This is a genomic window from Paenibacillus sp. H1-7, assembly GCF_022354825.1.
Classification (GTDB): domain Bacteria; phylum Bacillota; class Bacilli; order Paenibacillales; family NBRC-103111; genus Paenibacillus_S.
In genome coordinates, this window is record NZ_CP031168.1 from 7,088,946 (window position 1) to 7,145,641 (window position 56,696).

Here is a 56,696-nt window from a genome sequence, read left to right on the forward strand (position 1 = left end):
TCGATGTCCCTAAATACGTTACTTAAAGGTCACATTTTGGAGAAAAAAAATAGTACTACGCATTCCGTCCATATGCTGCCGCCGCTGCTCCGGCTGTAAGCAATCGGGTTAGCTCCACAAATGCACCGACCGCTTGTTCAACCCTCTCCCTCACCCCACCGTCGGTTGGTTGACCATTGGAGTCAAAGCTATGCGATCCGTATCCGATGGATATCCATTCCGGACAATTCACACCGTGCAAATTGCGTACAATCGTTTGCAGATTCAATAGCGAGCTTACCCCTACCGGACCGCCTGCAGAGCTGACGGATAGCACCGGCTTGCCGGATACGTGGCTTCCATTCATGTAGTCCAAAGCGTTTTTCAACATTCCTGATACGGAGCCATGGTATTCCGGACTAGCCAGAATCAAGCCGTCGGCTTCTGCAACCTGCTGCACTAAGTATCGGGCATTAGCATCAGACTCATAGGCATTCGGAGAAAAAAACGGCAGCGGCAGCTCCCGCAGCTGAATCAATGTAACGGAGCATTGGTGGCGGGCTTCCAACTGACGTCCAATGTATTGCAAGAGATAAGTACTTGTAGCTTCTTCGCGGTTACTTCCCGCTATCATCGTGATTTTCATAGTAAATCCTCACCCTTCATTATGGATTAACGGGTCTGCGTGCCGCCGGCTGACAAACAAACCTGTTTGTGATAATATGTGACTATATCGTCACACTTATAATATGTTACCATTAAGTAACATGTCAAGCGCCAGCAAAATATTTTGTGACAAGGAGGTGTTCAAGTGGAAAATGAAATATTTAAAGCTCTCGCCGATCCGAGCCGCCGCACCTTGCTTGATTTGCTACACGCATCGGATGGACGAACGCTGAACGAGCTGTGCGCCCCTTTGGAGATGTCAAGATTCGGCGTTATGAAGCATCTCAACCAGCTAGAGGAAGCCGGACTTATAACGACCCGAAAGGTCGGCCGGGAAAAGCTGCATTATCTGAATGCCGTGCCCATTCGCCAAATCTATGACCGGTGGGTAAGCAAGTACGCCGAACCGTGGGCTATCGGATTAACCTCACTCAAAAACGAATTGGAGCGTGAAACGCATATGGAAATAAAACCGCGTCATGTCAACCGTATCGCCATTAAAGCGACACCCGAGCAAGTGTGGCAAGCCTTAACCGATCCGGCCAAAACCTCCAAGTTTTGGTTCAACTGCTCGATCCGCTCGACTTGGGAAATCGGCTCTCCTTTTGAGCTGTGGGACAATGAAGGTGTGAAAAAAGCGGAAGGCATCCTCCTCGAGCTCGATTCGCCTCGGAAGCTGGCCATGAGCTGGAGGTTCGTCTCCTTTCCCAACACGGAGAGCGATTCTCCGTCCCGTCTAACGTGGGAGATTGAGCCGCATGCCGAGTTCCCGAGCGTCTCTCTGGTTACCGTCGTGCATGACGAAATCGAACAGGCGGAACAAACCGCCAAAATTCTCGAAAACGGAGTGCCGATCGTCCTCTCCGGCATGAAGACCTTCCTGGAGACGGGCTCGACGCTCGTCGGCGGGTAAGGGAAAAAGAGCAGTTGCCGCAGAGAATCTGCGGTGGCTGCTCTTTTGGTATCACGTAAATGCTAAGTTTCAAGCTCTTTAAAAACTACCTCGTACTTCATTTTTTCCCGAAGACCTTCTATTAATCTCAGGTTATCATAAAAGAATTTAACAGGAGGTTGTATTGTAAAAACATCCTTTCTTTCGAATCACGAAGCATTGTATTCTAATTTTTCTCTAAAATAACAAGTGAAAATACGGTCGGAGTTGCCCCATCGCCTGACATAGCACTCTGAGATACAACCTTCCATCCCTCTTGCAAAAGTTGATTTAAATCACTTAAGTTATTATTCTGACAGGATCAGCCATTCTATCCATGCCTTGTACGAAAAGAGTCTAAGATTCCAACTCATATAATACTCCTTTCAATATGCTTAGAGGTATAGACCTCTTGTTCATTATATTAACCGACGATTATTAGAGGATCATCAAATAGAGTTAAAGTTATTGTAAATGGAACAACCCCGATCTGCTCGGCAGACCGGGGTTGTCAGGAACGGTACTATAGGATGATATAAGGCTACATACTGCGCCGTATGCGGAAGGTGAACACATCGTTGCGCAAATAATCAAGCGAATACAGCACGGGTTTGTTGGCATTATCATAATGCGTCTGCTTCAGCAGCAGCACCGTGGTTTGAGGGTGAAGCAGCAGGCGCTGGCAGTTCCGATCGATATGCAGCGGCACGCAAATTTCCGAATCCGCCGTGACGATTTTGCGGTCCAGGCGCCTCTCGAAAAAGTCGAGCAGCGAGCCGTGAAACTCGCCCTTATCAAACGCATCTCCCGCTATGCTGCACGGAATCACATTGATCGAGAAGGCCACCGGCTCGCCGGACGCCGTGCGCACGCGCTCCAATATAACAACCGGCTCGCCCGGCCGGATGCCCAGTGCCTGGGCGGCTTCCGGAGAGCAGCCCTCCGTCTTGAGCGATACGCGGCTCTCTCCCTCGTCCAATTGGGCCGTTCGGATGATGGTGCCAATACTCGCCAGCTTCTCAAGCGAGCTTGGAATTTGCGGAAGCGGCTGAATGACGAAGGTCCCTACTCCGTGCTTGACCAGCAATTTCCCCTCTTTCTCCAGCATGCGGACGGCCGAACGAAACGTTTCGCGGCTAACGCCGAACTCCTTCGCCATCTGCAATTCTGACGGCAATCGCTCGCCTATTCGCAGCTGTCCGTTCTCCATCATGGACTCTAATGTCTGCTTGATCATTTGCTGCTTAGCTAACATCGGAACATCTACTCCTCTAGACATCATCACTTTCTTCCATTGTGACTTACAGGTTGAATTTTTGTCAAGACGTTCTGATGTAGCATCTTGAGTTGAAATATCAAGAGGAGTCATCAAAAAAAACCACTCTACGTCGGTCCTTCACCGTACTTGCTCAACTAACTGGCAGGATTACATAATGTAATGATAGAAAGACTAAGCTATCGAGGATGCGATTGAAAATACGATTAATGGCAGGAGAAGTTACAGGTGGGGGTTCAGGAGTTGGTGGTTCCAACATAGACATTGAGATTTATGATGACAATAATAAAGAAGTCATTCAAACTATCAGAGAAGTAATAGGTACATTCTACTTATACAATAACATTAACATTGTTGTGAGTGAAATTGGCAAGTGAGCACCATGTCGTAAATGTCGGTGTACTTTGCAGGCATTTTGGTCTAATTTCTCCTCTTTCTCACACCCATCTGAGCAATTAATATGCTTACAAACACAAATAACCCTCTGCACTATAATGCAGAGGGTTATAAAACGTCGCCCTAAAGAGCCGCAGCTGCCTGGCTTACCAAAGAAGACAATAAACCCGCATCGACCGCCTGCCCTTGGCGCAGCTTGATGGTCTTTCGTTCCGGGGGACCGTCGAACATCCCTTCCGGAAGCTGAAGCTCGGTGGCATTAAATATTGTAAAGCTGACGGCATCCTTGGACGTTGAAATGACGGCGGCGTATTTGCCGTTTCTCAAAAAGTGCGGCTTCTTGTACTGAAGGCGCTCCTGTACTTCCGGTATCGACTGATGTACGATTTCGCGAAGCTGAACGCACTGCTCCGCCTGCCAAGGCTCTTTTACCGCTGCTATAAAATCCATAACATCCTGATTCTGATTCATCTTTCATGCTCCTCTTCGTTTTTTAGTTGAATAGTATCGGACGAATATCGTTTCTGTTGCTAGACTCTTGTAACGACTTGCCAAGTAATGCCGAACCGGTCTACGACTTCGCCGTAATAAGCTCCCCATGGCTGGAGATCGAACGGGTACTTGAAGGCTCCGCCCTCTCCGAGATTCATGTAGGCTGTCCTTGCTTCCGACTCGTTATCGTAAGTAAGTGCAAGCGCAATGCTTCTGCTGCCGGATACCGGCTCGGAAGAATCGCTCAGAAACAGGGTGTTTGCACCGGCTACAACCAGCATCATGTGCATCACTTTATCTTTGATCGCCTCAGGCGTGCCAGGCAGTTGACCGAATGTCATCACAGAGACGACTTCTCCTCCCAGTGCCTTTATGTAAAAATCCGCCTGCGTTCTTGAATCCTCCGACATTAGATAAGGGTTCAGCTGTGCTCCCATGTTCAACATCCTCTCAAAATTTGTTTTTGCCTGGAACATTGAGCGGTTACTTGATTCGTAATACCCTCTCATTCCGGCCTCTTATTAACACAACGAATGGGCTATGACAAAATCGACAAGTCTCCAAAAATATTTTTAAAATTATTTAGCCTCGCGGTCTGATCTTGGTTTTCGGTTTCCATCAAACGTGTAATCGGTTCGGCTGCAACCTCTCCATCCCTAGCTCAACAAGCGGGCGAAGCTCAATTTCGCCTTCCCCGTAGCCGTGCGGATCCGGCATCCGCATCGCCCACTCCATCGCTTCCTCCATCGTCTTCACTTCTATCAAAGTGAAGGCTGTCACAAGTCCTTGCTCCACCTCAAAAGGTCCGATCGTCACCTTCGGCTTGCCTCCGCCGCCAGGCTTCGGATACGAAATTCGTACCCCGCTTGAGCTCGGCAGCAGCGTGTCGGCGGCAAGCAGCACCCCGGCTCGCGACATCGACTCTAGGTAAACCTCCATCGCATCGATCAGCTCCCGTCCGGGCTTCACTCCCGCTTCGGAGTGCTTGCTGGCTTTCACAAGCAGCATAAAACGCATCGTTGCTCCCTCCCTTGTTTTTTTATAAGAGCAGGCACGCGCTCCACTGCCTCTCTCTACTTAAACGACGAATGGGATGCGGAACAATCGACAGGCCGATCATCTAAAAACAAAAAAACGCCAACGAACCGAAGTTCATTGACGTTTTCAATCTATTCCCTTAGCCTGCATTCCTCAGCGCGCTTCAGCAAAAGCTCCCTTTCCCGCTCGTTTCGCGTCAGAGACGCTGCGCGTTCAAACTCCTCGCGAGCTTCGTCGAGTCGATTCAATTTGAGCAGCAGATCGCCGCGCACACTTGGCAACAGGTGGTAATCCTTAAGCGTTGGCTCGGCTGTCAGCTGGTCTACGAGCTGAAGTCCGAACGCAGGGCCGAAGGCCATCGAGATGGCCACTGCCCGATTTAACTCGACGACGGGCGACGGCATTACACGCGACAAAGCTTCATATAAAGCGGCGATGCGCGCCCAATCCGTCTCCGAAGCGCTGCGGGCTTGAGCATGGCAGGCGGTAATTGCCGCCTGAAGAGCATAGGGGCCGAGCGGACGGCCAAGACTCTTCGCACGCTCCAGTGCAGCCAGTCCCCGGCGTATCAGGAGCTGATCCCATAGCGCGCGATTTTGATCCATCAAAAGAATCGGTTCGCCTGTAGCGTTAACCCTTGTCCTGAAACGTGACGATTGAATCTCCATCAGTGCAACCAAGCCGTGAATTTCCGGCTCGTCTGGCGCTATTTCCGCCAGGATGCGTCCAAGCCGGAGCGCTTCCTGGCATAGCAAAGGTCGTATCCAGTTAGCGCCGGAAGTCGCCGCATATCCCTCATTGAACATAAGATAAATGACCTCGAGCACTTCTGACAGCCGCTCCCTGAACTGTTCGCCTTCCGGAGCCTCAAAAGCAATCTGCGCTGAGCTAAGCGTCCGCTTCGCCCGAACGATCCGCTGGGCGACGGTTGCTTCAGATACCAGAAAAGCATGCGCGATTTCATCGGTCGTAAGCCCTCCGAGCAGACGCAATGTCAGCGCCACACGCGCATCCCGGGAAAGAATGGGATGGCAGGTCGTGAAGATGAGCCGAAGCAGATCGTCTTGAATCGCTCCGTCCATCGCCGATTCCAGATCATCCTCGGTGTACAGTGCGCTGCCGCGGCCAAACTCCTCATACTTCTTGTCGCGCAGCTTGTTCCTGCGAAGCAGATCGATGGCGCGGCGTTTCGCCGTCGTCATCAGCCACGCTCCGGGATTGTCCGGGATGCCCGATTCCGGCCACTTCTCCAATGCGATAACGAGCGCATCCTGGGCCAGGTCCTCCGCCAGACCGACGTCACGGACCATCCGCGCCAGACCGGCGATCAGCTTGGCCGATTCGATACGCCAGATGGCATCGATACGCTGGGCTACGGAAGGGATCACGACTGTTTAAGCCTCTCCTGCTGATTCAGAAGAACGGTCAATGTCTCCGGATTTTGGGTTAACTCATGGGCGTCGATCACTTGCCGAAGCTCGATTTGTCCCTGACCGTTGCCGTGAGGATCCGGCATCCGCATCGCCCATTCGATCGCTTCTTCACGGGATTTGACCTCGATGAGCGTATACCCTGCAATAATCTCTTTCGCCTCTGTGAATGGGCCGTCGGTAATTTTCGGTTTGCCGCCAGGCTCCGGATACGATATCCGAATGGCGTTCGAGCTTGCATGCAGCCCGTCGGCAGCGAGCAGAACGCCTGCTTTTGCCAGCTCCTCGTTATATCGCATCATTGCTTCTAGCAGCTCTTGGCTAGGCATAACGCCCGCCTCGGAATCTGTCGTAGCTTTGACTATCATCATGAATCGCATCATGATCCCTCCTGAAAATGGATTGTGAGACTCGTTCGTCTGATTGGGCCTCTGTATAGACAACGAACAGCTATTGATGAAATCGACATGATCTAAAATAAAAAACGTTAATTTCCCCCGATCATAATGATCGGCAGGATCCTATTTATTTTTTCGTCAACATGCAGCAAAATCCCTTTATTCCAAATGCTATGGGATGCTATGCGAGTACGAGAGGTGCTGCAGCAGCTCCGATACGTTCTTGTACTACAAGCCGATATTTCGCTTATGCCCCATGTAGCTCCCCACTCCCGGAAACCCGCTCTCGATTCGGACATTCGCAAATTTCATAATAATGGAAATGGAAGCTTGCCAATACAAAACAAAGCCGCCGATCCTCAATCGACAGCCTCGTTTTGATTCTATATGTTCAGCTTAAACCCAGTTTCATTAACATCATTATTTCTTTTTAGCTTCTTCGAACTTTTGATTGATTTTTTCTTCGGCCGTGCGCAGCGCGGTATTCACGTCCACATTATTAAGCAGCATGTCCGTGAAGCTCTCGTTCACAAGGTTAAGAGCATCTTGACGAAGACCGCTGTTTAATCCCGGTGCTCTCATAGGCTCCATCGGCGCAACGTTGTTGACGAACAAAGCCTGCAGGTTTTTCCCTTTCAAGGCCGGAGCATCGGTACCGAAAGCTTTTTTTATCTCAGGCTTGTTGACCGGAACCTCTTCTCCCCGTTTCGACGCTTCCATCATTCTTTCATCGCTCATTAGGTACATGATAACCTCGAAGGCCTGATCCTTATATTTGCTGTTGGAGGTGACGCTCCAATAAATTGGAAAAGCTTGTACGCCCGTTTTCGGTTTTTCTTTAAAGGTAGGCAGACTGACGATATCCCAATTCAAATCCGGCGGAAAATTGATTTGGCGTCCCCAGCCGAGTGTAGTCATAGCGACATTTTTCTGTTTCTCGAACTGTTCAATCTCCGGCGTAGCGGATCTCGTATTCGTCGGTCTGTTATTTCCGGGAATTTTATAGATTCTCTCCATCGTGGACATGATCGTTTTCCAGCCGTCGGTATTGACGTTAGCCTTGTCTTGTTTGGGATCAAACGGCGAAAGGGACATCTGATTCAAACCGATCATGGTATGCGCGGAGCTAAGCCCCCGATAAACGACGCCGTCCATAGACCGCGTCATGAGCTTGGCCAGATCGTAGGCGTCGTCCCAGGTCATGCCGTCCTTCGGATACGGAACGCCGAATTTATCGAATATATCTTTGTTATAATACATGACGGACTGGCTCATTTCCTTCGGTATGCCGTAGATGCCCTTCCCGTCGGTGAAGTATTTGAGCGTATCCAATAGCTGCGGATAAAACCGGTTCATATCGTAGTTATACTTTTTGGCCAGCTCGGTCATATCGTAGTCGAGGCCAAGAGCTTGGATGGTATTGGAAAAAGAGGTCGTGGAATACCACGTAATGTCCACGACGGTTCCCGCTGCGACCAGATCGGGCAAGTTCGTTCCTTGCCCTCTTTCAATATATTTCGGGGTAATATGAGGAAATTTCTCACGAATCGGATTGCCGATTTCCTTGTCGAACCGTTCCTGGCCTAATCCGATATGTGAAGCGAATACAAGCTCAATGGGCTCTTTCTTTTCAGCTTCTTTGTTTGCCGTCCCCTCCTGAGGTGGCGTTCCTCCTCCTCCTCCTCCTGAGCAGGCCGCCAGTAAAGTGACGGACAAGCAGAATGGAACGATCGCGATCTTTTTTCTTAACCATGTTTTCATTGAATATGCCCCCTTAATATAAGGTAAGGCCGATCGCATGCGCTAGCACAGAGGCAAGCTGAGCAATCGGCCATGAGATACATCAAAGATTACCGAATATTTATGCTGCCCTTGAAGTCTGCCGAATAGATCTCGGCAGCGGGCGTTCCTGCTGCTGAGTTCCCTCTCCAGATAACGATGGTGATATCGGAGGAGTGACCTCGTTTCACACGGGAAGTTTCCAGCATCAGACGTACGGTGTACGCTGCCCCCTTGTCATCCACTGCCTTGCCTTGAACATAGCCGCCGGATGCCGTTGTGGCCAGCCAATCCGCACCGTTCATCGTCAGGCGCAGCCCCTGCGGCTCGGCATGAATCCGCAAGGTCCCGCTTACATTGTCTCCTCTGCGTTCCCAGCTGCCTTCCATATGGATTTTCTTCGCTCTGTCTCCGAAAATACCCGATGGATCGGGAACATCCGTATGACCATTTACTTGAAGCGAACCGTAAGTCGCCGCATTCACTGTCATTATCGCCGTTGCCGCTCCCGCAATATCCTTATAGTACGGGTTGGACCCCAGCGATGCTTTCACTTCGTACAAACCGGCTGGCAATGCGGCCGGAAGATCTGCTTGACCGTATACGCTTGTCGAAACCGTCGCAGATCGTACAGGCTCATAGGTTCCGTCCGCCAAAATTCGTTTCAGATCAAAGGTTACCGGCAGATCATTCAGCGCCCCGGGTTCCCCGTCATCCTGCTGTTTAACAAGCGCAGAAATCGTGACATTCGATCGATCCGAATTCAGGGAGCCGACAAATACGAGACTCGCCTCCTCCTTCTGAACGGTCAGCTTGCTTTGGGCTGCGCTCGGCTGCCATATTTGGTCGGAGGATCCTGCATATTCCGCCTTCAAGCCATATTCCGCCGAATTCCCGGATGGTACGCCTGCGTTCACACGATAATTCAGTACCGCTTCTCCTGAAGGACCCGTTACGGCTTCGCCGATGCTGGTATCGTTCAAGGAGAATTGGATCGTCTGCCCCGGCAGCGGAAGGCCATACACACTCGTCAGGACCGTCCGCAGCTGAACAGAATCGCTATAGCTGTAGACTGCATTCGAAACCGAGAGGTCCAGCTTCGTGGCAGCAGCGTAGCCGCCAATATACACTTCATTTATGTTGTTCCACGTATCCGCTGTATTGCCATGCCCGTTGAATTTAACGTAACGCGCTTTCGTCTTTTCGAATGAGAACAGCTCCAGACCGGCGGTTTTGCCGTTGCTGCTTCCGGCATATACCTTCTTCCAGTCGGTACCGTTCTCGGACAGCTCCAGATCAAAGAAATACTTGTTTTTGTCCCCGTTCAAGAAAGCGCCAATGAAGCTGTCGACCCATTTGCTTTCTCCAAGATCGAATTGGATCCAATGCTCTCCTTTGGCGGCGTAGCGAGTAGCCAGATTGCCATCAATCGCGTTCGGCGGCGGAAAGCCGGAATTGTAGCCCGGGCTTGCCGTAACACCCGTGATCTGGAATGGAACCAATCCATTCGGAATGTCGCCATAGACAGGTATCGGGGTGAACCGAACGCTGTACCGGTTCTCCAGTGACGGATCCTGAGGATCCTTCACGGTAATGTACGCTGTACCGAAAGGCTCCTGTGCTTGGGTAACCTCAATCAAGTTCGAGCCGGTGGCAGTGACGACAGGAATGGTTGCCGTCCCTTCCGGCAGGGAGGCTTTATAGCTGTATACCGCAGGATCAAATCCCGAAACCGCTTTGCCGTCTACTTGAATCCCTTCCAGCTTGGGAGATACGAAGACAGGCGGCACTGCACTTGTAGTCGCGCTGAAATCGATCCGCATGGCCGGCTTTCCTTCAAAGGTGCGCTGCGGCCGCAATGCCTCCGATGTGTTATCGCCGATGGAGAGGGTATGGTCCTCCGAAGTAATGATGTAGGTGAGTCCATTGCGCTTCTCGACACGTTCGATTTGGAACATTTCGCGGAAGCCGTTCTGTTCGCTGACCCCGTTCGGATACGCGCCGTTGCTGTCGGGGATTACTTTATAGGCGCCGAATTGCAGCGACATCCACTTTCCTTTCAACGCGCTGCCTTCCGGCAAGTTCGCGTCGGTAATGAGCGCGTCCACATCCGATCCATCGGCGCGACGAACCGCCCCCGTAATCGTTCCGGTATAGGAAGATGTGCCGATGGTCAGCGATTCGCCGCCGGATTGGAAGCCGCTTCCGTTAATCAAATAAGGCTTCGTGAAGCCGTGACGATCATAATGAACGCCGATTCTTCCGTTCAGCGAGTATTTCCCGTCAGCGGTAGCAAAAGGCTGATCCGCCGCCGTACTTCCGGTAATCGCCTCGTTGTTCATATTCACCAGCACGACATCTTCCCGGCCGTTCTTGAACTTGACGGAAAGCGCCACATGCTCCGGATTTGCCTGCTGCAGAGGAACTCTGCTGACGCTGGCAATCGCCGAATCACCGTTCAACGGCTCCATGACACTGATAAACAAGCTGTCCAGGTTACTTTCACCGGGAGCCTCTCGCTTCACAATCAGCGACGGACGCCAAAATTCATAAATGTTGTCATATACTTTGTCGCGGAACGAATGCGGGCTTTTGCCCAAATACACTTGGTTGCTTCCGTCGTCTACCATGAAGATACGCGTTCCAAGTCCGCCATCCTCCGCGTCACGGAAAGTCACATCCCAATTGCCCGGAGACTGTCCCGTGCTCATATCTCTGAACATGCCGTACCAATTCCGGGAATCCCCTTCTTTGACCGGGTCCGTCCATGTTACGTTATCCGGCAGCAGCGGATACGGCTTATCGATTTTTTGCAGCGGGAAGCTCGCTTCGGCCGTTTCGTCGAACTGGGTCGAGCCGTGCAGGAAATATTCATGAGTGCTGCCGCCGGTTACTTTGAACAAGTCGATCACGTATGGATGCTCGGCGTCAATGGTGTTCATGACGTTCAAACGCTGGTATCTTTGTGTGGTGCCCGGGTATGCCCAATTGCTGTATACTTCCGATGCTGCAATGCCGTCTATCCCTGGCTCGTAAAGAGAAAGGTTGCCGTTCGTAAACAGGTGGCCCGGGTTTCCGGCGCCTTGCTTGGTGCTGCGGAATTGATTTTTCTTATTCACCACCACGTTGTTGGTCGCAAGCGTTTCACTTGTGAAATCGCGCGCCGCATTCCGGGAATAGCGGATGCCTCCGAGCAGCTCCTTCCCGAAGCCGAATAACGTGGAGGAGAGCACATTCGGATGAACATGGTTCGCATAATCGTTGAAATGGAGATTGTACTGCGTCTGCAGACGACCGTCACCATCCCCTAGCATCAAATGGCCGTAAGCCGGCAGCAGCTGGGACGTTGTACTGTTACGTTTCGAAGCCCCGCCCTTGGTCGTATCGTCGAACGGAGGCAGATCACCGTCAGGGAACGCTACCTTCTTCTGCGCTTCCTTGGCATTGGCGAGGAAAGCCGACTGCCTGTCGATCTTCTCCTTCAGCTTCTGCTCTGCTTCCGTTTCCGGCGAATGAATTTGGAAATACGTTTTGATCAGCTGGGAAATCGTATAGTTGGAATTGGCATAGCCCGCATGATAAGAGAACGATTCAGGAAACATACCGTCCCGCTTGAAGTTGTCTCCTACCGTAATATCCATATATTTGCCCAGCCACTCGAGCAGCTCCGGACGGTGAAGCACCGTGGCTACTCTGGAGATTGCTTCAACAGCGCCCGACAGATTGGTGGAAGTATGAACTTTCATAGACTGATAAGTCGTCAGCCAATTGACTACATTGAGGAAGAAGTCGTTCGTAATATGCTCCCGGACATCGTAGCCTTTGCTCTGAGACAGCTCTTGCAATGCAGCGCTATTAAATATTCGGTCAAAGGCGTAGATTTCCCCGGTATGCATTTCGTGAGCAATACCGTTATGGTCGCTGACCCTTTGAATATCCGTATTGTAATAGTCGTCTACATCGTCCGCGCTGATGAACGAAGCCCCATTCTTTTTGGTCATGTAAAAATCCGGAACGGCGGTCGCCCACGCATCCAATGCTATCGCCGCTCTCCGGGCATATTTCTCGTCCCCGGTTGCCAAGTAAGCGTTTGCCAACACCGGTAAATTGTCGGACATGAATTGGGTTTTCTCATAGTCGATGCGCGCCTGAATCAGATACTTTTTGCCGTTGTACAACACATAAGGAACGCTGACGGTTTTCCCGCTCATTACCTTCACGGATTCATACTGATAGGGGTATTGGCTGTTGTTCGGAAAGACCAGCCCTTTCTTCGTCTGGATCTGGTCCGGATTCGCCGGGCTCCATACCCATCCGTCGCTGCCGTCGAAGGGATCGTTCAAGACGGTGCGCGGGGATTGCTGCGGCACCAGCCTGAGCCACTGCTCGTCCGTATACTGGGCAAGCAGCTTATCGGCGTTGGCTATAGCCGTTTGCAGCTCGGTCGCGCTTGGCGGGAAATACGGGTGCTGGACAGCAGCAGCTGCGGCAATGTTCTGAGATCCGATAGTTGCAGAGGATGCTGCGCCACCCGAGTCGGTTACTGCTCCCATCTCAGCCAAAGCATAGGAGCTAAGTCCGTTTAATTGCGAGAATTGAAAGGCCACAATCATCGCTGCCACCACCGTTCGATGCTTTTTTAACACTAATACCATCTCTCTTTCGTAATAGATTTATGAAAAAGCCGAGGGAACAAAATGTATGAATCTGTCCTTAGCCCCGGCTTTATCGCCGTTTTTCATTTCGCTGTGAAGAGCCTCCTCCCGAATCAGGTCCGGATATCGCAGCTAATCGGATGCTATAAGGGCAACAGCTTTTAATTAGAGCGCTTTCATAAAATAGCTGCATTAATGGGCCGATAGTATGCCGTCGCGATTTTTTTCTCATTTTTGCCTCTAAGCTCCCGTTCCGACTTCATTATATTGGTAAACATTAGGAATTAGCTATGAAAAATGTTTACTTCTTATGTGTCTAATATTCACTTTTACTGGAAATCGAATGGGGTACAACAGGTGCATAGTACAAGAAAAGACGCCCCCTGCTGGAGTGCGCCCCGTTTTTGCTCGAATCGTAATTAGTCCTTGTATATCCAGTACATTGGCACATCAGCTGCCTTGTTTGTTTGTGAACGGAGAATAGTAGGGATAATGCATCGCTTCTTGAACTTGACGAACTACATTCTCATTGGTAAGCGATTCTACGAAATAGAGACCGAGATCGATGGAAGCCGATACGCCTCCGCCTGTAAACACATTGCCATCCCGTACGAAGCGCTCCTGAACCACTTCAGAGCAATAAGGCTCCAGCAGGTCGTATGCGGATGGATTCGTTGTCGCTCGTTTCCCGGTCAAAAAGCCTGCCGCCCCCAAAATTAAAGCTCCCGTGCATACAGACACTTTGTATTCCGCATCTCGTGCCGTCTGAATCCATGAAATGAATTCGGTATCGAATCTGAGCTGCCTTGTGGACATGCCCCCAGGGATAAAGATCAGATCATAGGCGGATAAATCCGGGCACACATGCTTGATTTGTATCGTCAACCCGCGATCATCCGTGATTTGCTCTTTGTTGGAACAGAAATGCCAGGACACATTTTCTTGTGCCTTTAAAATGCCGAGCCAAGTTACCGCTTCATAAAAACCGACCAAATCGAGCGCCGTCATCTTGTCGAACAAAATGTAAGCCATCTTCATTTCAATATCACCTGTCCCTTCATGAATGGAAAATAAAAAAGCATTTGATTACGATCATGAGATCGCAAACCAAATACTTTGCCCAGGCGTACGGCGGTATGAACATGTGCTCCCTCGTGGTGATCCACGTTTACGCCAGTCGCACATACCAAATATTGACTTTATTGTATGTCAAACCAGCTGAGCTTTCAATAGTCCTTATTGCATTCCTGGCATTTCCCCTTCTCTTCCCGACTATTCCTGACGAAAATTCACGGAAAAGAAGGAGCGCCCTCCTCTACAACATAGGATAACCGGATTGGTAAGATATGGAGGTAACAAAGGAATACATTTTCTAAGAAAAGGTGGAGAACACAATGAAAAAATTTCGTTTTGCAGCGATGGCATTGGCAGTAACAGCAGTAGTGGCACTAGGAGTCTCTGGACTCGGAACCTCCGGCGAGGCGGACGCTATGTATTACGGGTATGTGCCAAGCGGGATGGGAGAAACTTTGGAAATGGCTTACTGGTGGTATTTCCTGAGATAAGAGTGAGCTTGTGCCTTCTAATAGGCAGCACTTAGGGGCTGCAGCAAAAAAAAATCGTCTTTTGCCTTGCGGCAGAAGACGATTTTTTGTCAGATGGTGCCTGCAGGCAGACGTTATCCTTCTACTATATCGGCGACCAGAGCGCTCGCGACCTCTACCATCTTGGGGATTACGGCTTCATTGCTGCCGGATACGTATAGGTCTCCCTCATAATGACGGAATGGAATCTTCGCATCGCCATAGCTCCACATGAAGAAATCTCCCTCAATCGACATGGTGGTGGAGCCCGTCACCGTAAATACGGATGCGTAGGTAAATTCCGGTTCGGACGCGAAATACTGTTTGCATTCTTCCAAAGATATATGTTTTGCGGAATCTTCAATTTGTTGAAATTCTCTTGTAATCCGATAGCGTTTGCTCACTTAAGTGACCTCCGTTAGTGTATGGAATTCGTTCGCCTAAAGCTCTGGTGAGACGGTGTACGTATCTCCGACGAACAAGCAGTCTCGTATCTATCATAGCCGAAACGGGGCGTGAACTCCACTTAAGCGGCCGGGTTTATATCAGGCTGCCTATAGACTTGGTAACGCATATCAGTCTATCGGACAGAGAATCCGCTATTCCCTACAATACAACCGCGCCATCAGGCAGCCTTTTACTCAGATCTATATCATCCTCGAAGGCAAAGGAACCATCGTTCGCCGGCGCCTCCGGAACGCAGCAAGCTCCCTTACCCCGAGCTCGCGCAAAGCCGTAACTACATGCTCCCAGTCGTACGCCAGCTGCTCCGGATCATGAGCGTCCGAGCCGAACGTAAGAGGCACGTTCCGCCATATAAGCAGCTCGATCAGCTTCAAGGACGGAAACCAGGCTTGGCAAGGCTTGCGCAGCCCTGATGTATTGATCTCGACGGCTGCATCCGACTCTGCAATGATGCCGACAGTCTCCTCCCACAGGACACGTACCGGGTGAGGGCACACTCCTTTGACAGCGTCGATATGACCCATAATATCGTATTGCCTGCTGCGGACCGCCTCGTGCAGGAGACGAAGGTAGCCCGCATACGTCTCCTCCGGATCGGTATTCCCCTGCTGCCACCTTCTGCGGCTGAACACATGGATTCCGTCTACATAATGGACGGAGCCGATGATATAATCGAGCGGATAATCCGCGTAGATCCGCCCGTAAGCCTCCGCCCAGCCCGGAATATAATCGGACTCCACCCCGAGACGGACGTCGATGCGTCCCTTATATTCCTCGCGAAGCCGGGCCATCTCCGCAACATAGCGCGGAAATTCGGACTTCGCCATCGTCATATCCGGTACGGGCCGGTCCTCTTCCCGGTGGAAGAACGGACTGTGGTCCGCCAGTCCGATCTGATCCAGACCGAGAGCGACGGCAGCCTCGATCATATCTCTTAGAGAGCCTTTTGCGTGTCCGCAGCGCTCGTGATGCGTATGATAGTCTATTTTCATAGCATGAGCCCGCCTTAGTAAATCAAGGCTTCTCCGACTTGATGTATTGCGTTATCGCCTCTTCCGCTTCGCGCAAGGCGGTGTTCACGTCTTTCTTGCCCTCGACGTATTCTTTGAACTTGTCTACGACAATGCCTCTCGATTTCGTATAAAAATTGGAATATGGCGGCGAGGCGGGAGCCGGTTTGCTTTTGAAAATACTCTGGATCTTCTTGTCCTTGAAAGCCTCGTTTCCTTTCAGAAATTCTGCGTTGAACTTAGGGTCCTTCATCAGAGGCAGCTTGCCGGCCCTCGAGCTCATTAGCTGTACTTCGTCGGAGAAAATAACCTCCATCGCGCGCATGGCGTCATCCTTGTGCTTGCTCGATTTGCTGATGGCCGTCACGTTAATATCGTAGGCTCCATACAGATTCGGCCGGCTCGAGTAGCTCGGATACTGGGCGACATCCCAATTGAGCGACGGATCCGCCGTCAATTTATCGAACAAGTTAATTGTCGTCAACATCGCGACGTTTTTGTCTTTCGCAAACCGGTCCGTGACGCTCCCTTTCATAATGCCTTCCTTCGGCGTATTGCCCCGGATATCGTAAATTTTCTTGCCGGTTTCGTACACGAGCTTATACGGCTCGCTATTCACATCGGTCGTATCGGTCCGGCCGTCTACGATACCCAAGGATAGAGGTGTCAGCATGCGGGTCAAATAATCCGGATCGAGCCCAAGGTACTGGGTTCCTCCGTCTTCTCGCGTCACCTTTTTCGCCAGCTCAATGATTTCGTCCCATGTCATTCCGTCCTTCGGATAAGGAACGCCGAACCGGTCAAAGATGTCCTTGTTATAGTAGGTGACGTAAATTTGCACCCAGTTGGGGAGCCCGTACAGAAGCCCGCTCTTGGTAGCCGCCTTGACACTGTCGAGCGCACCTTGATCGAATCGTCCCAAATCCATATTCATTTTCTTGGCCAGAGGGGTAATGTCCTCGAACAAGCCCATATCGTCATACTGAGGCATAAGCCCGTTCCATACGGAAATGAGATCAATATCTTCCCCGGCGGCGAGCGCCTTTTCAATAGATGTATTCGGCACAAACTCCAAAGTAATATGAGGGTATTTCTTCTGTACCGGCTCCTGGAACAGCTTCTTGAAATCGGCTTCCGTCCAGTATGCTTGCGCCTGGTACATTTTCAGCGTGACGGGCTCGAACTTTTCCTGCTGCTGCGGCGGCTTGGTCTCTGCAGTCGGTTCTGTCCCTGTGCTTTGGCTTGATGAACATCCTGCTGCAAGGGCTGCGGTCAATAAGATCGAGAGACTTACGGTCATTCCTTTTCGAATAGGATACATGATATGAACTCCTCGCTCAAAAAATGGGGTAAGGCATGCTAACGTGATCATTTCTTGGAATCCGGGTAGTCCTTTTCGGTAAAGACATTCAGCTTCTTTCCGTCGGATGTGAGCAGCACTTGACCATGAAAGCCCGTTACATACGTTTGGATGTTGTTTTTTTGGTAATTCAGCAGCTGTTTGAAGTTGTTGAAGTGGTCGTAGCTGATGACGGCTATACGGGGCGACACCGCGCTCAGCCAGGACTGCGACGAGGAAGTGGAAATGCCGTGGTGCGGGGCATCCATGAAATCCGCCTTCAGCTTATCGCCGTACCGTTCGATCAGCTCCATCTCCCGCTCCCTGTGGATGTCTCCGGTGAACAGAAAGCTCGTGTCCTTGTAAGTCAGCTTGAGCACTATGGATGCGTTGTTCACTTCGTCCAGCTCAAAGGTCTTGATCGCTCCCGGCAGCTCGCCCTTACGCGGATTCAATATTTGAACATGCACCTGCGGACCAAGCACAAAGGTATCACCCTCTTGCAAAAATTCCGTTTTGATGTTCTTGAGCTGCACTTGCGACATTGCATTCCGATAGGAAGCCCATATCGACGCCTTCGCGTCAACCATGTAGAACCGATCGACGGGAATCTTTTTGAAAACGCTATCAAATCCTCCGATGTGATCGGTGTGAGGATGGGTATTGACTGCAATGTCAATCTTCTGAATCCCCAGCTTCGTTAATGCGTCTATAACCTGCGGGCCGACCTCCGGGATGCCGGCGTCGATAATCATTGTTTTGCCGTCCGGCGACTGGATGACGATACAATCTCCTTCAGGCTTCTCATGCTTAAGGTTCAAATACCTCACGGTAAGCAGCCCTTCATACCGTTTCGGCGTCATCATCCGTTCCAGCCGGCCGGAAGCATCCTGCCCCTCCGCCTGATCAGAAGGTGTTGATGCTGTACCGCCGCGTGTAGTAGTCGGAACGCTGCCGCAGCCCGATGTCAGCCAGACGGTAAGCAGAAGCGCTGCGGATGCGGTTGCCAGCAGCTTGGCTATTCGCAACCCTTATCCTCTCCCTTCTTATTTTGCTGTGGATGACAATCCGTCCTCTACAGCTCCAGGCTCAAGCCGTCGTAAGCACAGACGACCCCGGTGCCCTGGAAATAAGCCTCGATTTCCTCATGCGGATCAACGCACTGATGAGAAAAGTGAGTGGCAATGACCTTCGTCTCTTCCGTAATGATATCCAGCTCCCGCATCCGTTCTAGCATCAAGCCAAAGTCCCTGAAGCTCAAATGCGTCTTGGCCTGCTGGCGAGTCCCGAGCGTCGCCTCCATCACCACTGCATCCAGCTTCACCCCGGCCAGCTGCCGCCAAGCCTGCTCACCGTACATGCCGGTATCGGAGGCATAAAGCAGCTTGACCTTGCCGTCATCAATGATGTAATTCATCGCGTCTCCTATCGAGGGAATGTGGGAAGCCTCAATCGAACGGACATGGTATGGGGCAAGCTCCAGCTGCCGTCCTGCCGCAAAGGGAATCCGATTGAGCTCGGCGGCCTGGTCTTTGCCGCCGGTCAGATCCCACTTGCTGAGCACCGATGCGCCCGCCACCACCGTCAACGGCGGCAAATCGGTCGACAATCGGAACATCCTGTGGCGCAGCTGCAGGTTCAGCTCGTAAAAATGGTCCTTGTGGCTGTGCGTAACAAGCAAATGCTGCAGCCCTGTCAACGAAATACCTAGGTCCGCACAAGCGGCGTACAAATCCGGACCGATATCGATCAGCAAATCGTCGTTGATCAGCAGCGATTGCCTTCTCCGGATGTTCCGTCCCTTCTCTCTTCTTGCCTGCTGACAGGTGGCGCAATCGCAGAACGGAAACGGAATGCCCTCCGCTGCGGCGGTTCCCAAAAACGTGATTTTCATCGGAATCTCCTTGATTTCCGGGCGGTCACCCTGTAATCTGAAATTGGAATATTATACTATATGAATATTATAGGCGAGCATTTTAAAGGCCATCAATAGAATGATTTTCAATTTATATAACTATATTCAAATTATTAACGGAAAAGGAGAAAACTTAACATGATTCGACACGGCAACATCTACATGACGATTACCGACTTCGAGCAGAAGCTTCCGGTCTATCTGGATTGTATCGGCAAATGGCGAAATCAGTACCCCATCGAACGGCCCGAGGGGTACCCTAACTACCAGTGGATCCAATGTACACGGGGCCAAGGGGTGCTCGAATTGAACGGAACGAAGCAATATATCGGACAAGGGCAAGGGATGCTGCTATTTCCCGATGAGCCTCATGCCTACTGTGCAACCATGGAGCCGTGGGAGGTAAATTGGCTTTCCTTTAACGGGAGCTATGCGGGGGAGATGCTGCGCTCTCTCGGCTTTATCGGCAGCCGCATCTTGACGTTCGCCAATCCGGACCCGATCCTGCAGCACATCTATCGTCTCATGTCCGTCGCCGAAGCAACCGATCCGATGAAGAGCCTGGAATGCTCGTCGTTGACTTACCAGCTTATCCTCGACCTGTACCGCTATGGCGCTCAGATTGACATCCGCTCCCGGCAGCAATTTTTCGAGCAGCTGGCTCCTGCCCTCCGGTATATCGAGGACCGCTACCATAGCCCAATTACCTTGGAGGACTTGGCCTCCCGGCTTTCCGTCACACCGCAGCATACATGCACGTTGTTTCAGCTGACGCTGGGAACGCGCCCTTTCGAATACGTCACCAAAATTCGGCTGCGCAAAGCCAAAGAGCTCCTGATGCGTCATCAGGAGCTGGATATCGGCGAAGTCGCCCGCAAGGTCGGGTACGAGCATACGAGCTATTTTATTAAAGTGTTCAAACGTGAAGAAGGAATGACGCCCGGCGCGTTCCGCAAGAAATCGTAACCTCCTGCAGACCGCTGCCTAAGCATCCGTCAACGTGCCGCCACAAGCCGAAGCAGCACATCTACCCCGGGCATCCTGTAGCCAACATCTGCCTGAGTAGTTAGAACCACCATCAGTCCGGATACAACCGATAAATAAGTGCTGATGAGCTCCTCGGGATCTCCTGCGGCAATTTCTCCCGCCTGCTGCCCTTCCACGAATACCGGGAGCAAAGCTTCAACCGACCTGCTCATCGAAAATTGCTCTATAAGCACCTTGGCTTCGTCAGGTACGCCGTCCGACGTCCGCGCCTGATGCATCAGCATGAAGTAAGGCTGGCCTTCTTCATTCAGCATCGCTTCGGTTAACGCCCTTATTTTCTGAATAGGCGATCCCGGCAATTGGGCCAAACCGTTCATTTCCGTGAACGCTTCGGTTACGGCGTACCGAACGAGGGTGGTGAACAGTTCGTCTTTCGATTGAAAATAATGGTACAGCAAGCCGTGGCTGATACCCGCTTCCGCGGCGATCATGCTCATCTTTGTTCCTATAATTCCCCGCCTTGCGAAAACCTTGAGCGCCGCGGCCATAATCTGCTCCTTGCGCTCGTCGCGGATTTGATGCAGTTGTTGTTCGTTTAAAGGCGCCAATGGTCTTCATTCCCCCGCTATAGCATAGTCTAGCTTCCACATTTCTTGATATCACAATACATGAATTTGTCGGATCCATCAATGAAACGAGAAACTTTCCCGGCAAGAGCAGCTGTCCCGATCACATCGCAAGCAGCGGTATCAATCGCTCTAGCTCCTTCTCCATCGCCTTCCCTTCTTCACCGAAAAACTCTGCGGAGAGCCGCTGTGCCTCGCCCGTTTCATCAAGGGCAAGCACCTGGACGATCGTCTCGGGATTCATAATCTCCCGCAGCGATATCATCATCCCCGTTACATCGTAATATTTCTCCAGCAGCTGCCCGTTGCCCGATCCGACCGCATTGCCCAAATACAGATCAAAATATTGCTGCGCAAAAGCAATCCCTTTCTTCGATGCAGGACCGCTGTACTCTACGCCGGACCAGCGCAAATCCGCAACGAGACTCATCCACCATGCGGGTTCTATCGCTTTTTGTATTTGCGCAAATACGTCCAGCTCAAAGTTCCGCTTCGGCTTACGGCGCTGCTCCTGCAAGCACTTGCCCAGCAGCTGCGCTTCCATAGCGGCGATCGTCATTCCCTGTCCGTAGATCGGATCGAAGTTGCAAAACGCGTCCCCGAGCACGAACAAACCGGACGGCCAGCTGCTCATCTGCTCGAAATGCTGACGGAAGCATTCCGGTACGCGATATCCTCTCGGATTGCCGACAGGCTCGAGCTCCTTCAGCACATCGGCAAGCACCGGACTTAACAGCCGGGCGGCCTCCTCCTCGTACCGGTCAGCATCCGTAGTCGGGTAAGCTTCACCGCCGGCGCAATAGAGCGATACTTCCGCGATCTGGTTCTCGATAGTCCCGAGCGCTCCTGTTCCGATCTTCTTCGCAGGGACAGCGTCTACGAGAATGACACTCCAGCGGTCCGCATGTTGAGCAGAAAGCTTGTAGTGACGGGTACTGTAGCCGAGAGATACCTTCAGCCGCTCCGCCTCCGGCACCTCGTAGCCTAATGATTGAAGCCAAGGCACGACTTTGGAGGAACGCCCGCTCGCATCGACGACCAAATCTGAAGTCAGCGCTTCCGCCTCCCCTGTCTTTCCGCGCTCCCGTACATAAACGCCGGTAACGGACGTACCGTCCGCAGAGGATTGCAGCCCCGTCACTTCGTGCCGCGGAAGGAATCTTACGTTAGCAAGCGCCGAGATACGCTGCCTGATGACCCACTCGAATAAGGCACGGCTGAAGCCCATATCTTTCTCCGTTTCGGGCATTTCGAGAGTGCCGTATTGGTTCGTGAAGTGCACCGTTTTGCCTTCACGTGCAAAAGCCCCGTTGTTGTGCAAATCATCGGTATAGCCGGGAAACAGCTCCTCGAATATGACCTTTCCGCGCTGCAGCAGCCGGTGCGGATGATTCGCGTGAGGCGTACCCGCCCGGTTCACCGGCTCATCGGGAAATTCGTCCCTGTCCACGATCACAACGTCTTCAAACAGGTCCGACAGCACCCGGGCCGTCAGCAAGCCCGCCATACTGCCTCCCATAATAATGGCCTTTCCCTCTTTGCGCACGTTTCTTTCTTCTTTGGATATTACCATGATCCATCGCCTCCATTTTTTGATTGACTTAATCAGTCAATATTAAAGTAAAAAAATATAGTCATTCATTGTATAAAGCTTGTGCTAGATTTCTTAGTTGAAGGAAATCATGTCATTTGCCAAGATTGGTTACCGTTGTTCATTGACTAACTGAGTCAATCAAAGAATATTCCATTTTGCAGCTTCTGTCAATATGATTTTTCAAAAAAAAGCTGACGCCGGATCAACTGTATCCGACGTCAGCCTGTATTAATCCGGCCGAGCCATAGCGAATATATCGCCAAGCCGTGAATAATTGCTTCCGGCGAGCCGGCTGACCGGCTGAAGCGCCTGCGGGTCGATATGTCCGCCGTCATACACCGACTCGTCGAAATGGAAGCGGACCACCCGCCCGATCAGCAGGTCGGCTGCCGGGGAGCCTTCCGCTCCGCCGATCGGCAGGGCGTGCTCCAGCACGCATTCCATCCGGATTCGGGCTTCAGCGAGCCCCGGTACACTCACTTGCTCGCTCGGCACCGCAGTAAGCCCGGCAAACTCGACCTCGCTCACATCGGGCGCCAAGCCGGCTGCAGTTTGATTGAGCTTTTCAATATACGATTCGTCGGCGATGTGGACGACGAAGCTTCCCGTTGCTGCTGCATTCCTGGCGGTATCCTTCGGCACGCCTTGCTTCCTCTGCACCGAAATGGACACCATGGGAGGATTGGCGGCTACGATGTTAAAATAGCTGAAAGGCGCCGCATTCAATACTCCGCTTGCCGACAAGGTTGTTACCAGTGCGATAGGTCTAGGGATAATGCTCCCTATCAGCAGCTTGTAATTATCCCTCTCGCTGTTTACAGCCGGATCGATCGATATCACCGGTCCGCCTCCTTTCCGCCCGCTTCGGGGGTTATTATTGGAACGTGTCGCGGAACCAATCGGCCGCCGCTTCGACTTCGCTTCGGGTTAATTGATGGCCGAACCGCTCCCAGTGCACGGTCACGTCGGCTCCGGCGCCGGCCAGCAGCGCCTTCAGCTCTTCGGTCTCCTCCGGCGAGCAGATCGGATCGTTCATCCCTGCGCCGATGAAGCACGGGACGCCGGTCAAATCCGGCAGCCCGATCCCGCGCCGCGGCACCATCGGATGATGGAGAATCGCACCTTTCAGCGAATCCTTGTAATGGAACAACAGACTGCCGGCGATATTGGCGCCGTTGGAATAGCCGACGGCGACCAGATTGCCGCGGTCGAAGCCATACTCTACCGCCGCCTGATCAAGGAAGTCGCTCAGCTCCTTCGTGCGGAAGATCAAGTCCTCCTCGTCGAACACCCCTTCTGCCAAGCGGCGGAAAAACCGCGGCATCCCGTTTTCCAGTACATTGCCCCTTACGCTTAGCAGCGACGATGAGGGCGATATTTGCCTTGCCAGAGGCAGGAGATCGCGCTCCGTGCCTCCGGTTCCGTGAAAGAGCACCAATACCGGCGCATTCACATCCGTACCTTGCTGGAATATATGTTTCATGCTTGGTCCCCCTCCAACACTCTGACTTCAATCGGCTCCAGGTTGCGCTCGATGGCCGGACGGTTCTCTTCGTACCAAGCCGGAAGCATCAATTTCTCTCCCAAATGCTCCGCTTCTTCGTCACGCGCAAATCCTGGAGGATCCGTTGCGATCTCGAACAGTATGCCGCCTTCCTCGCGGAAGTAGATGGCGTTGAAATATTGACGGTCGACGATCGGCGTCGGATGCAAGCCGTTTTGCTCCACATGGCGTCTCCATTCCGCGTGATCCGCATCGTCTTTGGCGCGCCATGCGATATGGTGCACCGTACCCGCTCCGCCTGCACCGTAAGGCATCGGATCAACCCGGACGTCGATCAGGTTGCCGAGATCGCCCGTTGCTCTGAAGCGCGCGTACGCGCCTTCTTGACCTACTTTTTGCAGCCCCATGACCTGCACCAGCAATTTCATCGTGCTTTCCGGCGCCGTGCTGTAGAGAACCGCGCCGCCGAAGCCTTTGATCGCTTTGTCAGCAGGAACGCCGCCGAACGTCCATTGGCTTTGCGGACCTTCCTCACGCTCGACAATTTCCAGACGCAAGCCGTCTTTATCGGCAAATTGCAGATACTCTTCCCCGAAACGGGATGCTTTCATGACCGAAACGCCGAATTGGGTCAACCGCGCTTCCCAGAAATCCAGTGTGCCTACAGGTACGACGTAAGTGGTAATGCCGACCTGGCCGCCGCCAATGCGGCCTTTGCGCGAGCCTGCGAACGGGAAGAACGTAATAATTGTTCCCGGGCCGCCGATCTCGTTACCGAAATACAGATGGTACACTTCCGGAGCGTCGAAGTTGATCGTTTTTTTCACTAACCGGAGTCCAAGGATGCCGCTGTAGAAATCAACGGTTTCCTGCGCGTTTCTTACAAAAGCTGTAATATGGTGAATGCCTGCTGTTTGTTGTAACATGTTAATCCATCTCCCTTATTTTTAATTGGTTTTATGGTAAAAGGTTATTATCAAAACGAATTGTAGCTTACAAACTCGCCGGTCGGCTTGCGATAGCCGCGCGGCCGTTGACTGCCGGTATCTTCTTTGCCTATGGCAATCATCATTGCGGGAACGTAACGGTCCGGCACATGGAGCGCCGAGCGAACAGCGTCGGGATCGAATCCGATCATCGGGCATGTATCCCAGCCCTTCTCCTTCGCAATCAGCATGAACAGCATCGCCGACAAGCTGGCGTTTCTTATCGCTTCGTCCTGCATGAACGCTTCGCCGCGTCCTTCATAGAAGCCAAGCACCGAATCGACGGTCGCATCGAATTCTTGCTTGCTGATAACGCCCAGATTCATCAGTCCTTCGTTTATTTTGCCCACATCCTTGTAGGCATCCTTATGGCCCAGGACGATGATGACGGCGGAAGCGCTCTGTACCTTGTACTGCTTGCCCGAAGCCTCATACATCGCTTGCTTAACGGCCGGATCCTTGACGACTACATAGTGCGTATGCTGCAGGTTGAAGGCGGAAGGAGCGAATTTGACGAGCTGGAACATTTCCTCCAATTCCTTATCCAGTATCTCCACCCCGGGAATAAATTTATTAGCGGAGCGGCGTGCTTTGACAAGCGTCGACAGATCGTTCATACGAATACCCCTTTGCAATATAATCGAAATTTGAGAATCTTAAATTTAAGATATTGGATAAAAGGAGACCTCCTCACACCAGTGCTACTTGAAGGTTTCCTGTGCGAATTTGCCCAGCTTCTTGAGCAGGTCACTCGCCGCTTTCTTCTCCTCGGGAGTAAGACCGCCGACGGCTTGCTCAATCACCTCAGCGTGCTTCGGAAATACGTCCTCGATAAATTTCTTGCCATGATCCGTAATCTCCGCAAAAACGAGCCTTCTATCCTCCGTCGATGCTTTACGGCAAACCAGCTGCTTCTGCTCTAGCTTATCGACCACGTAAGTGATGTTGCCGCTGCTCATGAGCACTTTGCCGCCGATTTGTTGAATAGGCTGCGAACCTTTGTGGTATAACAGCTCTAGGACGCCGAATTCGGTCCGGTTCAAGCCGTGTCTTCGAATGTCTCTATCGGCATGCGCATTCACCCATTGGCTCGCTCTGGAAAGGGCGATATACAAATTCAACGACTCTTCCTTGGAGCTTCCCATTTCGTTCACATCCTTTTTTTATGCTTGCTCATTTCTTAATATTAAATATCTTAAATTTAAGATAATACATTTGCAGAGAATTGTCAAGCGGTCTTTTTTATTTTCCTTAAAAAGCGCTGCCGAATACATACTATTTCCGGAATGGAAAATAATATGAATTAACTTTTCGATGGAGAGGAGGTGGCGACTATGGCTTTCAACGGCACTGGCATACCTGTCATTGATGAAATCGGGGAACGGCTCGGACTATCGCCGGACTTTGTGTGCCGGGAATTCCCGCTGAATCCGGCCCGGAGTGTATACTGCATTTATCTGGCCTCTGTCGTGTCAGCGGAGCAAATCAATGAGTTCATCATCACGCCGATTGTACAGCTAAGCCAGTATAAGGAATCACCCGAAGACCCTATGAGCTTGCTTAAGACCATGATCCCTCATGCTCCGTTAAGCGAGCTCGATGATGCTTCAGACGGCGTTCGCCTTCTACTTGAAGGGCATTGCCTGCTCCTTTCTTCGTTTGATACGCCGATTCTCAGCTATGAGTTGACCAACGGGGAGCATCGCAGCGTGTCCGAGCCAACGACAGAAGCTTCCATCCGCGGTCCGCGGGAAGGCTTTGTCGAGGACGTTTCGCGAAATGTCGCTCTTATCCGCAAAAGATTAAAGAGCGAGCGTTTGATATTTGAGGAGCTGATTATCGGAACGGAGACCAAAACGAAGGTGTATCTGACCTATGTCGCTAACATAGCTCCGCCTCAAGTAGTGGATGAGTTCCGGAAGCGTCTTAATGCCATCCATGCGGACAGCATTCTGGAGAGCTCTTATATTGAAGAATGGATTCAGGATACTGCGGTTTCGCCATTTCCCCAGCTGATTGCAACCGAGCGGCCGGATTCCGTTGTAGCCCAGCTTTTAGAGGGTCAGGTTGTCGTTTTGACGGACGGCACCCCGATTGCATTGCTCGGGCCCGTTACTTTTTTTCAATTTTTCAATTCACCGGAGGATTATTACCAGCGGGCGGATATCGCCACCTTGTCGCGATGGCTGCGTCTCTTAGCCTTTATCTTATCCATCTTTGTCCCGTCGCTGTATATTTCCGTTGTAAGCTACCATCCGGAGCTGCTCCCTAATTCACTGTTGATCAGCTTGGCTGCCCAGCGCGAGGAGGTGCCTTTTCCCGCTTTCATTGAAGCCGGCATTATGATCGTTACCTTCGAGATATTGCGGGAGGCGGGACTTCGTATGCCGCGTATTGCAGGGCAGTCCATCTCGATCGTAGGAGCGCTTGTATTGGGCGAGGCAGCCGTTGAAGCGGGTCTCGTATCCGCCGCTATGGTTATTGTCGTTTCCCTTACGGCCATTTCCAACTTTGTCTCCCCCATTTACGGCTTCGGCATAGCCCAGAGAATTGTCCAGTATGGTTTTATGATTTTATCCGGATTAATGGGATTGTTCGGTTTAATGTGCGGCGTGTTTCTTGTCTTGGTTCATCTTGCTTCCCTTCGTTCGTTCGGGGTGAAATATCTTACTCCAGTCGCTCCGTTGAATCTTAGCCGATGGCAGGATACTTTGGTTCGGGTACCTCGTTATATGATGAAACGATATTCGAACAGGCGACTTCATAACAAATAAGAAGGTGCAACAACATGAAAGCTGTACTCCTTAGTCTAATGCTGCTGGTCTTATGTACCGGCTGCTGGGATATGAAAGACATCAACTCCCTTGCGATCGTAAGCTTGGCCGGAGTCGACAAAGATCCGAAAACAGGCGAACTCTTGGCGTATTACCAGGTCATGAACCCGACGGGCCTGTCCACCCGGACAGGCTCTTCGGCGAAAGCCGCCGTATACACCTATAACTTCAAAGATTTTAGCCATGGGAGGTTCACCGTGAAAACAGGCATGTCTATGCCTCGTATATTTTTTACAGCCCATTTGCAAAGCTACATCATTTCCGAGCGTTACGCACGGCAAGGGATAATGGACCTCCTCAACTATATCGAGCTCAATCCCGAACGCCGGGCGAATATCACGGTATACGTATCGGACAGCCCGCTGAACATCATAATGAACAGCTTCACCACTTTGGATAGAGTTCCGGGACGGTTTATCCGTTCGTTAACGAATCATTATGAGCGCAATTTTAAAAATAGTGTCTATCCCATCCGGTTTAAGGACCTGGACAAGGAAATGAATCATCATACGCCGACCATCATCCCCATTATTCATTACAACGGAACGAAACCGTCCTCGACCTCCAATGAAGTGGAAAAAATCAATGCAACCCAAGGCGGAATGAGCTTCCATGAAGGAGCCGTGTTTATTCATTCCCGTATGGTTGGTCGGATCGACGAGAAATCAAAAGTTTTATTTTATATCTTGAATAAAAATTACCACCGGCTTACGGATACGATCACCGTCAACGGAAGCTTTGTCGATGTCGAAGCGCAGCGCATCGATGTAAAGCGCACCTGGAACGCGGACAAATCCCAACTCACCATAAACATCCGTGCCGACTTGCGGATTATAAACAATCAGCAGCAAAGCAAGCTGACTCTGCATAATTCCCATGAAATGGAAGAAGCGTTTAACCGTTTCTTGGAAGGCAGGGCCAAACAACTGGAACAGCTCGGTAAAGATAAAGGCTGGGACCTGCTTGGCATCCAGGATAACGGGGGAAGAGAATCAAATTGGCGCCAAACCGAAGTCACCTTTCATGTCCACTCTACAATGAAAACGACCGGTAACATGAGCACACCATATCTTCTGGAATAGAGGAGTCTGTCCGATGGAACACGCTAAATTGAGCGCTTGGCAACTATTTAATCTCTCCATGATATTTGTGATTGGAACTTCGTATATCTTATTGCCCGGGGGACTCATAGCGGATGCCAAGCAATACGGATGGCTTGTATTCGTATGGGCTACTCTGTACGGTGTAGTATTGGCTGGATTCTGGCTCTACTTGTCGAGCAAATTTCCCGGATTAAGCATTGTCCAAATAGCCGTTCAAGTATTGGGGAAATGGGCCGGCGGCCTGGTATCCTTGCTGTACATTCTGTTATTTATCCAGATTGCATCCTGGGTTACCCGCAACATGAGCGATTTCATGCATATTAATCTGATGCCGCGGACGCCTGTCCCGGTGTTTCATATCATGATCCTGTGCGTTTGCGCCTATGCTGTGGTGAAAGGAATCGAATCGATCGCTATGACATGCGAGCTTTTGAGTGTTTTGTTATTTTTGCTTTTCTGGATCCCTATGGCGGTAATGCTAAAAGAGTGGGATTGGGGGAATTTTATGGTTCCCGGTGTTTTTCACCCTTTGGAGACCTTCCTGAATACCCGGTATGTGCTCGCTTTCCCTTTTATGGAGGTTGTATGCTTCATGATGATATTCCCCTTTGCCGAGAGACGGTTAAAATTTTCATTTCTGTCAGGGATTGCATTTGGAGGTATGAACCTGACTTTAGGCATCTATTTTACGATCGGCATATTAGGCGTAGATCGCGCTTCTCATCTCGTCTATCCGGTATTCATCATTTTCCGGGAAATGGAGTTTACGAACTTTATCGAGCATTTGGAATCGCTTCTTTCTATCAACATCCTTCTTATCGTATGCATGAAATTAAGCTTGCTGTTCTATTGCGCGGTATTGGCTATATGTCAGCTATTCGAAATTAAACAGCGCGCTTTCGTCGCTTATCCGCTGATTTGGATTATCTCTGCCTACGCTTTGCTTTTCACCAACATTATCGAAAATGTCGAATGGACGAAAAAGTATTTGTTCGAATACTATACCCTTTACGCTATCCTGATCCCGGCAATACTCATCGTGTTTGCTCGGATGAGGAAAAAAGGTCAATTTCAAGGAAAGGAGACGATGACATGACGCTTTTAGTGCTTTTCTTCATTCTGTCGTGCATAGTCGGAGGCATCAGGCTGCGGGCTTGCAAGTCCAATAAGAACGCAGCCGTTGCTTATTTCAGCATTACCACATTGGGAGCGGTACTTTGGGGGAGCATACTCCTCCATCACCCGTTTGACCTCAATGAAGCTATCGGCCGGATGTTATCCCAATTGTACGAGGTGTTCTCCTGATCTTGCTTGAAAAAAAGGAGCCGCTGCCGGCATCATGCCGAAGCGCTCCATCTTGCGTTTATTTCTCTATAAATTCGAACAAAAATGACTGGCCGTTCCGGTAAAATCGCGGATCATACAGCCCAAGCCGCTTCTCGTCGTTAACGACCACGACAAACGGCGACCATTCCTTCAGCGTCCGGGCTTTCGGATTGTCCGCGAACAGCTGATCAAGATTCGCGCTCTCTGCCGATTGCAGCTGTGTCTGGAGCGTGACGCCGCTCCACATCGTGCCTTTTTTCAGATCGACGGTGTCGCCCTTCTTCCCTACGACCGTGAACATGCCTGGGACGAAATCGGCGGACAAAGCTACCTGCTCATATTCCGCGGCCGCCTGCTTATAGAGACTGTGGCCTTGGGCGGACTGCAGGCCTACATGCAGCGCCATCAGCAGCCAAACGACCCGGTATATGCGGTGGGAAGGAACCTGGATCCGGTCCTTGCCGAATCGGACGATAAGCCATCCGATCAGCATGATCGCCCAAAACACCAGATCCACGATAGGAACCGTTCCGAAGGTAATCCGCATAGGCGAGAACGGCTCGAAATAGCCCGTGCCCCATGCATTGAATAAATCGCTTGTATCGTGAATAAACACGGCTATGCATGCGATAAGAAACAATCGCCAGAAGCGGATTCGCCCGATGAATCGGCTCAGTCCGGCTATAATCGCCGCCCAGACGGGAACAAGAAACACGGAATGCGTAAGCCCCCGGTGCCACATCTGATAACGTCCGGCCGTATCCCACCAGGAGGAGATGACGTCGATATCCGGTATTTGCGATCCGGCGACGGTGGTGAACAGCAGCGCTTGCTTTTCACGGCGCGTCATCTTCGTCTTGTCGACGGCTCCATACAGCGTGAGGCCGAACAAGGTATGTGTAATCGTATCCACTTAAAGAAGTCACCCCATCTGTCTATATGCATCAAGTATAGCCTACACCGGCTGCTGCGGGAAAGCTATCCCGTTTGCCGGCTATGGCAGCTCTGCGGCCGCCAGCACGAAGGCTGCGGCAAGCAGCAAGCCTAAACCTCGAACCCAATTAGCCAATGCAGCCGTCTTAATTGTACGTCCGCGGGAAGCGTGCGCAGCATCCCGTTACGCATGGCGATCAGCAGCGGGTTCTCAAGCTGGACCATTCGCCCCATCTGCCGCGACTGCCTGATGACTCTCGTCGTACGCGGAATCCGCAGCCGCTCGTAGGCAAGCAGTCCGTCGGAGACATCACCGTCACCGGCTTGCACCAAGCACTGCGCCAGCGTCCACGCATCCTCCATCGCCTGAGCGCCGCCTTGGCCGAGATTCGGCAGCATCGGGTGCGCCGCGTCCCCGAGCAGCGCAGCGAGGCCTTGATGCCAAGTCGTGAGCGGCTTCCGGTCATAGATGTCGTGAGCCAGGATAACGTCTTCCTTCGTCGCGGCGATGACGTCCCCGATCGGCTCATACCATCCGCGAAACGCATCCAGCGCTTGGCGCTTGCGCTCTCCCGGAGGAACCGCTATGCCTGCAGGAGCGTTCACAGCGGCAAACCAAAATACGCGTCCTTGCCCCAGGTGGGAAAACCCGAATCGTTTTCCCGGTCCCCAAGCCTCGAAGCCGCCCCCGTCCACCATCGGGTACCGCTCGTCCCTGTAGTCCGCTATGCCTCTTAGAGCTGTGAAGCCGGAATAACGAAGCGGTTCGGTACCGAAGAGCCGTTCTCTCACCGTGGAACGGAGCCCGTCCGCACCGATCAGCACCTTCCCGGAATGGCTAGATCCATCGGCGAAAGCAGCCGTCACCTTGTCACCGTGCTGCTCCCACCGTTCCAGCTTCCTGTCGAACTGCAAGTCTGCACCGCGGGACTTCACCAGCTCATATAGCAGCTCTTGGAGAAGCGCACGGTGAATCAAGTAGCTCGGCGTCCCGTACCGCTCGGCCTGCTCCCGCACCGGCAGCTCCGTGAGCATCGCACCGTCCCATCTGCGGATCTCGGCTTTGCCTACAGCCTTTCCACTCTCCCGGACTTTATCTGCCGCCCCCAGCTTCTCAAGCACCTTCATCGCATTCGCCGCCAGCACGATTCCGGCCCCGCTTTCGGCGAGACCGGGCTCCTTTTCGAAGATGGTGACGTGCCACCCTATGTTTTGCAGCGCCAACCCTGCACATAAGCCTCCGATTCCGGCTCCAATAATCAGCGCCTTTTTACCTGCCGCTTCTCGTATGTTCATTGGACGATTCTCCTTCCGATGGTTGAAGATAGGCTGTTAGCGGGATGCCAAGAAACCATGGGCATGAAGGTAATCTTTTAACAGATGGAATGCGCTGTGCCTGCTCCAAAACGGAACTTCATCCGTTTTGCATAGATCGGCCAGAACGGTGCTGTAATGCTCCGGTTTAAATAACCGATCCATGACGGAGCCGCCGTCGAGGCTTTCAGCGAGCTCATGGACTATGACACCCTTGATTTCCTTATGGAATACCAACGGGGGATGGTTAGGCTGGCACAGCGCAAGACATTCTTTTACGTAAGCGTTTCGGTTTTCTGTAGCCCCCATCAGCTTTACAATGTCCTTAGCTGCAAACCAGTGGTTAGTATATTTCACGAAAGGACCGGGGAAGCCTCTCAGTCCCTCGATATAAAATCCGACATCGGTTACAATCACAGGACAGTCTAGTTCACGGCTCGCCCATATGCTCGAGAATACAGCGATCTGTTCGACGTCCAAGCTTTGGATCTCGGGCAAATCGATGCCGCTGCGGGTCAGCAGAACGCCGGTGCCTGCAAGCGCAGACAAAGCAATTTGAAACTTGGCATCGTTGGAGGTTGCATAAACCAGCTCCATCCTTGTTACTCCCCGCTTCCCCTTATGAATTTTGCCCCACTATAAGCTGCTCTTACTTTTTGTGCAGCCCTCCCCAAAGTATAAATCCGCCGACCATCATTTTCCAACAAACGTTCTGTGAATCTACATCGCGAACCAGTTTCGCTATGCCCGTCTGTCGGCAAAACAATAAAGCAGCCAACTCCTGGTTGACTGCTTTATTGCCTACATTTGTATTATTTATGCCGAAGCGTATCGTCGCTCTCTCGAGGATTATTTTGTGCCGGCTGCTTCTCGTGATTCTTTAACACCTGGTCTGCGTAATTTGGATTCGTGTTATACTTGTTTCCTTCGTTGCTTTTCATTCCTTTGGGCATCATGCTCACCTCCATCCGTCTAACGATCATGGGACGGGATCCGTGTCCCTTCGTTTAGAATGATACATGACCGTCCGAATCATGCATGAATATGGTGGGCGGGACGCGACTCCGCAAGCCCTTTTCACTGCAAAAGTACGATGCAAACATTTCCACAGCTTGTCCGGTATTATATAATGGGTTAGCGAGGCCTTTCGACGATAATCGGCCTTATCGCTTAAAATTTCTCACGAACTATTTTGCGAGCAAGCTGGGGATATTGCGGATAGGAGCTGCTCCTGTTGCCGGGAAGTCCCTGCAGGTCTTGGACGAAATTTACATAAAGGATGGGAGAATGCATGATGGACATTATTGAAATTGCTATCGATTTAATTGATGAAGATAAAGACCAGCCGAGATACCAGTTTGATGACGAAGCCTTGCAGGAATTGATGCAAAGCATCGAGGAACTCGGGTTGCTGTCGCCGATCAAGGTGAGAACGACCGCCGGCAGCCGGTATATGATCATTTACGGAAACCGCAGATACAAAGCCTGCAAAATGCTGAACCGCGCAACGATCCCGTGCATCGTCTCCAACGTAACGGACGAAACAGAAATTTATTTGGAGCAAATCGCGGAAAATTTGACGCGGGAGGGCTTCTCGCCGATTGAAGAAGCGGAAGCGTTCAATAAGCTGTTGAACGATCCGAAATTCAGCAGCTCGACCAAATATTTGTCCAGCCGCCTCGGCAAGCCGGAATCCTACATCAAGAACAAAATCGAATTGCTGAAGTTCGGTAACGCGGTGAAAAAACTGATTGTAGGCGGCACCGAAATTAGAAAAGACAAGCTGACGGAAGACCAGCTGCTTCCTCTGAAGGATTTGCCGCTGGAGCACCGGGATCCGCTTGCTTTGATCATGGCCAGAGACGAAATGCCCGTCAGCGACGTGAAGAAAATCGCCAAGCTGTTCAAGGACAAAACCATCTCCGCATCGACCAAGGACAAGCTGCTCTACAAATCAGGCAACGAGCTTCTGGAGACATGGTCCGTGTTCGAGCAAAACAAGGCGGAGCGGGCCAAGTCCGCTCAGCCAAAAGCGGCGGCAAAAAGCGAGAAGACGGAAGCGAACGCGCCGCCGGCACAGGCGCCTGAACCTACCGGAGCGGCTTCATCCGCCCCTTCGGTCACGGGCAGCCCGCTTCAGCCGCAGTCTGCCGCTCCGGCAATGGAGCCGGCGGCTGCCGCTGCGACGCTGCTCGACACACCTGCTGCAGCACCAGCTCCCGCAACATTGCTCGACGCGCCTGCCGCGGCATCGGCCGCCTCTTCCGTTGAAAGCAAACTTCAACGGCTGCTCGCCTCGCTGCCGGCTTTCAGCGAGCTGACACAGGAGCAATTAGCCGGCGGCTTGAACGATCCGGGCCGTTTTGCCCAGGATGTCGATACGGCAATTCAACAGCTTGAGCTGCATTTGAACGAATGGAAACGAATCAGGGATCTTGCTTCCCAGCCCGTTTCTTCCAATTAATACAAGATCATGAGGAGGTTCCCGTCATGGAAACCTCCTTTTTTTTTGCTCCATCGCGAGGGATTTTCATTAGAGCCCTATTTACATTCGAAAAAAGGTGTGGTAAGTTTATTTCGATACTTTTAGAAATAACAAACTTTGCCGAGGGTGAGATAATCATGGTTCAAGACAACGAAGACGTACGACAGGCCGTCAAAGTATACAAAGCACTTGGAGAACCTACCCGGCTGAAAATCGCTATGCTGCTTACCGAGGAGAAAAATTTGTGCTGCTCCGATATCGGAAGCAAGCTCGAATCGATTGCGGGCTCGACGCTCTCGCATCATTTGAAGCAGCTGACGGATTGCGGCCTGCTGAATACGCGGAAAGACGGCACTTATATTTACTATAGTGTGAATCGGGATATTGCGCTGAAATATGCGCCTTATTTGCTGCAGTAATTTTTTTTGCAACCTATTTCTATATTTTTAGAAATATAAAAACAATATATACAGTGGAGAGAGGAGCTTTACCATCTTATGTCAAACGCTTGGAAAATTTACATGCTGGCCATCGTCAGTTTTTTGGTTGGAACGTCGGAGTTCATCATTGCAGGTATTCTCGATCAAGTCGCTAAGGATATCGGAGTCTCCGTCTCCGCCGCCGGCCAGCTTATTACCGTCTTTTCGCTTGCCTACGCTTTCGGCACTCCGATCCTGATGGCCGTGACAGCGCGGATAGAGCGGCGCAAGCTGCTTCTTTATTCTCTCGGCCTTTTTGTCATCGGCAACGGAATGGCTGTCGCTTTACCGGGGTTCGAGGCCCTTATCGGCTCGAGAATTATTCTGGCTCTGAGCACCGGAGTATTCGTCGTCACAGCGCTAACCGTCGCATCCAAGCTGGCTCCTGCCGACAAACAAGGCAGCGCCATTGCTACTCTGGTGATGGGCTTCAGCACCGCACTGATTATCGGAGTGCCGATAGGGAGAGTTATCGCTTCGTTTTACGATTGGAAGCTGATCTTCGGCGGTATTGGACTGCTCGGACTGCTGGCGATCCTCGTCATATATTACACGATCCCGCATACTGAAGGAGAAGCACCCGTACCGCTTCGCAAACAAATCGCTTTGCTCAAAGAACCGCGAATCGCCATCGCCCTGTCGATCACTTTCTTCTGGATCGCCGGATATTCGATCGCTTATACGTATATCTCGCCGTTTCTTCTCAACGTATCCGCGATGAGCGGCGAAGGCGTCAGCGCAGGCCTATTCGCTTTCGGCATCGCTAGCCTGATCGGCTCGAAATTCGGAGGCTACAGCACGGACAAATGGGGGGTCCCGCGGACGCTCATCGGAGGCATGCTTTTTCATGCCATCTCCCTGATTCTTCTGTCGCTGGTTGCCCCGTTCCCGGCCATTGTCTTCCCGGTTCTTATGCTGTGGTCGTTCTCCGCCTGGTCCTCCGGCCCGACGCAGCAATATCACCTGCTCACGCTTGCACCGGAAGCTTCCGGCATTATGCTTAGCCTGAACAGCTCCGTGCTTCAGCTTGCCATGGCGGCTGGAGCGGGTATCGGGGGCGTTGTGGTGGAACACGCTTCGCTCACCTCGATAACCTGGATCGGCGCAGCAGGCGTCACCGTTGCCGCGGCCACTGCAGCCGCCTCCCTAGGATTATCCCGCACCCGCCGGTTAGCGGAAGAGCGCAGATTACAGCAGCAGGCGAAAGCCGGAGTATCCTGAGCCTTGAACGTCAACGTTCCATGTTTTCAGCCCAGGTTAGGGTTGAGCATGGAACGTTTTTTCTTTTTTAGCTTAGTTACGAAATCGAAAGATTACCATGTCTCCGTTGAATGTCGATCCATGGGTTTCCTCGTATTTTCCATTCGTATAGCTGGATAAGGCTTTGCGCCAAAAAGCTTGCCCTCTCCCGTTAGCCCCCGCAGGATTGGTAAACAGCTCCCAGGAGCCCTTGAATTGCGTGAATATTTGTGCAGCCGCCTTCTCCGCGATCCCCTTTCCTCTAAAAGGCCGAAGCAGAAAAAACTCATTCACAAAATAATCGATTCCTTTACTGCAATACGGCGGAGTCGCAATCAAAGCAAATCCGGCAGGAATGCCGTCAACCCTTATAAGGAACGGATATAAGCAGTTCGGCTTCTCCCACCATATGCTTTGAACCTCATACTGATCCTGCAGCGTTCGATATTCGTCACTGCTCTCATAAATGCCATGCCCATTCGGTGTATGGCCGGGAACGAGCCCGTAATGCTCGGAGAGGTCGTACAAATAGAGCGGGTACAAATTTTTGATGATGTAAGCTTCATCTTCCCTAGTTAAAGTGACCTCAATATTCACATCATTGCCCCCGTAACTGATGAGATTAGTCTCAAGTCCGTGCTGACCTATCGTTCCGCTAGCGGACACATACCACTTGACCGTCCGTCATTTCCCTCAGCTCGTCTGGCGTCAGCTGAAATACCGTTTTCGGATGTCCCGCCGCCGCCCACAATGTCTTGTAGCGAAACAAATCTTCGTCGATCAATGTGACCGGCTTCTGCCGGTGCCCGATCGGAGCCACGCCGCCAATAACAAATCCACTCCGATCCCGTACAAAATCGGCGTCTGCTTTTCCCAGCTTGTCCTGGAGCAGTTCGGAAATGCGCTTCTCATTTACGCGATTGACCCCGCTCGCAACCACCAGCAAAGGTTGATCCGCTTGCTCCAGCCGGAAAATAATCGACTTGGCAATCTGGGCGACCTCACACCCGATCGCGTCCGCCGCTTCCTGAGCCGTGCGCGCGCTGTCCGGCAGCTGCACGATTTGATTGTCGTAGCCTTTTTGCTGCAGTATCGTTTGTACCCGTAAAGTACCCTCGTTGAATTGGTTTGTCATGTTCTTTTAGCTCCTTCAAGCTTCGCATGCTGCATTATCTAAGCTGCTTCTGCGTCTATCTGTGTAGTTTAATCGAAGTCCCCTGTGGTCTCAAGGGATAAATTGCTTACATAAAAAAACTCCACCGCTCGGGCTGTAATGCGGTTTTTCAGGCTTACAGATACCGCTGTGACGGCTTCATCCCGTTTTGCCCTGCTGTAACGCGGTTTTTACGCCCTACAGCTGATGATTTCGTTCCTTCGCGTGCTGTAAGACGGTTTTTCCGCGTTACAGGTACCGGCGTGGCCACTTTATCTCCTTTCCCCACGCTGTAACGCGGTTTTTCAGGCTTACAGCTGATGATTTCGTTCCTTCGCGCGCTGTAAGACGGTTTTTCCGCGCTACAGGCACCGGCGTGGCCGCTTTATCCCATTTACCCACGCTGTAACGCGGTTTTTCAGGCTTACAGCTGATGATTTCGTTCCTTCGCGCGCTGTAAGACGGTTTTTCCGCGTTACAGGTACCGGCGTGGCCGCTTTATCCCCTTTCCCCACGCTGTAACGTGGTTTTTCCGGCTTACAGCTGGCGGTTCCGCTCCTTCGCGTGCTGTAAGACGGTTTTTCCGCGTTACAGATGCCGGTGTGACGGCTTCATCCCGCTATACCCGCGCTGTAACGCGGTTTTTACGCCTTACAGCTGGCGCTTCCGCTCCTTCACGCGCTGTAACGCGGTTTTTCAGGCTTACAGCTGGCGGTTCCGCTACTTTACGCGCTGTAAGACGGTTTTTCCGCGTTACAGGTGCCGGGGTGGCCGCTTTATCCCGCTTCCTCATGCTGTAACGCGGTTTTTCAGGCTTACAGCTGGCGCTTCCGCTCCTTCGCGCGCTGTAAGACGGTTTTTCCGCGCTACAAGTCCCAGCGTGGCCGCTCCTCCCCTTCTCAAAAAGAAGCGCCTCCGCAAAACATCCGGTTCCATGCGCTTAATTCCGCAATGAACCCTCGTTCCGCTCCGGGAGGGTGAACAGCGCATACCTGCTTGGGCTTCCCTTCAGAGCTAAAGGTGACAATCGCGTGTACCTCCAGCGGCTTCTCGTCCACCTCGAAGGTAAGCGCTGCGTTCCCTGTGCAGACGCAGCCGTCGTCAAAGTCTGCCCTCACATTATCGTAGGAGAGCAGCTTGAAGCTCTCCTCCAACGATATTTTCGGACACATCCATAGCGCCTGCAAACAGCTTTTCGGCTTCGTCATACTTTTGCGCCTGTATCGCCTTGAAGAACGCCTCCGTCTTTTGCCTTGCGGATACTACGTCCCCTATCGCAACAGCTTGATAGACTAAAACAAGTGCAAGCCATAATCCTCCAACAACGCCTACGATTATGCTCAGCTGCTTCATATACAATCCCTCCTGTATACGGTACTACTCCACCCCATACAGCATCCCATTATTTTACATTAATGTGAAGCAACTTCACAGCCTAGCAAAGCCTGCGGAACACTTGATGAATAGCTTCCTCCAGAGCGACGACCGCTTCCGTCATTTCGTCCATATCTTTCAGCCGAACCTTGCCTGCCGCTGCTTCGTCTTCGCCAATCAGAACGACGTAGCGAATGCGGTTGGACGCCGCAGAGGCGAGCGATTTTTTCAGCTTCCGCTTACTCGTGTCCAAGCTTGTACGGATACCGCTGGCACGCAGCTCGGCGGCGGCTTTCAGTGATTCCGGATTCGTTTCCCCGATAGGGATAACCGTGACGCAAGCCCCTGCAGCTTCAATGGGGCGAGTTTGCAGCATTTCCATTATCGATTCCATACCGAAGGAGATGCCAACCGTCGGATAGTCGACGTCCTCCCTGCCAACCAACTGCCCAATGATTGCGTCATACCGCCCGCCTGCGCCCAAGCTGGAGCCGAAGGACCCGCTTGCATCGAAGATTTCGTACACCGTTCCAGTGTAGAAAGACAGTCCCCGCGACAAATACGGGTCAAACCGGCATACAGCATCCAGCCCCAGCCTTTCCATCAGCTTCTGGAGATCCGAAACCTCCAACGCGCCTTGAGAATCCCCGATGCCATATCGGTCGGCTATTTGCTCGAAGGTCGGGTCAGCCATCGTGATCAGTTCGCCGATTCCTCTGATGGCTTCATCTTGTAGCCCTTTGCTGCCGAGTTCCTTGACGACCTCCTCCTTGCCTATTTTCGCTATCTTATCAAGCGTCAGCATGACGGACTGCGTATCTTCCGGCCGTACCCCGACGGCTTCGAGCACCTCTCCCAAAAAACGCCGGTTGTTCCACCGGATCAATACAGGAATATCGAGCCTGCGGAAAACTTCAACCGCCAGCTGCATCAGCTCGGCTTCCGCTTCCGGGCCTTTGGTGCCGACAATATCCGCATCGCACTGTAGAAATTCCCTCAGCCTGCCGCGCTTCACCGGCCCGTCCCGGAACACTTTTCCTATTTCATACCGTTTGTAAGGAAACTCGATGCCCGGATTCAAAGCGATGACCTTGGCAAAAGGAATCGTCAGGTCGTACCGCAGACCCAGGCTGCGTTTTCCTTGATCGCTTAGCTGGTACATTTCCTTCAATATTTCATCGCCGCCTGCATATTTGGATGTCAGCAGCTCCAGCTCGTTCAACACCGTAGACTCCATACCGTCAAAATCATACAGCTCAAATACTTCTTGAAGTGTGGACTGCACCTTTTTTCTAAGCGCCTGTTCTTTTCCGAAAAAATCGTACGTTCCTTTCACATTTTGCATCGTCAGCATCCCTTTCTTTAGTTCGGTGTGATAATCGAAGCAAGGCCATTGCTACCTCCGACTGGACCTCTCCAGCCTGATCGCTTTGCTTGAATGCTTTTTGTGAACTTCCAGGAAAATAAAAAACGCGCCGGACCTCTTGGTCCTGCGCGTTTTACTATGCCGCAGGGAGGCCAACGCGAGAAGCGTTAGCCCACCCTGTTAATCGATACAGGTGTGTGCTAACGCTGCTTGTAATGATGAAGTTGTTTGAACCTGAATGTATTCGCCGTATTCATGGGTCTCGGGCTCCTTCAATCATTTTGGTTTCATCATAGTAACAAATCGGCCCGAAACTTGCAAGCTGTTTTCATAAGAACGGCGTCCGCAATTTTTTTCGGTAAATGGCTACAAGCCTCGTGGTGAGCAAACTATCGGTTACTTCAGGGATGAGCGGCCTTAAAGTTTTGCTTTTAGCAAAACTCGCTTCGTAAGCATCATAGTTTTTATCGCCCTCCAACCGGAAAGTTCTTCGATACGCTTAACCGCTTTACCGGACTTAAACTATCCAATGTGGTAAAATAGACAAGACGGATCGAACCGTCTTTTTCCAAGGCAATTTATATTTCTTACATAGGTATTGGAGGGATACGATCGTGAACATCGGATTTATCGGACTCGGAACGATGGGTAAACCTATGGCGGGCCATCTCGCCAAAGCAGGGCACACCTTGTATATTTACAATCGGACGCCTGGCAAAACGAACGACTGGAATGACCAATCCTCCGTCGTCGTTGTCTCTTCGCCGGCTGAAGCAGCCGCCAAATCGGAGCTGCTGTTCACCATGCTGTCGGACGACCGCGCAGTGGAGCAGGTCTACTTCGGAGACAACGGCATCTTGTCCGGCTGCCAAACTAGCGGCGAGCTGCCGCTCCGCCTCGTCGTCGACTGCAGCACGATTGACCCGAACGTCAGCATACGCACGGCCGAAGCGCTGGAGAAGCTCGGCATCGACAAGCTGGACGCTCCGGTCACCGGCAGTAAGCCGCAAGCGGAGCAAGGCATTCTCACGTTTATCGTCGGCGGTAAACGCGAAGTATTCGAGCGAACCGAGCCGATCCTGCTGCTGATGGGCAAAAAAGCCGTCTATATGGGAGGCCATGGTGCAGGCTCCATTGCGAAGCTGGCCAATAACATGATGGTCGCTACGCATCTGGTTGCGCTGTCCGAGAGCCTTGCCATGCTGCGCAAAGCCGGTCTGGATCCCGCTGCCTTCCTGGATGTCGTAGCCGGAGGCGGAGCGCGTAGCGGAATGGCCGAAATGAAAGGGCCTAAAATACTGGAAAACGACTACTCGCCGCAATTTATGACGGCTTTGATGCATAAGGACCTGGGATTGGCCGCCAAGCTTTCGGATTCGCTCAGCCTGCCGGTTCCCGTCGCCGCCGTCGTCAAGCAGCTGTATCAAACGGCATGCAACAACGGATTGGGCGAAGAGGATATGAGTGCGATTTTTAAATATTACGAGCAAAGCGCCAATTTAAAATAAGCAGCACGATGCCGTAAGAGGGGCTCCCTTTATGCCGGGCGGGAGCCTCTTTTTTTTATTTTCTGCATAAAATAAACGAAAACCCCCTAAGCATTCCTTTACTGGAATATTCCATTTGGTATATATTGTTCATAAAGGGGATACATGATATGGGCATGAATATGACAACTTTGCTTGCGCTTGCCGAGCCCAACCGGTATCACATTGTCGAGCTATTGCGTGACGGTCCTCTAACCGTTGGTGAAATCGCCGAACAGCTTGAGGTTCGCCAGCCGCAGGTCTCCAAGCACCTTCGGGTGCTAAGCGACTCGGGCATCGTCGAGGTGCAGCCAAGCGCCAACCGGCGTATTTACAAGCTTCGACCGGAGCCCTTCAAAGAGCTTGACGAGTGGATCGAGTCCTATCGGTCCATCTGGGAAGACAGATTCGATCGTTTGGACGCTTATTTGCAGCAGCTTCAGGCTGATAATGACAAGAAGAAGGAATAACCTGCAGCAAGCCTAAGCTTGCGAGCTTGAAGATGATCGGCTGTCTTCTGCACAATGCGGCACGCCAATGGATTCGGGGGCACATGGCAAGACGAAGTGAATGAACAGCGCGCTTTAGCGCAGATCAGGGAAACCGATCAATTAGGATCGACTCGGGATTGCTTCCAACATTACCGCAATTCGGGATGTCCGGCCGCGTACTTGTAGCAAGTACAGCAAAGCCCTGCTGAACATCGGACGTTCGCCGAGTGAACTAGGCTGCCGCTGCTGCAACGGCGGTCTTATTTCGTCTGCATGGCTTCTCCGTCCGGACTCACTCTCGACTAAAACCGGGATAAATTATGCAGGCGACTCCGCCCATTCTTTATAAACGGGCTCCACCAAGGTATATCCGTCTGAAACGTTGCCGAAGCTGAAGCGTATGGTATGTAAAAGAAAAAGAGGTGACTGCATATGTATTTGCTCGCGATATTGCTTCCTCCCGTAGCGGTTCTGTTTAGCGGCAAGCCGTTCCAGGCTTTTCTCAATCTGATACTGACACTGTGCTTCTGGCTTCCGGGAGCCATTCACGCTTGTATGGTCGTTCACGAGAGAAAGCAGGATAAGCGTATGGAAAAAATGGCCCGCTACATGCATCGTTAACCCGGTGACCACCGTGACTATGCGTAGCAGAAAACATGTCCGCGAAGCCCAAAAACCGCCCTTTTTATGACGATAACGTCGTCACAAAAGGGCGGTTTGATTTTATTATGGCATTAATCGGATTGTGGTAGCGATCCGGTCCTATGCGTTGATCGTGATGACAATCGAGAAGGAGTTTTGTGTCATAAAACGCGCATGGAACCAAATTTATGCGTTCATCGTATACGAAGCCGCGGGTTTCTTCCGCCGGATCATGACAACGTAGCACAGCATGGCTGCAATATCCGCCGCGGCTATAACAATGCCCATCGGCACGGCCGTCTCGCCGCCGCCGAGACCAACGAGCGGAGCGACAACGCCGCCCGAGATGAACGACAGAAGCCCGAGCAGCGCCGAGGCGCTTCCTGCGGCTTGCGCCTGGTTTTGCATGGCCAAGGCGAACGAGGTCGAGCTGACGATGCCGACGCTGGAGACGACGAAGAACAGCGGCAGCAATATCGCGTACAGCCCCGCGCCGGCCAAAATCATCGCGAGCAGCGTCACGCCGCCGACAGCAGCGATGACGAGTCCGCTGACGAGCAGCCGGGCCTCGCCTACTTTGCCTGCCAATCGGCCTGTAATTTGGCCGGCAATAATGATGCCGAGACCGTTAATGGCAAAAAATACGCTGTACATTTGCGGCGAAGCTCCGAAAATATTTTGAATGACGAACGGGGAGCCGGATATATACGCGAACATCGCGGCGATGACGAAGCCTTGCGACAGTGCGTAGCCCATAAAAGTCCGGTCGCCGAGCAGATTGCGAAACGTCGACAGCGTGTTGCCGATGCCGCCCTTGGAGCGGCGCTCCAACGGCAGCGTTTCAGGCAGGGCGAGCCATACCGCCGCCAGCATAAGGACGCCGAACAGGCACAGCACGACGAACACGCCCGGCCAGGCCGTTATCCGCAGCAGCTGCCCTCCGGCGATCGGAGCGAAGATCGGAGCGACTCCGTTGACGAGCATGAGCAGCGTAAAAAACCTCGTCAGCTCCGTGCCCGAATACATATCTCGGACGATCGCCCGAGAAATCACGATCCCTGCGGCTCCGGCGACGCCTTGAATGAACCGCAGGGCAATAAGGGCCCAGATCGACGGGCTGAACGCACATAAGAGCGACGCGATCATGTAGACGAACAGCCCGACCATCAGCGGCTTTCTGCGTCCTCGCACGTCGCTGAGAGGACCGGCGAGCAATTGCCCGAGCGACAGTCCGAGCAAGCAGAAGGTCAAGCTTAGCTGGGCCAATGACGGCGTCGTTTGCAAATCATCGGCAAGCGTCGGCAGCGCCGGCAAATACATATCGATCGACAAAGGTCCGAACGAAGCCAGTGCTCCGAGAATCAGCGCCATCCACAGCCTTCGGGTACGAGGGGTTGCTTCATTGGGGAGACTCATAGAGTTAGAGATCATTCCTTCCTATAGAGATTCGAGATTCGCGCTCTAAGTCTCGAATTTCGAGAAATTGCGCTTTATTATTCGCTAATCTATTTAGACAACTAATTATTATCGCGCTGTCCTGCTTCAAGATCCTGATGCATCTGCAGCAGCAGCCTCCGGAACAGCAGCTTCTCCTCCGGACTGAAATTCCGGAAGCATTGCTCCTCAATAGTACGGAGCGCCTCCTTCACCTTTCCTGCTGCAAAGCGGCCCTTCTCCGTCAAATACACCCGGGATACTCGCTGATCTTCCGCATCAGGCTTGCGCTCGACAAGTCCGGCTTTCTCCATCCGGGTGATCATGACCGTCAAGGTTGCAGGCTGAATATGCATGCTGTTGGCGAGCTCCTTCTGCATTTGACCATCCTTATCGGAGAGTCTTAACAGCAGCGGAGGCTGGCCCGGAAATACATCGTACTCCTGAATAAGCCGATCGACATTATGCCGGTAAAGCTTCAAAACATGCTTCATTAGATGCGTTAAAGCATTCGAATGGTTGTATTCCATCGTCCGCCCCCCTATTTAGTTAGCTAACTAATCAAATGCAAGTGTAAAGGATTGCCTAGCTGGAGTCAATATATTTTATCTTGAGAAATGTTAATTTAAGTAAAAGAATTGTGAATTTTAGCTATATTCCGAAGCTGGAAATCCTTATAAGCTGAAAGGGAGGACGTGCAATCAGGCCGTGTATTAAGGAGGCCGAAGCGTCTGACGGAGATCGTAAGGGAGGTGAATGGTTCCAGCGTTATCGCGTACCAGAATCACAGCTCTTTTTTTATTCCTGAAATTCCAAATTCGAGGAGGATGCATTAATGAGGAGCCTGCGCTGGCTGAACAAAAAGTCTTTATCGATGTCCTTGCTGTTTTTATTATGCTTCACGCTTGTACCCGTCTTTACCGTATCCACCGCTTTCGCCGCGACCAAGACCGTTCCTGCGGGGGATGTAGCCGCACTGCGCAGCTATTTGGCCAGCGCCCAGCCCGGCGATATCATTGAATTATCCGGGACCTACAACATTTCGGACGGCACTATCGCCACTTCTGTAAGCGGTTCCAGTAACAATTATATTACGATCCGCGGCACCGGCAGCGGAGCTACGCTCAATTATACGGCTTCCGCAGGCAACGCAGCGTTTCATATTAAGCACGGCTACTACAAGCTTGAGAATGTGACGATCAACTCCAACTCGAACTCCAACAAAGGACTTTTGATTGAAGCCTCCCACGGCTTCGTTACGAATGTGACGGTGAAAAACACGTTGGCCGAAGGGTTCAAAATCCGCAAAAACAGCCAATACTGGCTGATCAGCAGCAGCTCCGCGCAGTATACGGGGCAGAGCGGCAAATTCGGGGAAGGCTTCTATGTCGGAGACGCCGACCAGAACTGGACAACGGCTCCGAACGCAGACCAAAGCGGCTATATTACGTTCCTGAACTGCAGCACGGTGGAGACCAAAAACGACGGCTTCGATTTTAAAGAAGGCACACACCATATTAAAGTCATCGGCGCCGATATCGATTTCCAGAACACCGTTCCCGAATCGACTGTAGGCAATAACGGAATGTACATTCGCGCCAATAACGTGCAGGTCATCGATACGACGGTGAAAAATAACGCAGGCACAGGGCAAGCCTACCGCGCAAATAAAACAACCGCCTCCGACGGCATTTCCTACGGCAGCAACCTGGAGCTGAAAGCCGTATCCGGCGTGAACCTTGCCGGCGCTCTCATTCATACTAACTTCACCTCGAACAAACTGTATACCGACTATACGATGACCGGCGTTACGGGCGGGCTGTACGCTTCCGGCTCGGCAACCGCTACCTCCCTTGCCCCGTCTTCCTTCACGGAAATGACGTGGACCGGCGAAGGCGGAGACACCTACAGCACCGGCACCGCTACGAATCTCGCCTTGAACAAAACCGCAACCGCATCTACGGAATGGAGCGCCACCTACTCCGCTGCCAAGGCGGTCGACGGCTCAACAAGCACGCGCTGGGCATCGGCAAGCGGTACGAACAACGGCCAATGGCTGCGGGTCGATTTCGGCTCCAGCCAAACGTACGGCAAAGTGGTCATCAAGGAAACGAACTACGCGAATATAACTTCCTTCAAGCTGCAATCGTCCTCTGACGGCACTAACTTTACCGATATTACGACCGGCACGACCATCGGAGCCTCCAAAACGATCACATTCACTCCTGTAACGTCCCGTTATATCCGGCTGCTGGTCGTTACCGCAACGGACGAAGCGAACGTGAATGAATTCGAGGTATACGCAAATTAATCACATATAAATAAAGCGCATGAAAGGGCCCGCTCCGTAAGGCTTTCGAACCTGCCGGGGCGGATCCTTTTTTCCATATCCCGCTGCTTCGTGCTATAAAATGAACCGGTAGCCGGCTCCCCATACCGTATCGATATATTGCGGCTTGGAGGGATGCAGCTCGATCTTTTCCCGGATTTTGCGGATATGAACGGTTACCGTTGCGTTGTCTCCCATCGAATCCAGCCCCCATATATGCTCGAACAGCTGCTCCTTGCTGAACACCCGGTTCGGGTTCGTAGCCAAAAAGGTGAGCAGATCGAACTCCTTCGTCGTAAAGACGACCTCGTTCCCGTTTACATAGACACGCCGTGAAGCTTTGTCGATCAGCAGACCGCGGACCCGGACCTCCTCGCTTTTGGCTTCCCGCTGGCCAAGCAGCCTCTCGTATCGGGATAAATGGGCCTTCACTCTGGCGACAAGCTCGCCGGGACTGAACGGCTTAATGATATAATCGTCCGCTCCGAGCCCGAGTCCGCGTATTTTATCGATGTCTTCCTTTTTTGCGGAAACCATCAGGATAGGGATGTTGTGCTCGTCGCGGATTTTGCGGCATATTTCGAAGCCGTCCACCTTAGGCAGCATGAGATCGAGAATAATCAGGTCATAAGCGCCGCTCAACGCTTCCCGGAGTCCCGTATCACCGCTGTGCTCCATATGAACGTTATAGCCGTTGATCTCCAAATAGTCTCTCTCCAGCTCGGCAATGCTCGCTTCGTCTTCAATAATCAATATGCTGGTCATGCCTGAACTCCCCCTCCCTGCGTCCTTGCGTAAGCTTCTTGAGCCGGATCGTGATGACCGTCCCCCCACCCGGCTCGCTTGCGGCCGTGATGCCGCCTTCATGCTCTTCGATGATTTGCTTGGCTATGGCCAGCCCGAGACCGCTGCCCCCGGTGTTCCGGTTGCGCGAACGGTCGGCCCGGTAAAAGCGGTCGAATATATGCGGCAGCGCCTCCGCATCGATCCCTTGACCGTTGTCTTCGATTTCGATGGCGTACGCCGCTCCTTCATCCTTCATCCGCATCCGGATGAAGCCTTGGTCCTTATCCATATATTTCATGGCGTTTTCCATAATATTGACCAGCACCCGCTTCAGCTTGTCGCGATCGGCGGCGACCCAAGCCTCGGTCACTCCCGGCTGCGGCTCGAATTGAAAGGAAACGCCCTGTTTTTCGATATCCATATGAAGCTCATCCGTACAATCCTGCAGAAACGCTATCAGATCCACTTGTTCAAAATGAAACGGCTGGCTGTTCAGGTCGAGCTTGGAAAATAAGAACAGCTCGTCGATCAAACGGTCCATTTGCACCGACTTATTGTAGATCGTCTTTACATATTTATCCAACTTCTCCGGAGTATTCGTCACTCCGTCTATTATCCCCTCTACATATCCTTTGATCGCGGTAACCGGAGTTTTCAAATCGTGCGATATGTTCGAAATGAGCTCCTTGCGGTTTTCTTCATACTGCAGCTGCAGCTGTACCGATTGCTTCAACCGGCTCCGCATTTGCTCGAACGACGAAGCCAGCTCCCCGATCTCATCCTTGGACTCCGGCTTTACGACGAAATCGAGATTTCCTTCCTTAATCTGATCCGCCGCCTTTTGCAAGGAGCGAAGCGGACGGATGATGCTGCGTGATACGAAGTACGTCAGCAGCCCGTTCGTCAGTACAAGAATAGCGAGCAGCGTGATCAGGAATACGCTGAAATACCGGTGGGCGAACCGGCCGAGCGGATTCATGTCCATCGCGATAAAGGCGCTTCCCTTGCTGCCGTCCGTAAACAGCATATCGTTCTGCTTCGTAATGAACCAATGCGCCTGCCTGTCGTTCCATGGTCCGCGATTTTTCATCTTCTCCTCGTGAAAATCTCCACCCGAGCCAAAAGCAGGCAGAGCCTCTAACAGCTCCGGCTCATCAATAGACGGTGACGCATACACGATCTGCCCTTCCTTGCGCACGATCAGCGCCATACGGATCGCCGTCAGCTGAGTATCCAGCAGCTCCTGTACTTTGGATTCAAGCAGCGAATCCGGCGAATTGAGACTGCGCACGCGGATTTCCGCGGATACGTCGGCTTCCTGCTCTATAACGGCGGCTATCGTATTCCGCTCGCTGCCGTCGGGCTTGTAGATCGATTTTACATCGCCCAGCAGGGCCATGCTGATGATCATAACGGCAATGCCGAACAAGATGACCGGCACAAGCAGCATGGCGATATAAGACAGCAGCAAACGAATCCGGATGGACATACGTCATTACCCCTACCATTGTTTTTTGTCGAATAAATAAAAGCCCGCCGTAAAGCTCAACATGCAGAAGCTCAGGAGCAACGAAAAGATGCCTCCGATTTTCCCCCACGATACGATGTCTCCGATCCACAGCATATGCCAGTCGGTGTAAGCCGTCGGAGAATAGGTCATCAGCTGCGGAAACAGAAACGATGCCAGTTTGGCCAGACCGTATAAAAGAATGGTCACCGTGAGCGCGCCGCTTCCGTTTTTAAACCATTGTCCCACAAAGACCGCCAGGAAGCCAATGGCCGCCATAGGAACCACCGCTGCGACGTAAGCCAATACGGATTGCAGAAGCCGCGTCAGGCTGCTTCCTTCAAAAGGAAGGAACCATGAGGCAATGACGGAGCAGACGAGGCCCACCGCCGCGTAGACACCGATATACAGCAGCAAAGCCAGATGCTTGGATACATAAATATCGAACCGTGAAATCGGACGGGTCAGCGTAATCTTGGCCGTTCCGTCCTGCTGTTCGCCTGCAAACATATCGGCTGCAGCCATAAAAATCAGCAGCGGGAGCAAGAGCGCACTGAACAAGTTTAACATGAGCACGGGAAAATCCGCTACGGACACGGCTGTGATGCCGAAGCCGGTTTGCAGCCGTGACACCATCCAGATTCCGGCAAACGGAAGAATGGCCGTCAGACTCAGGAAAAAGACCGTTTTCCTCCGGAACAGCAGCTTCGTGATTTCGTTCGTCATACTGGCTTGAATGCTATTCATGCAGCGCAGCTCCCCTTTCCTCCCTTACTTGAGCAACAAAATAATCTTCAAGCGTCCTGTGCGGACCTGCCAGCAAATCCTCCATATACCCTTCCCTTATCAGCTTGCCGTCGTATAAGATGCCCACCCGGTTGCACATCAGCTCCATTTCGTGGATCAAGTGGCTCGATACGAACAAGGTGATATTCTCCTCCTTCGCCAGCTTCACCATCAGCTCGCGGATGTCGACCATCCCTTCGATATCGAGTCCGTTCGTCGGCTCGTCGAGAATGAGCAGCTCCGGCTTGGATAATATCGCCGAGGCGATACCGAGACGCTGCTTCATGCCAAGCGAGTAGCCTCCGACCTTCTCGTTCTTGTAGGGTGCGAGTCCGACCAGCTCCAGCACCTCGTCGATCCGGGATGCTTTCAGATCGGGATAATAGCGCAAGCTCATCCGCAAGTTTGCAAATCCGCTGAAATAATCGTAAGCCTCCGGACGCTCGATCAGCACGCCGACCCGTTTCATTGCCTGTACGTAATGGGACGCCGTATCGAGACCGAACATGCGGACCGTGCCGCGATCGGACCTGCACAAATTCACCATCATTTTCATTACGGTCGTCTTTCCCGCTCCGTTCGGCCCGAAAAATCCGTATATATCGCCGCGGCGAACCTGCAGATGAATATCGGTTACTCCCCGTCCGTTAGCGTACTTTTTCGTCAGGCCTTCCGCCTCCAAAACTACGTCCATTTTCCATGCCCCCTCTACTGACAACGCCCCTGACTCTCTCAAGGGGTTGTGCTTGCAATTGCAATTCCTCTATGAAGGAGGCGAAAAGCGGTCCTGCGTCCGCCTTCGCCCTTGGTTCATTCCTTAGCGGCCTTTGTGCGGGCCGAATGTTTTCTCTATGTTTTGTACTTGCTTGCCGGTCAAATCCACCTGCTCCGGTGTCGTCGCGTCGAAGCCGGACAAGTCCGCCGCCGCATCGATGACAACTTCATGAGCTGCGCCTTTGTCGTCTTTGCCGGTTACCGTAACCTTCAACGTCTGCCCGGTAATCCGGTTCTGGGCGTCAACTGCCGCGTGAAGGCTGACTTGCTTAATTTGAATGTCTTGGGACAGCTTAGGCAGACTTCCCGTAAATTGCTTCAGCTCGTCGGCAAACGGATTTTGCTGCATATCCCCGGCTTTGCCCGGATGGTGGCCATTCACCGCACCCTTAATGACCAAGGAGCTGATGGCATTCGCTACTGCCGGAATTTGGCTGCCGTTCAGCTGCAGATCGATCTGCTTCGTGCCGTCGGCTTGCGGCGTCAATGTCACCTGGTCCTTCAGCCCGCCTACCAGCGCGTCAATGACGTTCTCCCGCTCCTTGGCAAAGGTGCTGTCATCCCATGTCTCATTGCCATCGTTGCCACCGTCCTTGCCGTGATGCCAATCGTGTCCCGACATATCGATGACGCCGTACACGTCGCTATCTCCCGGCTTGACTACGCCTTTGCTGTCCTGCTTGTAGAAAGCAGCCGTGTTGCTGGCATCGCCGGCTTTAACGGCTACATCGGCACTAACGTTCTTGAACGACGAATCGGATTTGATTGTGGAAGTCACGTCCAGCAGCTTCGTTCCATTATCCTGAACGGACACATGGACATTTTTCGTTACATTGGAAATCGAAGCCGTTTGCTTGATCGCCGCTTTATAGGCGTCATATCCTGCTGCATCCCCTATCCCCGCAAAGGCGGATGTGACGAACAACGCGCTTCCCAAAGTCAATCCCGTTCCCACTACTACCCATTTCTTATTCAATGTGATTCCTCCCTTGATTGGTTTGAAAGCATCTCCGCTTTCTGATTACCAGCTTAACCCGCCGTTATAAACTCCCGTTAAACAGGCTCTAAACCGGAGATTAAAACATTCTTAAATATTTCTAAACTGGGCGCAGATGCCCCATTCCGCATAATCGCTTCCTTTCCTTCCATCCAATGGGTTGAAAATTGCTCCATAAGACCCAAGCAGGGAAAATAGGCCTTGGAAAAATGCAACAAATGGGGATTCGCGGAGTCTAATAATCTGTAACCTGTCGAAAAGGAGGTCATGCTGTCGCAAATACATAAGAAAAAAAGGAGACTGAAGCTGTTTTTTGACAACCGTCCATTGCGGTTCGCAACATCCAATGACTTACGAATATTGTTTAGAGGTGAATGATGAAGGTAAGATTTATTACTACACTGTTATCGCTGCTGCTTATCGCACTTCTGATCCCGGCTTTCGCTTCGGCTGCGGCTAACGATTCCACTTCCGGCGTTCCGTTGTTTTTTAACGGGAAACAGTTGAAGCCGGAGGTCGCGCCGCGAATAATTAAGGACGTAACAATGGTTCCCGTTCGTATCATTGCGGAGGAGCTGGGCTCCAAGGTGCAATGGGACCAGGAAGCCCAAATGGTTACGATTGTAAAAAATGAAACCAAAATCGAAATGGTTATCGATCGGCCTTCGGCTATGGTGAATGGAGTGAAGACCCCGCTGGACGCTGCGCCTTTGCTGATTGCCGGCAATACGCTGCTGCCTGTCCGGTTTGTAGCCGAGAATATGGGGATTGAAGTGAACTGGAACGATGTGAGCCGCGCCGTTTATTTAACGGAGAAGCCGGCTGCGAACCCGGGGACCGTACAGCCTCCTGCCGGACAACCTGACGCTCCGGCGGACAAGCCGGCTGTGGACGCGAACGGCAAACCGTTGCCTGTCATCCAGAAGATCGACCTGTCCTCTTCCCAACTGCTTATTAAGGCGGATACGGGCGAGCTGAAGCCGGTTACGTTCTCTTTGAACGATCCTTCACGGATTGTCATTGACATTCCCAATGCCGTATTGGACCCGTCGTTATATACAAATAAGGCATCAAAAAGCGGAGAAACCGTATCCGACAGCGTATACGTGTCCAAAGTCCGCTACTCGCAATACAACGTCAGCCCGCATTCCGTCCGCGTGGTGCTTGACATGAAGCAATCGGTGGATTTATCCTGGGATTCGGGTGTGGGCACGGCCGCCTTGACCGGCGCTTTCCGCCAAGCTCAATATAAGGTGGTTATCGACCCGGGCCACGGAGATCAGGATCCCGGCGCCAAAGCAGTCAACGGCCGGACGGAGAAAGAATTCAATCTGACGATGGGCCTCAAAGTGTACAAGCTGCTGCAGGAGGTACCGCAAATACAGCCGTTTCTTACGCGAAGCGACGATACGTTCATTCCATTGGATGACCGTTCCAAGTTCGCCAATGACCGCAACGCCAACGTATTTGTGTCCATTCACGGCAACAGCTACCTGAAAACGTCGACTGGCACCGAAACGTATTACTATAAAGCCGATAGTGTTGCATTTGCCGACATTATGCATAAACATCTGGCAGCGGCAACCGGACTGCCTGATCGCGGAGTGCGTCAACAACCGTTTCGCGTGGTAAAAACTACTGATATGCCCGCTGTGCTGCTGGAAGTAGGCTATCTGTCCAATGAGCGCGATACCTCACTGATGTTCGACGAAGCTTTCCAGAACAAGGTGGCTGAAGCAATCGTTGCAGGCATCAAAGAGCAGCTTAACCTTCGATAGGCAGAAAATAAGGTGGTGGTTTCGATGCAAAAATTTACAGTTCGCAGTGTGCTCCTGATCGGAGCGCTCGCATTAGCCTTGTCGGGGTGCGGTCAAAAGCCGCTCGGCAGCAATGGAGCACAAGGCTCCGAGCCGTCCGGGAATACGGCAAATAGCCCCCAGACGACTCCGCCTCCCGCACAGAAGGAGGTTCCGCAGGACACGAAGAAGGAGCAGAACCAGCTTCACATCAAGTCTTATTATGGAGATGAGCTCGCTACCAAGCTCGTGGAGAAGGAAGTTACGATCAATTTCAAGGAAGACAAGGACAAATATACGGCCGCGCTCTGGACGTTGAAAAAAGCTCCGCAAAACAGCAATCTGGTTCCGCTGGCGGAAGCGCTTGGCTTCAAATCGGCCGTGCTGAAGGAGAAGAAGCTGACGCTCGACTTGACCGTCTCAGGCGAGGGCCGTCTCGGGGCTCCGGGCGAAGCGATGCTTCTGGAAGCGATTAAGAAGACGCTGTTCCAGTTTAAGGAAATCGACTCGATCGATATTCTGGTGGACGGCAAAGCGGCGGAATCGCTGATGGGTCACATGGACCTGCCTCATCCGATCAAAAGAGGCGAATGAGTTGACGGACAGCTCCTTACTTGGGAGCGTCAGCTTTCATAAGAAATTTGGCGCAGCCTAATTTCTTACGTGTCCACAAAAAAGCGGCTTGCTTCGGCAAGCTGCTTTTTTGTGTTGTTCATAGACGGCTGCGCTGGCTGTGCTGTGGACAGCGGAGTAACATCCTTCTCACAGGATGGAAATCTGTGGATGAATATCTTGGGGATAACTCGTTCTGTGGATATGTTTATAACCTCATGCCGATTTATGCACAGTCTAGGTTTATAGACTGTTGATATTGTTGATAACACTGTGTATAACCGTATTCTCTTCCAAGAGCGAAGGAAATCATTATAAACCAATTTCCCCCTGTTTGAAAAGCATTATTTCTTTCTCAGCTCCTCCATTAATTTGCGTCCCGTCGGCGTCTGGGCGAGCCCGCCGCCCGCCGTTTCGCGGTGCTTCGCAGGCATCGCGGAGCCGACCTCCAGCATCACCTGGATGACCTCGTCCGAGGGGATGACGCTTCTGACGCCGGCGAGCGCCATATCCGCCGCCGCCAGAGCCGTCACTGCACCGAAGCCGTTGCGCACGATGCAGGGCACTTCCACGAGGCCGCCGACGGGATCGCAGATGAGGCCGAGCGTGTTTTTCAGCGCGAGGCCGACCGCGTGGACGGCCTGAGCCGCCGTTCCGCCGCGAAGCTCCGCGAGCGCGCCCGCCGCCATGCCGATGGCGGACCCGACTTCGGCTTGGCAGCCGCCCTCGGCGCCGGAGACGAACGAATTGTTCGCGATGACGTAGCCTATAGCCCCCGCCGCGAACAAGCCGTACGTCATGCGCTCGTCGTCCCAGCCGAACCGCCGCTGGCAGCTGACGAACACGCCGGGGATGATGCCGCACGAGCCTGCGGTCGGCGTGGCGATGACGCGGCCCATCGACGCGTTCACCTCGGACACCGCGAGCGCGTAGGCCATCGCCTCGCTCGCCGCGTCGCCGAGGCTTGGTTCCTCGCGCTCGCGGTAAGCCATGACCCGCTGCGCGTCGAGCCCGGTCAGGCCGCTGCGCGAGGTCGTATTGTCGCGCAGGCCGCGCTCGACCGCTTCCTTCATGACGGAGTAGTACTCCGTCATCTTCGCGAATTCCTGCTCCGCGCTTCGTCCCGACTCGGCGCACTGCTCCTCCAGCATCAGCCTGCCGATCGTCATGTTGTTCGCTTCGCACAATGCCGCCAGCTGCTGCAGCGTTCTGAATTTCATCCTTTTGCCGACCTTCCTTCTTTTTTCTTAATGGCGTTCCTTTATATAAGGGAAGGCTCCTCCTCCGTGTGCTTTCCTGCCTTTATGTCCGATCGTCTTCTCTGCTTAGCTTCTGTTTGGCTGCCGTACTGTCCCCGACTATGCCGCTCTCCCGGTTCAGATCGACTATATGCACGGATTGAATCGCCTGCACGCCGTTCAGATCCGCAACGAGCTCCGGCGTTGGAGCGGCATCCAGCTCCAGAACCGTCAGCGCATCGCCGCTGCGGCTTTTGCGGTCCACGGACATGTAACCGATGTTAACGCTGCGCTGCTTGAGCAGCTGCGTCATATCGGCGACGGCACCCGGCCAATCATGATGCCATAAGACCAGGGTCGGGTATACGCCGCTCATTTTCACGCTGAAGCCGTTAATCTCGACGATCTCGATATTGCCTCCGCCGATTGAGGTTCCGACCATAGACAGCTGCTTCGGCTTGGAGGACGAGGCCAGCACGATTTTGGCCGTATTCGGATGCGGGAACAAGCCTTTGCCTTCATCGAACGTAACGTGCAGCCCTCTCTGCTCCGCAATCTCCAGAGCATCCGGAATACGCGGATCGTCCGTCTGCAGGTCGAGCAGTCCTCCGACTATGGCACGGTCGGTTCCATGCCCCCGATACGTTGCGGCGAACGAGCCGTAGAATAGAATAAGCGCCTGCTCGGGCTGCTCCCCGAACAGCTGCCTCGCCGCCCTGCCTATTCTCGCAGCGCCGGCGGTATGCGAGCTGGAGGGCCCGACCATCGCCGGACCGATAATGGAAAACACATCTTTGAACCTCATTCCGACACTCCCCGGGCATTGGTTTCAATTTCATAGATATGCCCGATTTTGTCTGATTTTATGAATTTGATACTCATGCCGCCTTGCCCCGAATTTAAACTTTTCTATTTGTGGAGTACATCAGCTATCTACTGGAAGAGGGCAGCTTTTCAATCGGATAACAGGCTGTTGATTAGTCAATCTGGCCTCGACAATACTAGTGCGAGGGTTAATTATGGTATGTCCAGGAGGAGCATTGGAGCCTCTTTTAAAATTTGCCGCTGATAAATGAAAAAAGCCCTAAAAGAAGGTCCATTACAAGCTGCTCAGCAAATTGTT

57 protein-coding genes and 1 riboswitch are annotated in these 56,696 nt (G+C 52.2%); of the genes, 17 read left to right on the top strand and 40 right to left on the bottom strand.

The features are described from left to right. Nucleotides 1-55: 55 nt before the first annotated feature. Complete coding sequence (locus tag DVH26_RS31145) at nt 56-625, bottom strand: NADPH-dependent FMN reductase (protein ID WP_239629112.1); 570 nt, start codon at nt 623-625, stop codon at nt 56-58. A gap of 165 nt (nt 626-790) precedes the next feature. Here DVH26_RS31145 and DVH26_RS31150 point away from each other — a divergent pair, with 165 nt between their 5' ends. Further along, nucleotides 791-1,558 carry an ArsR/SmtB family transcription factor gene (locus tag DVH26_RS31150; protein ID WP_239629114.1) on the top strand — a complete coding sequence of 256 codons (768 nt, stop codon included), beginning with the start codon at nt 791-793 and terminating at the stop codon, nt 1,556-1,558. 559 nt (nt 1,559-2,117) lie between these two features. Here the strand turns inward: DVH26_RS31150 and DVH26_RS31155 are convergent. Continuing rightward, nucleotides 2,118-2,831, bottom strand: coding sequence for a GntR family transcriptional regulator (locus DVH26_RS31155; RefSeq protein WP_239629116.1), 714 nt, complete (start codon nt 2,829-2,831; stop codon nt 2,118-2,120). A gap of 215 nt (nt 2,832-3,046) precedes the next feature. On the opposite strand from DVH26_RS31155, the gene DVH26_RS31160 reads away from it, so the two are divergent. Next, nucleotides 3,047-3,229 (top strand): hypothetical protein, encoded by a 183-nt coding sequence (locus DVH26_RS31160; RefSeq protein WP_239629120.1) that lies wholly within the window; start codon nt 3,047-3,049, stop codon nt 3,227-3,229. 142 nt (nt 3,230-3,371) lie between these two features. Here the strand turns inward: DVH26_RS31160 and DVH26_RS31165 are convergent, their stop codons facing one another. The 8 genes from DVH26_RS31165 to DVH26_RS31200 form a co-directional block, all read right to left on the bottom strand. Further along, a complete protein-coding gene (locus DVH26_RS31165) occupies nt 3,372-3,719 on the bottom strand; it encodes a DUF1801 domain-containing protein (RefSeq protein ID WP_239629122.1) in 348 nt (115 codons plus the stop codon). A 59-nt stretch (nt 3,720-3,778) separates the two neighbouring features. Next, nucleotides 3,779-4,177, bottom strand: coding sequence for a VOC family protein (locus DVH26_RS31170; protein WP_239629124.1), 399 nt, complete (start codon nt 4,175-4,177; stop codon nt 3,779-3,781). A 181-nt stretch (nt 4,178-4,358) separates the two neighbouring features. Further along, nucleotides 4,359-4,757 carry a YciI family protein gene (locus tag DVH26_RS31175; RefSeq protein ID WP_239629127.1) on the bottom strand — a complete coding sequence of 133 codons (399 nt, stop codon included), beginning with the start codon at nt 4,755-4,757 and terminating at the stop codon, nt 4,359-4,361. 152 nt (nt 4,758-4,909) lie between these two features. Next, nucleotides 4,910-6,166 carry an RNA polymerase sigma factor gene (locus tag DVH26_RS31180; protein WP_239629137.1) on the bottom strand — a complete coding sequence of 419 codons (1,257 nt, stop codon included), beginning with the start codon at nt 6,164-6,166 and terminating at the stop codon, nt 4,910-4,912. Then, on the bottom strand, nt 6,163-6,588 hold the full coding sequence (locus DVH26_RS31185) for a YciI family protein (protein ID WP_239635552.1): 426 nt from the start codon (nt 6,586-6,588) through the stop codon (nt 6,163-6,165). The genes DVH26_RS31180 and DVH26_RS31185 overlap by 4 nt, the downstream gene beginning before the upstream one ends. 438 nt (nt 6,589-7,026) lie before the next feature. After that, nucleotides 7,027-8,367: an ABC transporter substrate-binding protein gene (locus DVH26_RS31190; RefSeq protein ID WP_239629139.1), complete on the bottom strand. Its 1,341-nt coding sequence runs from the start codon at nt 8,365-8,367 to the stop codon at nt 7,027-7,029. An 89-nt stretch (nt 8,368-8,456) separates the two neighbouring features. Further along, nucleotides 8,457-13,031, bottom strand: a complete 4,575-nt coding sequence (locus DVH26_RS31195) for a discoidin domain-containing protein (protein WP_239629141.1) — start codon at nt 13,029-13,031, stop codon at nt 8,457-8,459. 459 nt (nt 13,032-13,490) lie between these two features. After that, a complete protein-coding gene (locus DVH26_RS31200; protein WP_239629143.1) occupies nt 13,491-14,078 on the bottom strand; it encodes a DJ-1/PfpI family protein in 588 nt (195 codons plus the stop codon). Nucleotides 14,079-14,151: 73 nt separating this feature from the next. Further along, a riboswitch (ZMP/ZTP riboswitch) is annotated at nt 14,152-14,231 on the bottom strand. A 203-nt stretch (nt 14,232-14,434) separates the two neighbouring features. Here DVH26_RS31200 and DVH26_RS31205 point away from each other — a divergent pair. Further along, nucleotides 14,435-14,605: a hypothetical protein gene (locus tag DVH26_RS31205; RefSeq protein WP_239629145.1), complete on the top strand. Its 171-nt coding sequence runs from the start codon at nt 14,435-14,437 to the stop codon at nt 14,603-14,605. 113 nt (nt 14,606-14,718) lie between these two features. On the opposite strand, the gene DVH26_RS31210 is transcribed toward DVH26_RS31205, so the two are convergent. The 5 genes from DVH26_RS31210 to DVH26_RS31230 form a co-directional block, all read right to left on the bottom strand. Then, nucleotides 14,719-15,027: a hypothetical protein gene (locus DVH26_RS31210; RefSeq protein WP_239629146.1), complete on the bottom strand. Its 309-nt coding sequence runs from the start codon at nt 15,025-15,027 to the stop codon at nt 14,719-14,721. A 243-nt stretch (nt 15,028-15,270) separates the two neighbouring features. Next, a complete protein-coding gene (locus tag DVH26_RS31215; protein WP_239629147.1) occupies nt 15,271-16,080 on the bottom strand; it encodes a histidinol-phosphatase in 810 nt (269 codons plus the stop codon). Between the two features lie 22 nt (nt 16,081-16,102). Then, nucleotides 16,103-17,419, bottom strand: coding sequence for an ABC transporter substrate-binding protein (locus tag DVH26_RS31220; protein WP_239629148.1), 1,317 nt, complete (start codon nt 17,417-17,419; stop codon nt 16,103-16,105). A gap of 47 nt (nt 17,420-17,466) precedes the next feature. Then, on the bottom strand, nt 17,467-18,465 hold the full coding sequence (locus tag DVH26_RS31225) for a ComEC/Rec2 family competence protein (protein ID WP_239629149.1): 999 nt from the start codon (nt 18,463-18,465) through the stop codon (nt 17,467-17,469). 47 nt (nt 18,466-18,512) lie between these two features. After that, entirely contained in the window at nt 18,513-19,331 is an 819-nt protein-coding gene (locus tag DVH26_RS31230; RefSeq protein WP_239629150.1) for an MBL fold metallo-hydrolase, read from the bottom strand. A 159-nt stretch (nt 19,332-19,490) separates the two neighbouring features. Between DVH26_RS31230 and DVH26_RS31235 the strand changes: the two genes are divergently transcribed. Continuing rightward, complete coding sequence (locus tag DVH26_RS31235; protein ID WP_239629151.1) at nt 19,491-20,318, top strand: AraC family transcriptional regulator; 828 nt, start codon at nt 19,491-19,493, stop codon at nt 20,316-20,318. 29 nt (nt 20,319-20,347) lie between these two features. On the opposite strand, the gene DVH26_RS31240 is transcribed toward DVH26_RS31235, so the two are convergent. The 7 genes from DVH26_RS31240 to DVH26_RS31270 form a co-directional block, all read right to left on the bottom strand. Beyond that, nucleotides 20,348-20,947 carry a TetR/AcrR family transcriptional regulator gene (locus DVH26_RS31240; protein WP_239629153.1) on the bottom strand — a complete coding sequence of 200 codons (600 nt, stop codon included), beginning with the start codon at nt 20,945-20,947 and terminating at the stop codon, nt 20,348-20,350. Between the two features lie 121 nt (nt 20,948-21,068). Next, nucleotides 21,069-22,538 (bottom strand): NAD(P)/FAD-dependent oxidoreductase, encoded by a 1,470-nt coding sequence (locus DVH26_RS31245; RefSeq protein WP_239629156.1) that lies wholly within the window; start codon nt 22,536-22,538, stop codon nt 21,069-21,071. 249 nt (nt 22,539-22,787) lie between these two features. Next, nucleotides 22,788-23,399, bottom strand: coding sequence for a flavin reductase family protein (locus DVH26_RS31250; RefSeq protein WP_239629158.1), 612 nt, complete (start codon nt 23,397-23,399; stop codon nt 22,788-22,790). Between the two features lie 34 nt (nt 23,400-23,433). After that, the gene (locus tag DVH26_RS31255) at nt 23,434-24,042 is read right to left on the bottom strand and encodes an alpha/beta hydrolase (RefSeq protein WP_239629161.1); all 609 of its coding nucleotides are present in this window, start codon (nt 24,040-24,042) and stop codon (nt 23,434-23,436) included. Then, nucleotides 24,039-24,989 (bottom strand): ring-cleaving dioxygenase, encoded by a 951-nt coding sequence (locus DVH26_RS31260; RefSeq protein ID WP_239629163.1) that lies wholly within the window; start codon nt 24,987-24,989, stop codon nt 24,039-24,041. Before DVH26_RS31260 ends, DVH26_RS31255 begins: the two co-directional genes overlap by 4 nt. A 50-nt stretch (nt 24,990-25,039) precedes the next feature. Continuing rightward, a complete protein-coding gene (locus DVH26_RS31265; protein WP_239629165.1) occupies nt 25,040-25,666 on the bottom strand; it encodes a nitroreductase family protein in 627 nt (208 codons plus the stop codon). 84 nt (nt 25,667-25,750) lie between these two features. Beyond that, nucleotides 25,751-26,194, bottom strand: coding sequence for a MarR family winged helix-turn-helix transcriptional regulator (locus DVH26_RS31270; RefSeq protein WP_239629168.1), 444 nt, complete (start codon nt 26,192-26,194; stop codon nt 25,751-25,753). A 189-nt stretch (nt 26,195-26,383) separates the two neighbouring features. Here DVH26_RS31270 and DVH26_RS31275 point away from each other — a divergent pair, with 189 nt between their 5' ends. Genes DVH26_RS31275 through DVH26_RS31290 form a run of 4 tightly spaced genes read left to right on the top strand, consistent with a single transcriptional unit; the run spans nt 26,384 to nt 30,291 of the window. Continuing rightward, the gene (locus DVH26_RS31275; protein ID WP_239629171.1) at nt 26,384-27,823 is read left to right on the top strand and encodes a spore germination protein; all 1,440 of its coding nucleotides are present in this window, start codon (nt 26,384-26,386) and stop codon (nt 27,821-27,823) included. Nucleotides 27,824-27,837: 14 nt separating this feature from the next. Beyond that, nucleotides 27,838-28,965, top strand: a complete 1,128-nt coding sequence (locus DVH26_RS31280) for a Ger(x)C family spore germination protein (RefSeq protein WP_239629173.1) — start codon at nt 27,838-27,840, stop codon at nt 28,963-28,965. 13 nt (nt 28,966-28,978) lie between these two features. Further along, nucleotides 28,979-30,082 carry a GerAB/ArcD/ProY family transporter gene (locus DVH26_RS31285; protein ID WP_239629176.1) on the top strand — a complete coding sequence of 368 codons (1,104 nt, stop codon included), beginning with the start codon at nt 28,979-28,981 and terminating at the stop codon, nt 30,080-30,082. Beyond that, the gene (locus DVH26_RS31290; RefSeq protein WP_239629178.1) at nt 30,079-30,291 is read left to right on the top strand and encodes a hypothetical protein; all 213 of its coding nucleotides are present in this window, start codon (nt 30,079-30,081) and stop codon (nt 30,289-30,291) included. The genes DVH26_RS31285 and DVH26_RS31290 overlap by 4 nt, the downstream gene beginning before the upstream one ends. 58 nt (nt 30,292-30,349) lie before the next feature. Here DVH26_RS31290 and DVH26_RS31295 read toward each other — a convergent pair whose 3' ends face one another. The 4 genes from DVH26_RS31295 to DVH26_RS31310 form a co-directional block, all read right to left on the bottom strand. Further along, the gene (locus DVH26_RS31295; RefSeq protein ID WP_239629181.1) at nt 30,350-31,225 is read right to left on the bottom strand and encodes a metal-dependent hydrolase; all 876 of its coding nucleotides are present in this window, start codon (nt 31,223-31,225) and stop codon (nt 30,350-30,352) included. 131 nt (nt 31,226-31,356) lie between these two features. Further along, complete coding sequence (locus DVH26_RS31300) at nt 31,357-32,541, bottom strand: FAD-dependent monooxygenase (protein WP_239629183.1); 1,185 nt, start codon at nt 32,539-32,541, stop codon at nt 31,357-31,359. A 36-nt stretch (nt 32,542-32,577) separates the two neighbouring features. Next, on the bottom strand, nt 32,578-33,156 hold the full coding sequence (locus DVH26_RS31305) for a non-canonical purine NTP pyrophosphatase (protein ID WP_239629185.1): 579 nt from the start codon (nt 33,154-33,156) through the stop codon (nt 32,578-32,580). 215 nt (nt 33,157-33,371) lie between these two features. Continuing rightward, nucleotides 33,372-33,515 (bottom strand): hypothetical protein, encoded by a 144-nt coding sequence (locus tag DVH26_RS31310; RefSeq protein ID WP_239629187.1) that lies wholly within the window; start codon nt 33,513-33,515, stop codon nt 33,372-33,374. 335 nt (nt 33,516-33,850) lie between these two features. Here DVH26_RS31310 and DVH26_RS31315 point away from each other — a divergent pair, with 335 nt between their 5' ends. The 3 genes from DVH26_RS31315 to DVH26_RS31325 all read left to right on the top strand — a co-directional run bounded on the left by DVH26_RS31315 (nt 33,851) and on the right by DVH26_RS31325 (nt 36,744). Next, entirely contained in the window at nt 33,851-35,023 is a 1,173-nt protein-coding gene (locus DVH26_RS31315; RefSeq protein WP_239629190.1) for a ParB/RepB/Spo0J family partition protein, read from the top strand. Nucleotides 35,024-35,181: 158 nt separating this feature from the next. Next, nucleotides 35,182-35,463, top strand: a complete 282-nt coding sequence (locus DVH26_RS31320) for an ArsR/SmtB family transcription factor (protein WP_239629192.1) — start codon at nt 35,182-35,184, stop codon at nt 35,461-35,463. 78 nt (nt 35,464-35,541) lie between these two features. After that, nucleotides 35,542-36,744: an MFS transporter gene (locus tag DVH26_RS31325; protein ID WP_239629195.1), complete on the top strand. Its 1,203-nt coding sequence runs from the start codon at nt 35,542-35,544 to the stop codon at nt 36,742-36,744. A 72-nt stretch (nt 36,745-36,816) separates the two neighbouring features. On the opposite strand, the gene DVH26_RS31330 is transcribed toward DVH26_RS31325, so the two are convergent. The 5 genes from DVH26_RS31330 to DVH26_RS31350 form a co-directional block, all read right to left on the bottom strand. After that, nucleotides 36,817-37,359, bottom strand: a complete 543-nt coding sequence (locus DVH26_RS31330) for a GNAT family N-acetyltransferase (protein ID WP_239629198.1) — start codon at nt 37,357-37,359, stop codon at nt 36,817-36,819. Nucleotides 37,360-37,417: 58 nt separating this feature from the next. After that, a complete protein-coding gene (locus tag DVH26_RS31335; RefSeq protein WP_239629200.1) occupies nt 37,418-37,897 on the bottom strand; it encodes a YbaK/EbsC family protein in 480 nt (159 codons plus the stop codon). A gap of 917 nt (nt 37,898-38,814) precedes the next feature. Further along, nucleotides 38,815-39,087 (bottom strand): hypothetical protein, encoded by a 273-nt coding sequence (locus DVH26_RS31340; protein WP_239629203.1) that lies wholly within the window; start codon nt 39,085-39,087, stop codon nt 38,815-38,817. Beyond that, a complete protein-coding gene (locus DVH26_RS31345; RefSeq protein WP_239629206.1) occupies nt 39,035-39,268 on the bottom strand; it encodes a hypothetical protein in 234 nt (77 codons plus the stop codon). Before DVH26_RS31345 ends, DVH26_RS31340 begins: the two co-directional genes overlap by 53 nt. A gap of 82 nt (nt 39,269-39,350) precedes the next feature. Further along, nucleotides 39,351-40,634 (bottom strand): histidine--tRNA ligase, encoded by a 1,284-nt coding sequence (locus DVH26_RS31350; protein WP_239629208.1) that lies wholly within the window; start codon nt 40,632-40,634, stop codon nt 39,351-39,353. A gap of 635 nt (nt 40,635-41,269) precedes the next feature. On the opposite strand from DVH26_RS31350, the gene DVH26_RS31355 reads away from it, so the two are divergent. The 3 genes from DVH26_RS31355 (at nt 41,270) to DVH26_RS31365 (ending at nt 43,293) form a co-directional block, all read left to right on the top strand. Beyond that, nucleotides 41,270-42,163, top strand: a complete 894-nt coding sequence (locus DVH26_RS31355; RefSeq protein ID WP_239629211.1) for an NAD(P)-dependent oxidoreductase — start codon at nt 41,270-41,272, stop codon at nt 42,161-42,163. Nucleotides 42,164-42,312: 149 nt separating this feature from the next. Continuing rightward, nucleotides 42,313-42,651, top strand: a complete 339-nt coding sequence (locus DVH26_RS31360; protein WP_239629214.1) for an ArsR/SmtB family transcription factor — start codon at nt 42,313-42,315, stop codon at nt 42,649-42,651. A 453-nt stretch (nt 42,652-43,104) separates the two neighbouring features. Next, complete coding sequence (locus tag DVH26_RS31365; protein WP_239629217.1) at nt 43,105-43,293, top strand: YqaE/Pmp3 family membrane protein; 189 nt, start codon at nt 43,105-43,107, stop codon at nt 43,291-43,293. Between the two features lie 207 nt (nt 43,294-43,500). On the opposite strand, the gene DVH26_RS31370 is transcribed toward DVH26_RS31365, so the two are convergent. Next, complete coding sequence (locus DVH26_RS31370) at nt 43,501-44,745, bottom strand: multidrug effflux MFS transporter (RefSeq protein WP_239629218.1); 1,245 nt, start codon at nt 44,743-44,745, stop codon at nt 43,501-43,503. Nucleotides 44,746-44,831: 86 nt separating this feature from the next. Next, nucleotides 44,832-45,278: a MarR family winged helix-turn-helix transcriptional regulator gene (locus DVH26_RS31375; RefSeq protein ID WP_239629219.1), complete on the bottom strand. Its 447-nt coding sequence runs from the start codon at nt 45,276-45,278 to the stop codon at nt 44,832-44,834. A gap of 305 nt (nt 45,279-45,583) precedes the next feature. Here DVH26_RS31375 and DVH26_RS31380 point away from each other — a divergent pair, with 305 nt between their 5' ends. Further along, nucleotides 45,584-47,059 carry a discoidin domain-containing protein gene (locus tag DVH26_RS31380; RefSeq protein ID WP_239629220.1) on the top strand — a complete coding sequence of 492 codons (1,476 nt, stop codon included), beginning with the start codon at nt 45,584-45,586 and terminating at the stop codon, nt 47,057-47,059. Between the two features lie 93 nt (nt 47,060-47,152). Here the strand turns inward: DVH26_RS31380 and DVH26_RS31385 are convergent, their stop codons facing one another. From DVH26_RS31385 to DVH26_RS31405, 5 genes are all read right to left on the bottom strand, one after another. Next, nucleotides 47,153-47,842, bottom strand: a complete 690-nt coding sequence (locus DVH26_RS31385) for a response regulator transcription factor (protein ID WP_239629221.1) — start codon at nt 47,840-47,842, stop codon at nt 47,153-47,155. Next, on the bottom strand, nt 47,820-49,352 hold the full coding sequence (locus tag DVH26_RS31390; protein WP_239629223.1) for a sensor histidine kinase: 1,533 nt from the start codon (nt 49,350-49,352) through the stop codon (nt 47,820-47,822). Before DVH26_RS31390 ends, DVH26_RS31385 begins: the two co-directional genes overlap by 23 nt. Nucleotides 49,353-49,364: 12 nt before the next feature. Then, entirely contained in the window at nt 49,365-50,117 is a 753-nt protein-coding gene (locus DVH26_RS31395) for an ABC transporter permease (protein WP_239629225.1), read from the bottom strand. After that, on the bottom strand, nt 50,110-50,850 hold the full coding sequence (locus DVH26_RS31400) for an ABC transporter ATP-binding protein (protein WP_239629227.1): 741 nt from the start codon (nt 50,848-50,850) through the stop codon (nt 50,110-50,112). Before DVH26_RS31400 ends, DVH26_RS31395 begins: the two co-directional genes overlap by 8 nt. 123 nt (nt 50,851-50,973) lie before the next feature. Next, on the bottom strand, nt 50,974-51,906 hold the full coding sequence (locus DVH26_RS31405; RefSeq protein WP_239629230.1) for a hypothetical protein: 933 nt from the start codon (nt 51,904-51,906) through the stop codon (nt 50,974-50,976). 395 nt (nt 51,907-52,301) lie between these two features. Between DVH26_RS31405 and DVH26_RS31410 the strand changes: the two genes are divergently transcribed. Further along, nucleotides 52,302-53,705, top strand: a complete 1,404-nt coding sequence (locus DVH26_RS31410) for an N-acetylmuramoyl-L-alanine amidase family protein (protein ID WP_239629232.1) — start codon at nt 52,302-52,304, stop codon at nt 53,703-53,705. Between the two features lie 24 nt (nt 53,706-53,729). After that, nucleotides 53,730-54,317 carry a GerMN domain-containing protein gene (locus DVH26_RS31415; protein WP_239629235.1) on the top strand — a complete coding sequence of 196 codons (588 nt, stop codon included), beginning with the start codon at nt 53,730-53,732 and terminating at the stop codon, nt 54,315-54,317. Nucleotides 54,318-54,679: 362 nt separating this feature from the next. Here DVH26_RS31415 and sdaAA read toward each other — a convergent pair whose 3' ends face one another. Both sdaAA and sdaAB read right to left on the bottom strand, forming a co-directional pair. Next, the gene (gene sdaAA, locus DVH26_RS31420) at nt 54,680-55,555 is read right to left on the bottom strand and encodes an L-serine ammonia-lyase, iron-sulfur-dependent, subunit alpha (RefSeq protein ID WP_239629237.1); all 876 of its coding nucleotides are present in this window, start codon (nt 55,553-55,555) and stop codon (nt 54,680-54,682) included. Between the two features lie 82 nt (nt 55,556-55,637). Continuing rightward, nucleotides 55,638-56,378, bottom strand: coding sequence for an L-serine ammonia-lyase, iron-sulfur-dependent subunit beta (gene sdaAB, locus DVH26_RS31425; RefSeq protein ID WP_239629239.1), 741 nt, complete (start codon nt 56,376-56,378; stop codon nt 55,638-55,640). Nucleotides 56,379-56,696 lie beyond the last annotated feature (318 nt).

What these genes read in the sequence shown, in the direction of transcription:
- DVH26_RS31145 (WP_239629112.1), bottom strand. Translation starts at nt 625, where the DNA reads ATGAAAATCACGATGATAGCGGGAAGTAACCGCGAAGAAGCTACAAGT.
- DVH26_RS31155 (WP_239629116.1), bottom strand. Translation starts at nt 2,831, where the DNA reads ATGTTAGCTAAGCAGCAAATGATCAAGCAGACATTAGAGTCCATGATG.
- DVH26_RS31165 (WP_239629122.1), bottom strand. Translation starts at nt 3,719, where the DNA reads ATGAATCAGAATCAGGATGTTATGGATTTTATAGCAGCGGTAAAAGAG.
- DVH26_RS31170 (WP_239629124.1), bottom strand. Translation starts at nt 4,177, where the DNA reads ATGGGAGCACAGCTGAACCCTTATCTAATGTCGGAGGATTCAAGAACG.
- DVH26_RS31175 (WP_239629127.1), bottom strand. Translation starts at nt 4,757, where the DNA reads ATGCGTTTTATGCTGCTTGTGAAAGCCAGCAAGCACTCCGAAGCGGGA.
- DVH26_RS31185 (WP_239635552.1), bottom strand. Translation starts at nt 6,588, where the DNA reads ATGCGATTCATGATGATAGTCAAAGCTACGACAGATTCCGAGGCGGGC.
- DVH26_RS31190 (WP_239629139.1), bottom strand. Translation starts at nt 8,367, where the DNA reads ATGAAAACATGGTTAAGAAAAAAGATCGCGATCGTTCCATTCTGCTTG.
- DVH26_RS31200 (WP_239629143.1), bottom strand. Translation starts at nt 14,078, where the DNA reads ATGAAGATGGCTTACATTTTGTTCGACAAGATGACGGCGCTCGATTTG.
- DVH26_RS31205 (WP_239629145.1), top strand. Translation starts at nt 14,435, where the DNA reads ATGAAAAAATTTCGTTTTGCAGCGATGGCATTGGCAGTAACAGCAGTA.
- DVH26_RS31215 (WP_239629147.1), bottom strand. Translation starts at nt 16,080, where the DNA reads ATGAAAATAGACTATCATACGCATCACGAGCGCTGCGGACACGCAAAA.
- DVH26_RS31220 (WP_239629148.1), bottom strand. Translation starts at nt 17,419, where the DNA reads ATGTATCCTATTCGAAAAGGAATGACCGTAAGTCTCTCGATCTTATTG.
- DVH26_RS31230 (WP_239629150.1), bottom strand. Translation starts at nt 19,331, where the DNA reads ATGAAAATCACGTTTTTGGGAACCGCCGCAGCGGAGGGCATTCCGTTT.
- DVH26_RS31235 (WP_239629151.1), top strand. Translation starts at nt 19,491, where the DNA reads ATGATTCGACACGGCAACATCTACATGACGATTACCGACTTCGAGCAG.
- DVH26_RS31245 (WP_239629156.1), bottom strand. Translation starts at nt 22,538, where the DNA reads ATGGTAATATCCAAAGAAGAAAGAAACGTGCGCAAAGAGGGAAAGGCC.
- DVH26_RS31255 (WP_239629161.1), bottom strand. Translation starts at nt 24,042, where the DNA reads ATGAAACATATATTCCAGCAAGGTACGGATGTGAATGCGCCGGTATTG.
- DVH26_RS31260 (WP_239629163.1), bottom strand. Translation starts at nt 24,989, where the DNA reads ATGTTACAACAAACAGCAGGCATTCACCATATTACAGCTTTTGTAAGA.
- DVH26_RS31265 (WP_239629165.1), bottom strand. Translation starts at nt 25,666, where the DNA reads ATGAACGATCTGTCGACGCTTGTCAAAGCACGCCGCTCCGCTAATAAA.
- DVH26_RS31270 (WP_239629168.1), bottom strand. Translation starts at nt 26,194, where the DNA reads ATGGGAAGCTCCAAGGAAGAGTCGTTGAATTTGTATATCGCCCTTTCC.
- DVH26_RS31275 (WP_239629171.1), top strand. Translation starts at nt 26,384, where the DNA reads ATGGCTTTCAACGGCACTGGCATACCTGTCATTGATGAAATCGGGGAA.
- DVH26_RS31280 (WP_239629173.1), top strand. Translation starts at nt 27,838, where the DNA reads ATGAAAGCTGTACTCCTTAGTCTAATGCTGCTGGTCTTATGTACCGGC.
- DVH26_RS31285 (WP_239629176.1), top strand. Translation starts at nt 28,979, where the DNA reads ATGGAACACGCTAAATTGAGCGCTTGGCAACTATTTAATCTCTCCATG.
- DVH26_RS31290 (WP_239629178.1), top strand. Translation starts at nt 30,079, where the DNA reads ATGACGCTTTTAGTGCTTTTCTTCATTCTGTCGTGCATAGTCGGAGGC.
- DVH26_RS31300 (WP_239629183.1), bottom strand. Translation starts at nt 32,541, where the DNA reads ATGAACATACGAGAAGCGGCAGGTAAAAAGGCGCTGATTATTGGAGCC.
- DVH26_RS31305 (WP_239629185.1), bottom strand. Translation starts at nt 33,156, where the DNA reads ATGGAGCTGGTTTATGCAACCTCCAACGATGCCAAGTTTCAAATTGCT.
- DVH26_RS31310 (WP_239629187.1), bottom strand. Translation starts at nt 33,515, where the DNA reads ATGATGCCCAAAGGAATGAAAAGCAACGAAGGAAACAAGTATAACACG.
- DVH26_RS31315 (WP_239629190.1), top strand. Translation starts at nt 33,851, where the DNA reads ATGATGGACATTATTGAAATTGCTATCGATTTAATTGATGAAGATAAA.
- DVH26_RS31320 (WP_239629192.1), top strand. Translation starts at nt 35,182, where the DNA reads ATGGTTCAAGACAACGAAGACGTACGACAGGCCGTCAAAGTATACAAA.
- DVH26_RS31325 (WP_239629195.1), top strand. Translation starts at nt 35,542, where the DNA reads ATGTCAAACGCTTGGAAAATTTACATGCTGGCCATCGTCAGTTTTTTG.
- DVH26_RS31335 (WP_239629200.1), bottom strand. Translation starts at nt 37,897, where the DNA reads ATGACAAACCAATTCAACGAGGGTACTTTACGGGTACAAACGATACTG.
- DVH26_RS31340 (WP_239629203.1), bottom strand. Translation starts at nt 39,087, where the DNA reads ATGTGTCCGAAAATATCGTTGGAGGAGAGCTTCAAGCTGCTCTCCTAC.
- DVH26_RS31345 (WP_239629206.1), bottom strand. Translation starts at nt 39,268, where the DNA reads ATGAAGCAGCTGAGCATAATCGTAGGCGTTGTTGGAGGATTATGGCTT.
- DVH26_RS31350 (WP_239629208.1), bottom strand. Translation starts at nt 40,634, where the DNA reads ATGCAAAATGTGAAAGGAACGTACGATTTTTTCGGAAAAGAACAGGCG.
- DVH26_RS31360 (WP_239629214.1), top strand. Translation starts at nt 42,313, where the DNA reads ATGGGCATGAATATGACAACTTTGCTTGCGCTTGCCGAGCCCAACCGG.
- DVH26_RS31365 (WP_239629217.1), top strand. Translation starts at nt 43,105, where the DNA reads ATGTATTTGCTCGCGATATTGCTTCCTCCCGTAGCGGTTCTGTTTAGC.
- DVH26_RS31370 (WP_239629218.1), bottom strand. Translation starts at nt 44,745, where the DNA reads ATGATCTCTAACTCTATGAGTCTCCCCAATGAAGCAACCCCTCGTACC.
- DVH26_RS31375 (WP_239629219.1), bottom strand. Translation starts at nt 45,278, where the DNA reads ATGGAATACAACCATTCGAATGCTTTAACGCATCTAATGAAGCATGTT.
- DVH26_RS31380 (WP_239629220.1), top strand. Translation starts at nt 45,584, where the DNA reads ATGAGGAGCCTGCGCTGGCTGAACAAAAAGTCTTTATCGATGTCCTTG.
- DVH26_RS31385 (WP_239629221.1), bottom strand. Translation starts at nt 47,842, where the DNA reads ATGACCAGCATATTGATTATTGAAGACGAAGCGAGCATTGCCGAGCTG.
- DVH26_RS31390 (WP_239629223.1), bottom strand. Translation starts at nt 49,352, where the DNA reads ATGTCCATCCGGATTCGTTTGCTGCTGTCTTATATCGCCATGCTGCTT.
- DVH26_RS31395 (WP_239629225.1), bottom strand. Translation starts at nt 50,117, where the DNA reads ATGAATAGCATTCAAGCCAGTATGACGAACGAAATCACGAAGCTGCTG.
- DVH26_RS31400 (WP_239629227.1), bottom strand. Translation starts at nt 50,850, where the DNA reads ATGGACGTAGTTTTGGAGGCGGAAGGCCTGACGAAAAAGTACGCTAAC.
- DVH26_RS31410 (WP_239629232.1), top strand. Translation starts at nt 52,302, where the DNA reads ATGATGAAGGTAAGATTTATTACTACACTGTTATCGCTGCTGCTTATC.
- DVH26_RS31415 (WP_239629235.1), top strand. Translation starts at nt 53,730, where the DNA reads ATGCAAAAATTTACAGTTCGCAGTGTGCTCCTGATCGGAGCGCTCGCA.
- sdaAA (WP_239629237.1), bottom strand. Translation starts at nt 55,555, where the DNA reads ATGAAATTCAGAACGCTGCAGCAGCTGGCGGCATTGTGCGAAGCGAAC.
- sdaAB (WP_239629239.1), bottom strand. Translation starts at nt 56,378, where the DNA reads ATGAGGTTCAAAGATGTGTTTTCCATTATCGGTCCGGCGATGGTCGGG.